Origin of the sequence: Streptomyces scabiei 87.22 (genome assembly GCF_000091305.1) — a bacterium.
Lineage (GTDB): Bacteria > Actinomycetota > Actinomycetes > Streptomycetales > Streptomycetaceae > Streptomyces > Streptomyces scabiei.
In genome coordinates this window covers 4,312,486-4,367,461 of sequence record NC_013929.1, presented here as the reverse complement: position 1 = coordinate 4,367,461, position 54,976 = coordinate 4,312,486, and the positions used below count along the sequence as shown (strand labels likewise).

General features: G+C 71.7%; 59 protein-coding genes (2 of these 59 running past the window's edge). 28 read left to right on the top strand and 31 right to left on the bottom strand.

What is annotated here, in order from left to right; translation table 11 throughout:
• The 3 genes from lysS to SCAB_RS18485 all read left to right on the top strand — a co-directional run.
• Positions 1-680, top strand: partial view of a lysine--tRNA ligase gene (gene lysS / locus SCAB_RS18495; protein ID WP_013001599.1) — the end only. 1,069 nt of this gene lie to the left of the window's left edge; the window shows 680 of its 1,749 coding nt (coding positions 1,070-1,749); the start codon falls outside the window, past its left edge; its stop codon occupies positions 678-680.
• A 256-nt stretch (positions 681-936) separates the two neighbouring features.
• Positions 937-1,596 carry a toll/interleukin-1 receptor domain-containing protein gene (locus tag SCAB_RS18490; protein WP_037723005.1) on the top strand — a complete coding sequence of 220 codons (660 nt, stop codon included), beginning with the start codon at positions 937-939 and terminating at the stop codon, positions 1,594-1,596.
• Positions 1,593-4,304: an NACHT domain-containing protein gene (locus SCAB_RS18485; protein WP_013001597.1), complete on the top strand. Its 2,712-nt coding sequence runs from the start codon at positions 1,593-1,595 to the stop codon at positions 4,302-4,304. Before SCAB_RS18490 ends, SCAB_RS18485 begins: the two co-directional genes overlap by 4 nt.
• Positions 4,305-4,359: 55 nt before the next feature.
• Here the strand turns inward: SCAB_RS18485 and SCAB_RS18480 are convergent, their stop codons facing one another.
• The 3 genes from SCAB_RS18480 to SCAB_RS18470 all read right to left on the bottom strand — a co-directional run bounded on the left by SCAB_RS18480 (position 4,360) and on the right by SCAB_RS18470 (position 7,944).
• On the bottom strand, positions 4,360-5,781 hold the full coding sequence (locus tag SCAB_RS18480) for a DUF2637 domain-containing protein (RefSeq protein ID WP_231885063.1): 1,422 nt from the start codon (positions 5,779-5,781) through the stop codon (positions 4,360-4,362).
• Positions 5,782-5,926: 145 nt separating this feature from the next.
• Positions 5,927-6,943, bottom strand: coding sequence for a hypothetical protein (locus SCAB_RS18475; RefSeq protein WP_013001595.1), 1,017 nt, complete (start codon positions 6,941-6,943; stop codon positions 5,927-5,929).
• Between the two features lie 113 nt (positions 6,944-7,056).
• Positions 7,057-7,944 carry a hypothetical protein gene (locus SCAB_RS18470; RefSeq protein ID WP_037723011.1) on the bottom strand — a complete coding sequence of 296 codons (888 nt, stop codon included), beginning with the start codon at positions 7,942-7,944 and terminating at the stop codon, positions 7,057-7,059.
• 205 nt (positions 7,945-8,149) lie between these two features.
• Between SCAB_RS18470 and SCAB_RS18465 the strand changes: the two genes are divergently transcribed.
• The gene (locus SCAB_RS18465) at positions 8,150-9,343 is read left to right on the top strand and encodes an RtcB family protein (protein ID WP_013001593.1); all 1,194 of its coding nucleotides are present in this window, start codon (positions 8,150-8,152) and stop codon (positions 9,341-9,343) included.
• 123 nt (positions 9,344-9,466) lie between these two features.
• Here SCAB_RS18465 and SCAB_RS18460 read toward each other — a convergent pair whose 3' ends face one another.
• On the bottom strand, positions 9,467-9,910 hold the full coding sequence (locus SCAB_RS18460; protein WP_013001592.1) for an ester cyclase: 444 nt from the start codon (positions 9,908-9,910) through the stop codon (positions 9,467-9,469).
• A gap of 115 nt (positions 9,911-10,025) precedes the next feature.
• On the opposite strand from SCAB_RS18460, the gene SCAB_RS18455 reads away from it, so the two are divergent.
• Both SCAB_RS18455 and SCAB_RS47345 read left to right on the top strand, forming a co-directional pair.
• Positions 10,026-10,802, top strand: coding sequence for an SDR family NAD(P)-dependent oxidoreductase (locus tag SCAB_RS18455; RefSeq protein ID WP_013001591.1), 777 nt, complete (start codon positions 10,026-10,028; stop codon positions 10,800-10,802).
• On the top strand, positions 10,799-10,951 hold the full coding sequence (locus tag SCAB_RS47345) for a hypothetical protein (protein ID WP_013001590.1): 153 nt from the start codon (positions 10,799-10,801) through the stop codon (positions 10,949-10,951). Before SCAB_RS18455 ends, SCAB_RS47345 begins: the two co-directional genes overlap by 4 nt.
• Before the next feature lie 18 nt (positions 10,952-10,969).
• Here SCAB_RS47345 and SCAB_RS18450 read toward each other — a convergent pair whose 3' ends face one another.
• On the bottom strand, positions 10,970-11,785 hold the full coding sequence (locus SCAB_RS18450) for a helix-turn-helix transcriptional regulator (protein WP_013001589.1): 816 nt from the start codon (positions 11,783-11,785) through the stop codon (positions 10,970-10,972).
• Positions 11,786-11,962: 177 nt separating this feature from the next.
• Here SCAB_RS18450 and SCAB_RS18445 point away from each other — a divergent pair, with 177 nt between their 5' ends.
• Both SCAB_RS18445 and SCAB_RS18440 read left to right on the top strand, forming a co-directional pair.
• Positions 11,963-13,111, top strand: a complete 1,149-nt coding sequence (locus tag SCAB_RS18445; protein WP_046774336.1) for an LLM class flavin-dependent oxidoreductase — start codon at positions 11,963-11,965, stop codon at positions 13,109-13,111.
• On the top strand, positions 13,108-13,707 hold the full coding sequence (locus SCAB_RS18440; RefSeq protein ID WP_013001587.1) for a CE1759 family FMN reductase: 600 nt from the start codon (positions 13,108-13,110) through the stop codon (positions 13,705-13,707). Before SCAB_RS18445 ends, SCAB_RS18440 begins: the two co-directional genes overlap by 4 nt.
• A 219-nt stretch (positions 13,708-13,926) precedes the next feature.
• On the opposite strand, the gene SCAB_RS18435 is transcribed toward SCAB_RS18440, so the two are convergent.
• The gene (locus tag SCAB_RS18435) at positions 13,927-15,207 is read right to left on the bottom strand and encodes a glycosyltransferase family 4 protein (protein WP_049875738.1); all 1,281 of its coding nucleotides are present in this window, start codon (positions 15,205-15,207) and stop codon (positions 13,927-13,929) included.
• Between the two features lie 314 nt (positions 15,208-15,521).
• On the opposite strand from SCAB_RS18435, the gene SCAB_RS18430 reads away from it, so the two are divergent.
• Positions 15,522-16,262 (top strand): response regulator transcription factor, encoded by a 741-nt coding sequence (locus SCAB_RS18430; RefSeq protein ID WP_013001585.1) that lies wholly within the window; start codon positions 15,522-15,524, stop codon positions 16,260-16,262.
• A gap of 11 nt (positions 16,263-16,273) precedes the next feature.
• Positions 16,274-17,920 carry a sensor histidine kinase gene (locus SCAB_RS18425; RefSeq protein ID WP_013001584.1) on the top strand — a complete coding sequence of 549 codons (1,647 nt, stop codon included), beginning with the start codon at positions 16,274-16,276 and terminating at the stop codon, positions 17,918-17,920.
• A gap of 70 nt (positions 17,921-17,990) precedes the next feature.
• Here SCAB_RS18425 and SCAB_RS18420 read toward each other — a convergent pair whose 3' ends face one another.
• On the bottom strand, positions 17,991-18,743 hold the full coding sequence (locus tag SCAB_RS18420; RefSeq protein ID WP_013001583.1) for a transglutaminase domain-containing protein: 753 nt from the start codon (positions 18,741-18,743) through the stop codon (positions 17,991-17,993).
• 409 nt (positions 18,744-19,152) lie between these two features.
• Here SCAB_RS18420 and SCAB_RS18415 point away from each other — a divergent pair, with 409 nt between their 5' ends.
• Together SCAB_RS18415 and SCAB_RS18410 are read left to right on the top strand one after the other, a co-directional pair.
• Positions 19,153-19,647, top strand: a complete 495-nt coding sequence (locus SCAB_RS18415) for an ATP-binding protein (protein ID WP_013001582.1) — start codon at positions 19,153-19,155, stop codon at positions 19,645-19,647.
• A 5-nt stretch (positions 19,648-19,652) separates the two neighbouring features.
• Positions 19,653-20,642 carry a phosphotransferase enzyme family protein gene (locus SCAB_RS18410; protein WP_037723016.1) on the top strand — a complete coding sequence of 330 codons (990 nt, stop codon included), beginning with the start codon at positions 19,653-19,655 and terminating at the stop codon, positions 20,640-20,642.
• 19 nt (positions 20,643-20,661) lie between these two features.
• On the opposite strand, the gene SCAB_RS18405 is transcribed toward SCAB_RS18410, so the two are convergent.
• From SCAB_RS18405 to SCAB_RS18390, 4 genes are all read right to left on the bottom strand, one after another.
• Complete coding sequence (locus SCAB_RS18405) at positions 20,662-21,057, bottom strand: TOBE domain-containing protein (RefSeq protein WP_013001580.1); 396 nt, start codon at positions 21,055-21,057, stop codon at positions 20,662-20,664.
• A gap of 149 nt (positions 21,058-21,206) precedes the next feature.
• Positions 21,207-22,472 carry a pyridoxal phosphate-dependent aminotransferase gene (locus SCAB_RS18400; protein WP_013001579.1) on the bottom strand — a complete coding sequence of 422 codons (1,266 nt, stop codon included), beginning with the start codon at positions 22,470-22,472 and terminating at the stop codon, positions 21,207-21,209.
• Between the two features lie 88 nt (positions 22,473-22,560).
• A complete protein-coding gene (bla, locus tag SCAB_RS18395; RefSeq protein ID WP_013001578.1) occupies positions 22,561-23,451 on the bottom strand; it encodes a class A beta-lactamase in 891 nt (296 codons plus the stop codon).
• 186 nt (positions 23,452-23,637) lie between these two features.
• Positions 23,638-24,075 (bottom strand): hypothetical protein, encoded by a 438-nt coding sequence (locus SCAB_RS18390; protein ID WP_003974483.1) that lies wholly within the window; start codon positions 24,073-24,075, stop codon positions 23,638-23,640.
• Between the two features lie 979 nt (positions 24,076-25,054).
• Between SCAB_RS18390 and hemL the strand changes: the two genes are divergently transcribed.
• The gene (gene hemL / locus SCAB_RS18375; protein ID WP_013001575.1) at positions 25,055-26,374 is read left to right on the top strand and encodes a glutamate-1-semialdehyde 2,1-aminomutase; all 1,320 of its coding nucleotides are present in this window, start codon (positions 25,055-25,057) and stop codon (positions 26,372-26,374) included.
• Positions 26,371-27,045 (top strand): histidine phosphatase family protein, encoded by a 675-nt coding sequence (locus tag SCAB_RS18370; protein ID WP_013001574.1) that lies wholly within the window; start codon positions 26,371-26,373, stop codon positions 27,043-27,045. The genes hemL and SCAB_RS18370 overlap by 4 nt, the downstream gene beginning before the upstream one ends.
• A gap of 119 nt (positions 27,046-27,164) precedes the next feature.
• On the opposite strand, the gene SCAB_RS18365 is transcribed toward SCAB_RS18370, so the two are convergent.
• Entirely contained in the window at positions 27,165-27,695 is a 531-nt protein-coding gene (locus SCAB_RS18365; RefSeq protein ID WP_148274211.1) for a hypothetical protein, read from the bottom strand.
• Between the two features lie 712 nt (positions 27,696-28,407).
• Here SCAB_RS18365 and SCAB_RS18360 point away from each other — a divergent pair.
• From SCAB_RS18360 to SCAB_RS18335, 6 genes are all read left to right on the top strand, one after another.
• On the top strand, positions 28,408-29,685 hold the full coding sequence (locus SCAB_RS18360) for a polysaccharide deacetylase family protein (RefSeq protein WP_049875735.1): 1,278 nt from the start codon (positions 28,408-28,410) through the stop codon (positions 29,683-29,685).
• A 65-nt stretch (positions 29,686-29,750) separates the two neighbouring features.
• Complete coding sequence (locus tag SCAB_RS18355) at positions 29,751-30,350, top strand: TlpA family protein disulfide reductase (RefSeq protein ID WP_041669354.1); 600 nt, start codon at positions 29,751-29,753, stop codon at positions 30,348-30,350.
• 10 nt (positions 30,351-30,360) lie between these two features.
• Positions 30,361-31,140 carry a cytochrome c biogenesis CcdA family protein gene (locus SCAB_RS18350; RefSeq protein WP_037723032.1) on the top strand — a complete coding sequence of 260 codons (780 nt, stop codon included), beginning with the start codon at positions 30,361-30,363 and terminating at the stop codon, positions 31,138-31,140.
• A gap of 24 nt (positions 31,141-31,164) precedes the next feature.
• Entirely contained in the window at positions 31,165-32,922 is a 1,758-nt protein-coding gene (resB, locus tag SCAB_RS18345; protein WP_013001569.1) for a cytochrome c biogenesis protein ResB, read from the top strand.
• Complete coding sequence (gene ccsB, locus SCAB_RS18340) at positions 32,919-34,046, top strand: c-type cytochrome biogenesis protein CcsB (RefSeq protein ID WP_013001568.1); 1,128 nt, start codon at positions 32,919-32,921, stop codon at positions 34,044-34,046. The genes resB and ccsB overlap by 4 nt, the downstream gene beginning before the upstream one ends.
• Positions 34,047-34,271: 225 nt before the next feature.
• Positions 34,272-35,912 carry an alpha/beta hydrolase gene (locus SCAB_RS18335; RefSeq protein WP_041669352.1) on the top strand — a complete coding sequence of 547 codons (1,641 nt, stop codon included), beginning with the start codon at positions 34,272-34,274 and terminating at the stop codon, positions 35,910-35,912.
• 59 nt (positions 35,913-35,971) lie between these two features.
• On the opposite strand, the gene SCAB_RS18330 is transcribed toward SCAB_RS18335, so the two are convergent.
• From SCAB_RS18330 to SCAB_RS18325, 3 genes are all read right to left on the bottom strand, one after another.
• Complete coding sequence (locus SCAB_RS18330) at positions 35,972-37,939, bottom strand: hypothetical protein (RefSeq protein WP_107285594.1); 1,968 nt, start codon at positions 37,937-37,939, stop codon at positions 35,972-35,974.
• A gap of 73 nt (positions 37,940-38,012) precedes the next feature.
• Entirely contained in the window at positions 38,013-38,135 is a 123-nt protein-coding gene (locus SCAB_RS49275; protein ID WP_234369950.1) for a DUF397 domain-containing protein, read from the bottom strand.
• Positions 38,083-39,096 (bottom strand): helix-turn-helix domain-containing protein, encoded by a 1,014-nt coding sequence (locus SCAB_RS18325; protein ID WP_013001565.1) that lies wholly within the window; start codon positions 39,094-39,096, stop codon positions 38,083-38,085. Before SCAB_RS18325 ends, SCAB_RS49275 begins: the two co-directional genes overlap by 53 nt.
• A gap of 122 nt (positions 39,097-39,218) precedes the next feature.
• Between SCAB_RS18325 and SCAB_RS18320 the strand changes: the two genes are divergently transcribed.
• The 3 genes from SCAB_RS18320 to SCAB_RS18305 all read left to right on the top strand — a co-directional run bounded on the left by SCAB_RS18320 (position 39,219) and on the right by SCAB_RS18305 (position 41,212).
• The gene (locus SCAB_RS18320; RefSeq protein WP_013001564.1) at positions 39,219-39,428 is read left to right on the top strand and encodes a hypothetical protein; all 210 of its coding nucleotides are present in this window, start codon (positions 39,219-39,221) and stop codon (positions 39,426-39,428) included.
• The gene (locus SCAB_RS18315; protein WP_013001563.1) at positions 39,425-39,853 is read left to right on the top strand and encodes a DUF7848 domain-containing protein; all 429 of its coding nucleotides are present in this window, start codon (positions 39,425-39,427) and stop codon (positions 39,851-39,853) included. Before SCAB_RS18320 ends, SCAB_RS18315 begins: the two co-directional genes overlap by 4 nt.
• A gap of 585 nt (positions 39,854-40,438) precedes the next feature.
• Complete coding sequence (locus SCAB_RS18305; RefSeq protein WP_060889025.1) at positions 40,439-41,212, top strand: RIP homotypic interaction motif-containing protein; 774 nt, start codon at positions 40,439-40,441, stop codon at positions 41,210-41,212.
• Between the two features lie 39 nt (positions 41,213-41,251).
• Here SCAB_RS18305 and SCAB_RS18300 read toward each other — a convergent pair whose 3' ends face one another.
• The 15 genes from SCAB_RS18300 to SCAB_RS18230 all read right to left on the bottom strand — a co-directional run bounded on the left by SCAB_RS18300 (position 41,252) and on the right by SCAB_RS18230 (position 50,251).
• On the bottom strand, positions 41,252-41,638 hold the full coding sequence (locus SCAB_RS18300) for a GntR family transcriptional regulator (RefSeq protein WP_013001560.1): 387 nt from the start codon (positions 41,636-41,638) through the stop codon (positions 41,252-41,254).
• Positions 41,631-42,422 carry a hypothetical protein gene (locus SCAB_RS18295; protein WP_013001559.1) on the bottom strand — a complete coding sequence of 264 codons (792 nt, stop codon included), beginning with the start codon at positions 42,420-42,422 and terminating at the stop codon, positions 41,631-41,633. The genes SCAB_RS18300 and SCAB_RS18295 overlap by 8 nt, the downstream gene beginning before the upstream one ends.
• Positions 42,423-42,567: 145 nt before the next feature.
• Positions 42,568-43,569 carry an isopenicillin N synthase family dioxygenase gene (locus tag SCAB_RS18290; RefSeq protein ID WP_013001558.1) on the bottom strand — a complete coding sequence of 334 codons (1,002 nt, stop codon included), beginning with the start codon at positions 43,567-43,569 and terminating at the stop codon, positions 42,568-42,570.
• Positions 43,526-44,011 carry a nucleoside deaminase gene (locus tag SCAB_RS18285; RefSeq protein WP_013001557.1) on the bottom strand — a complete coding sequence of 162 codons (486 nt, stop codon included), beginning with the start codon at positions 44,009-44,011 and terminating at the stop codon, positions 43,526-43,528. The genes SCAB_RS18290 and SCAB_RS18285 overlap by 44 nt, the downstream gene beginning before the upstream one ends.
• Positions 44,012-44,059: 48 nt before the next feature.
• Complete coding sequence (locus SCAB_RS18280) at positions 44,060-44,488, bottom strand: gas vesicle protein K (RefSeq protein WP_013001556.1); 429 nt, start codon at positions 44,486-44,488, stop codon at positions 44,060-44,062.
• Positions 44,463-44,762 carry a gas vesicle protein gene (locus tag SCAB_RS18275; protein ID WP_013001555.1) on the bottom strand — a complete coding sequence of 100 codons (300 nt, stop codon included), beginning with the start codon at positions 44,760-44,762 and terminating at the stop codon, positions 44,463-44,465. The genes SCAB_RS18280 and SCAB_RS18275 overlap by 26 nt, the downstream gene beginning before the upstream one ends.
• Positions 44,763-44,764: 2 nt before the next feature.
• Positions 44,765-45,289, bottom strand: coding sequence for a gas vesicle protein GvpJ (gvpJ, locus tag SCAB_RS18270; protein WP_013001554.1), 525 nt, complete (start codon positions 45,287-45,289; stop codon positions 44,765-44,767).
• Positions 45,286-46,413 carry an SRPBCC family protein gene (locus SCAB_RS18265; RefSeq protein WP_013001553.1) on the bottom strand — a complete coding sequence of 376 codons (1,128 nt, stop codon included), beginning with the start codon at positions 46,411-46,413 and terminating at the stop codon, positions 45,286-45,288. Before SCAB_RS18265 ends, gvpJ begins: the two co-directional genes overlap by 4 nt.
• Entirely contained in the window at positions 46,406-47,101 is a 696-nt protein-coding gene (locus tag SCAB_RS18260) for a hypothetical protein (RefSeq protein WP_013001552.1), read from the bottom strand. The genes SCAB_RS18265 and SCAB_RS18260 overlap by 8 nt, the downstream gene beginning before the upstream one ends.
• Positions 47,098-47,334 (bottom strand): gas vesicle protein GvpG, encoded by a 237-nt coding sequence (locus SCAB_RS18255; RefSeq protein WP_247192254.1) that lies wholly within the window; start codon positions 47,332-47,334, stop codon positions 47,098-47,100. Before SCAB_RS18255 ends, SCAB_RS18260 begins: the two co-directional genes overlap by 4 nt.
• 55 nt (positions 47,335-47,389) lie before the next feature.
• Positions 47,390-48,103 (bottom strand): GvpL/GvpF family gas vesicle protein, encoded by a 714-nt coding sequence (locus SCAB_RS18250; protein ID WP_173402890.1) that lies wholly within the window; start codon positions 48,101-48,103, stop codon positions 47,390-47,392.
• Between the two features lie 8 nt (positions 48,104-48,111).
• The gene (locus tag SCAB_RS18245) at positions 48,112-48,564 is read right to left on the bottom strand and encodes a gas vesicle structural protein GvpA (RefSeq protein WP_013001549.1); all 453 of its coding nucleotides are present in this window, start codon (positions 48,562-48,564) and stop codon (positions 48,112-48,114) included.
• A 121-nt stretch (positions 48,565-48,685) separates the two neighbouring features.
• On the bottom strand, positions 48,686-49,012 hold the full coding sequence (locus tag SCAB_RS18240) for a gas vesicle protein GvpO (protein WP_247192253.1): 327 nt from the start codon (positions 49,010-49,012) through the stop codon (positions 48,686-48,688).
• Positions 49,013-49,072: 60 nt separating this feature from the next.
• Entirely contained in the window at positions 49,073-49,795 is a 723-nt protein-coding gene (locus tag SCAB_RS18235; protein WP_013001547.1) for a MerR family transcriptional regulator, read from the bottom strand.
• 48 nt (positions 49,796-49,843) lie between these two features.
• The gene (locus SCAB_RS18230; RefSeq protein WP_037723052.1) at positions 49,844-50,251 is read right to left on the bottom strand and encodes a PLD nuclease N-terminal domain-containing protein; all 408 of its coding nucleotides are present in this window, start codon (positions 50,249-50,251) and stop codon (positions 49,844-49,846) included.
• A 94-nt stretch (positions 50,252-50,345) separates the two neighbouring features.
• On the opposite strand from SCAB_RS18230, the gene SCAB_RS18225 reads away from it, so the two are divergent.
• Genes SCAB_RS18225 through SCAB_RS18215 form a run of 3 tightly spaced genes read left to right on the top strand, consistent with a single transcriptional unit; the run spans position 50,346 to position 53,320 of the window.
• Complete coding sequence (locus SCAB_RS18225; protein WP_013001545.1) at positions 50,346-51,803, top strand: menaquinone biosynthesis decarboxylase; 1,458 nt, start codon at positions 50,346-50,348, stop codon at positions 51,801-51,803.
• Positions 51,800-52,702: a menaquinone biosynthesis prenyltransferase MqnP gene (mqnP, locus tag SCAB_RS18220; protein ID WP_013001544.1), complete on the top strand. Its 903-nt coding sequence runs from the start codon at positions 51,800-51,802 to the stop codon at positions 52,700-52,702. The genes SCAB_RS18225 and mqnP overlap by 4 nt, the downstream gene beginning before the upstream one ends.
• Before the next feature lie 45 nt (positions 52,703-52,747).
• A complete protein-coding gene (locus SCAB_RS18215; protein WP_013001543.1) occupies positions 52,748-53,320 on the top strand; it encodes a Uma2 family endonuclease in 573 nt (190 codons plus the stop codon).
• Here the strand turns inward: SCAB_RS18215 and SCAB_RS18210 are convergent.
• On the bottom strand, positions 53,310-53,933 hold the full coding sequence (locus SCAB_RS18210; RefSeq protein WP_049875734.1) for a rhomboid family intramembrane serine protease: 624 nt from the start codon (positions 53,931-53,933) through the stop codon (positions 53,310-53,312). The two genes, SCAB_RS18215 and SCAB_RS18210, sit on opposite strands and share 11 nt — an antisense overlap.
• 96 nt (positions 53,934-54,029) lie before the next feature.
• On the opposite strand from SCAB_RS18210, the gene SCAB_RS18205 reads away from it, so the two are divergent.
• Both SCAB_RS18205 and SCAB_RS18200 read left to right on the top strand, forming a co-directional pair.
• Positions 54,030-54,728, top strand: a complete 699-nt coding sequence (locus SCAB_RS18205) for a UbiX family flavin prenyltransferase (protein ID WP_013001541.1) — start codon at positions 54,030-54,032, stop codon at positions 54,726-54,728.
• Positions 54,729-54,858: 130 nt separating this feature from the next.
• Positions 54,859-54,976, top strand: partial view of an Lrp/AsnC family transcriptional regulator gene (locus tag SCAB_RS18200; RefSeq protein ID WP_013001540.1) — the 5' portion only. The gene runs 341 nt beyond the window's last position; only the first 118 of its 459 coding nucleotides appear in the window; it begins with the start codon at positions 54,859-54,861; its stop codon lies off the right edge, out of view.

The window sequence follows — 54,976 nt, the reverse complement described above, 5'->3', positions numbered from 1 at the left end:
GCCGGCCCAACCAGTCGTTCAAGATCGCCTTCGACCAGGAGATCCAGCGGCTCTACGACGAGTGGGACAAGCTCGACGCCAAGGTCGCGGACGGCTCCGCCCTGCCCGGCGACGTGGCCGCCCACGCGCGCGCGGTGGGAACCGCGGCCGGTGAGCTGCCCCGCACGCCCCGCCCGATGCCGTACCGGACGCTCGCGTCCGTCGCCGACATCACCGCGGGCGCCGAGGACCAGACCCTGCGCATCCTCAGCGAACTCGACCCCACCGACCCGCTGTCCGGCCTCGACGAGGTACGGCCGCGGCTGGACAGGGCCGAGGCGTGGATCAACACGCAGGTTCCCGCCGACCAGCGGACCGTCGTGCGCGCGGAGGCCGACGGCGAACTGCTGAAGTCGCTCGACGAGCCGTCCCGGCAGTCGCTGCGGCTGCTCCTCGACGGGCTCGCAGAGCACTGGTCCCTCGACGGGCTCACGCACCTCGTCTACGGCGTGCCCAAGGTGCAGGCCGGATTCCCGGCGGACGCCACGCCCAAGGAACTGCCCCCGGAGATCAAGACGGCCCAGCGGACGTTCTTCGCCCTGCTGTACCACCTGCTCGTGGGCCGCGACACGGGCCCGCGCCTGCCCACGCTGCTGCTGGCGGTGGGGCAGGAGCGGGTGCGGTCCCTGCTGGGGGAGTAGCGGGCACCACGGTGCTGTGAAGGGGGGTGCCCACCGGGCACCCCCCTTCGTGCTGGGGCGGCGCAGGGACGCCGGTGCGCGGGCAGCCGATCCGCGGAGAAACCGTCACGATCATCACGCATCACCCGTACGCTACGAATCGGCGGTCACGTCCGGGTCGTACCGCCATGCCCTTCCGCGGCAACTCCTCCGCACGGGTCGGTCACTCTCGGTCAGGATGCCTCGGGTGCCGTTCCGCAGACGCCATCGGGAAGCCATGCCTGCCACGTCAGATCCCCTGTGCCGGGTCGTCATCACCTACGCCCGTGTGGAACAGCACCACCGGAAGACCTTCCGCGGTCACGCGGCGGACCTGGAGCGCAACGGCGTCGAGTTCTTCGACGACCAGGACATCCCGCCGGGCGCCCCGTGGGAGACCACGCTGTTCGACAGGCTCGACCGGGCCGACATCATCGTGCTGCTCCTGTCCTCGCACTACGTGGCCTCCGACTACTGCATGGAAGTGGAGTTCCCGCGGGCGATGCGACGGTGGCAGGCCGGCGAGTGCCGGCTGTTCCCGGTGAACGTCGCCCCGTTCGACCTGACCCAGGGATCTCCTCTGCGGCAGCTCCAGTGGATTCCCAGTGGCAAGTCCGTCACGGAGTACGGGGCCGCCGCGGCCAGGGAGTGGAGGAAGGTCACCCAGGAGCTGCGGAGGATGACCGAGGGCCTGGGCGGCGCTCCGGCGGCCGGGACGCCGGCGGCCCCGCACCGGACCGGTGGCGGAGCGAGGACCCCGGGAGGCGGGCCGGCCACGCCCGGCAACAGCATCACGGGGAGCGTCGTGCACGGACCCGCCGTACAGATCGGTGAGTTCACCGGGAACCTGAGCATCGACTCGGCGCAGCAACCCCCGGCCGACGGGCCCCGCAGTTGAGCGCTTCCCCGTCCGGCGACAACATCGTCGTCGACAGCACGATCGGGACCCTGGTCCAGATCGGCGTGATCAACGGGCCGGCCGTTCTGCAGTTCGTCCAGCAGGCCCCGTCACCGGTCGATCCGCTGGAACGGGCCGCCCGGACCCTGGCCGAGAACGTGCTCCGCCAGTGGCGTGCGGAGGCGAACGCCTGGGACATCGCCAAGCCGGAGCCCATCCGGGTGCGGTGGAGGGGCAGTTGGCCCGACGCCGATCACGCGTACAACGTCGGGGGCGAGGTGGCGGGACGGGGCGACCGGGTCGGCACCATGGCCGAGGCGTTCCTGGCGCTCCGACAGCGGCGCCTGGTCGTGCTGGGCGAGGCCGGCGCGGGAAAGACCACGCTGGCGGTCCTGTTGACGCTGGACCTGCTGGCCCGGCGGTTCAAGGAAGGCGGCAGCGGTCCGGTGCCGGTGTTCCTCCCCCTGGAGACATGGAACGCCGAACGCGACCATCTGCACACCTGGCTGGCACGGCGCATCGCCGAGGACCACCCCGCCCTGCCGCGCATCGGCGGCCGGCACCCGGCGGAACGGCTGGTCTCCGACGGCCTGATCCTGCCCGTGCTCGACGGACTGGACGAACTGCCCGCGCACCGGCAGTCCTACGTCGTCGAGGCCCTCAACCGTGCGCTGGGGGAAGGCGATCCGCTGATCCTCACCTCACGCACCGCCGCCTACCGCGGCGTGGTGCGGGAGATGAACGGCATCTCCTCGGCCGCCGCCGTCGAGGCACTGCCGGTCGGCGGCCCGGACGCGATCGCCTACCTGGAGAGCGGCACACACCCGCGCCACCTGGAGCGATGGCAGCCGGTCTTCGAGGAACTGCGGGAGAGCCCGCCCGAGCCGGTCGCCCTCGCCCTGTCGAACCCGCTGATGCTCTGGCTGGCCCGCCGGGGGTACGCGGCCCCGTACACCGACCCCGCGGAGCTGATCGACCCGAGGCGGTTCCCCACTCCCGCCTCCATCGAGGAACACCTGCTGGAACACATCGTGCCCGCCGTCTTCGGCCCGCTGCCGCACGCCCCGGACCGGTTGCACGCCCCGGGCGCCCGGGATCCCGTCCGGGCCCGACGCCATCTGGCCTTCCTCGCCGGCCAGCTGACGAGCCGTGACAGCACCGAGTTCGCGTGGTGGCGGCTGCACCGCGTACCCGCGGTGCGCCTCGTCACCGTGCTCGCGGCACCCCTGCTGTGCGCGCTGAGCGCCTGGGGGATCAAGGTGCTGAACGGGTTCCTCGACCGCTCCGTTTCCGAGTCGTCCGCGCTACGGATCGGGGCGGAACTCCCCTTCTCGACGGCCCTGGTCCTGACCGGGCTGCTGCTGGCGTTCCGGAGACTGTGGTTCCGCCGCTACGACGACGGACGGCCGCGACGGCTCGCGAACCCCTTCCGGCTGGGGGCCGCCCTGCGCTCGGCCGGAAGGGCCACCACCCTGCGCAAGGCACTCACGGCCGCCGCGGTCCCGGTCCTGCCGACAGCGGCGCTGTGTGCCTGGGCGCTGACGACCCCCTACGCGGCCCCGCTCGTCACGATGGCCGTGTGCTCCACCCTCCTCGCGCCGCTGCTGCTCGTGGTGATCTCCGCGCCGTCGGACACCGCGGACACGAGCGGCCCCGACGAACTGCTGCGGGACGAGCGCCGGGCCCTGCTGCTCTCACTGGTCACGATCGCCCCGCTCATCGGCGCCGGGCAGGGCGCGATGGACTGGCTGCTGCCCGAGGTGTCGGGCGCCGGAGTGGTGTGGGCACTGCTCGGCTGGTCGGGCGCGGCCCTGGTGATCGTGCTGTTCAGCCCGTGGACCCGGTGGCTGCTGGCCAAGACGTGCCTGGCGGTGGTGGACCGGGTTCCGTGGTCGCTGATGACGTTTCTGCGGGAGGCGCACCGGGCCGGTCTGCTCCAGCGCGGCGGCGGGGTCTACCGGTTCCGCAACCTGCGGCTCCAGGAGCACTTCTCGGGACGGGGGCAGCCCGCTTCGGCGGGAGGTTTCCCGGCGCGGGGGGAGGCCGTGCCCGCCGGCGGTGACGTCTTCGCCGCGTTCCGGCGGGAGCCCGGCGGAGCCGTGCGGAGCACCCCCCGGCCCTCGCTCGCCGGCATCGAGGAGGAGCCGCTGGCGGGGCGGCCCAAGTGGGCGGTGCACGAGGACGAGCACGGGTTCCGGGCGTGGGGGCGCCACCGCGGTCTCACGGTGGCGCACTGGAACACGGTGGCCCTGGTCGCCCCTCTCCACTTCGTCCTCTTCGCCGCGTACGGGGACTGGCGCACCGGGTTCCGGTTCGTGCTCTTCTGGCTGGGGCTCGGGGTGGTGGTGATGTTCAGCAGCCTGCTGAGGAGACCACTGGTGCTCGATCTCCGGCTGACCCGGGAGGGCCTGGCGTACACCGTGGGCCGTCACGAGGCCGCTGTCGCCTGGCGCGACATCGCCCGCGTCGAGGTGTCCGAGCTGTCGCACCGGGGCTGGAAGGGCGGCACCTACGGAGTGGTGGTCACCGTGTACCCGGGCGCCGCGACCCATCACCGCAGGCTCCGCGTGGGCGAGCGGCGGTACGTCGTCCTGCCGCTGATGTCCCTGAGCCCTTCGGTGCCCACGGATCTCGGGGCGGCCCTGGCCCGCTTCGCGGGTCCCCGCTGGAGCCCGCCCGTGACGGGGCCGGGGGCGCGCCGCGCCTGACCGCCGGGGGATTTCCGGCCGTGCCACAGACAGCCCAGAACCTGACGGAGCACTACTAGGCGATGTGCTCGTCCGTCAGTTCCGCGTTGAGGCGGTTGGAGAATCGGTTCACCATGCGCTTGGCCTCGGCCTCGTCGAGCGTGACGCCGTACGTCGCCTCGATGTCGGCCATGAGCCCGCGCGGGGTGGGCGCCCCGTTGCCGCCCTTGGTGTTCTCGCGGAAGACCTGGTAGTAGTCCTCCTCCGTGGGCTCCGGGGAGCCGCCGCCGTCACCCAGCTCGCGGGTGCGGCCGGGGCCTGCCGGGATGGGAAAGCTGCCGGTCTCCTCCGGGGAGGGTTCCCGCTCCTGGAGTTCCCGCTCGTCGAACTCGGGGGTCTCGAAGCGCTGCTGCCGGTAGCGGGGGTCCCTCGGGTCCGGCTCGAACCGCTGGTACTGCGAGAACTCCCGGTCCTGCGAGTACGCCTGGTCCCGCGGGTGCTCCGGGTCCTGCCGGTACGGGTCCGGGCCCTGCTCCTCGTACCACTCCTCGTAGTGTTCCTCGGGGTCGTACGAGGGGTCGTAGCCACCCTGGTAGGGGACCTCCTGGGGATGGCGGGCGTGCAGCCAGGGGCTCTCGTCGACCGGCGGGTCCTGCTCGGCGTACGCCCCCTCCCGCTGCCCGGCCCGGTCGGGGTGCCCGGCGGGGGCGCTCTCCAGCTGGGGGCGCTGCTCGGCCGCGGGGGCCGCCGTGCCCGTACGGGCCGCGCCGGGGCGGACGTCCGCGGCCGGGGCGATCTCCGCCGGCGGCAGCACCGCGGGCTCTATGCCCGCCGCCGCCAGGCCCGCCGGGGCCGTTTCCGCCAGGGGGACGCCGTAGCGCGCGAGGCGCAACGGCATCAGGGACTCCACCGGGGCCTTGCGGCGCCAGGCCCGGCCGAAGCGGGAGCGCAGGCGGGCCTGGTAGACGAGACGTTCCTGCTCCAGCTTGATGACCTGCTCGTAGGAGCGCAGCTCCCAGAGCTTCATACGGCGCCAGAGGAGGAAGGTCGGCACGGGCGAGAGCAGCCACCGGGTGAGGCGGACGCCTTCCATGTGCTTGTCGGCGGTGATGTCGGCGATCCGGCCGACCGCGTGCCGGGCCGCCTCGACCGAGACGACGAACAGGATCGGGATCACCGAGTGCATGCCCACGCCCAGCGGGTCCGGCCAGGCCGCCGCGCCGTTGAACGCGATCGTCGCCGCGGTGAGCAGCCATGCCGTCTGGCGCAGCAGGGGGAAGGGGATGCGGATCCAGGTCAGCAGGAGGTCCAGGGCCAGCAGGACGCAGATGCCGGCGTCGATGCCGATCGGGAAGACGTAACTGAAGTTGCCGAAGCCCTTCTGGAGGGCCAGCTCACGCACCGCCGCGTAGGAACCCGCGAAGCCGATTCCGGCGATGATGACGGCGCCGAACACGACCACGCCGATGAGAACGCGGTGCATTCGAGTCAGCTGCATTGGCGCGGCCACCCGTACTCCCCTCCCCTTGCGTGTTGTTGCGCGCAACAGAGTGGCACATGTGTACGTCGGACAGATGGGCGGAGACTGCCGAGCCCGGCCCCCACGGGGACCGGGCTCCGGCGAAAGCGCAGGTGGAGGGGGGCTACGACCGGGTCTTCCGGCTGCCGGACGTGGACGAACCCGAGTCCGAATCGGAATCCGAGCCACCGCGTGCGTCGGAGCTCAGGTCCGAGCCGGAACCACCGGACGACGACGACTTCGTCTCCTTCTCCGACGGCTTCGTCGCCTTGTCCGAGGGCTCCTCGGAAGCGCCCTTCGACGGCTTCCCGGAAGCGCTCTTCGACGGGGACGCGGAGGCGTCCGTCCCGTCGTTCGCCTTCTCGATCGCCTTCACCGCCTCCTCGGCGGCGGACTTCGCCGACTTCAGCAGCCCGGCCGCGTCCGGCGTCTTGTCACCGGCCAGACCGGCGCCGTTGTAGTCGAGCGTGACGACCACGTTCGCCGTGCGCACCACGATCGTCTGCTGCTTGAAGGTGTCGCCGTCCTTCTTCAGGTCGTACTTGACCACCGTCGCCTGGTCGCCCGTGCCCGTCAGCGGCTCCGTCTTGACGCTCTTCGCGCCGTCCACGGCCTTCGCCGCGGTCACCTTCGACTCGTACGCCTTGGCCGCGCGGTCCTCACCGGGCCCGTTCGCCTCGTCCGAGGCCAGCAGGTGCAGCGACACGCTCAGCCAGCGGTACTGGGAGCCGTCCACCCCGTTGTTGTCGAGGCTGATCCAGCGGCAGTCGCCGGTCACGTTCTCCTCGGCCTTGTTGATGGCCTTGCCCGACTTCACGCCCTTCGGGACCACCGACGTCAGCGTCTTGTCGGAGAACACCTCGCAGGCGTCCGGCAGCGAGGCGTACTTCGCCGCGACCACCTCGGGGGTGGCACTCTGCGGCGCCGACCGGTCCGCCGCCGCCGGCGTGCGGTCACCGGAGGCGCTGTCCGAGCCGGAGTCCGACGAACAGCCGGCCGCCAGCAGCATCGCCGGCACGACCGCCGCGCCGACGAGAACCCGGGCCCGGCCCGGACGCCCGAAGTGCCCGACGCCCGTCATCCGCGGCGAACGCGCGACGCGCGACGACTGATGCTGATCTGACTCTGCGGCTCGTTGCATGGTTCCTTCACAATCGGATCGGGTCTCCGAGAGGCCACCGTACGCGGTGAAGAAGAAGTGCGGTTCTGATTCAGGTGGTTCACGCGGGCGCCCGAAACGCCCCCGAGCATCCCTCAGTCGTCGAACGCGGCGGCCAGCAGGTCCGCCAGATTCCGGGCCCTGTCCTGCATTTCCTCACTGTCCGGCACCACCGTCGTGGTCGCCGGCTGCTCCTCGTACTCGACGGTCACGATCACGTTCGACGTGCGGAAGACCACAGTCACCGTCCGCTGCTTGCTCGTCCCGAGCCGGTCGTCGAGGAACGCCTCGTCGCCCAGGCCGTCGAGTGTGCGGGGCTGGAGGGAGGCGGGCGTGCCGGACGGGGAAGGGGAGGAGGAGCCCGCGGAACCCGAGGAGCCGGCGGTGGACGTGGAGGAGCCGGACGGGGAGGCCGTGCGCGACCCGGAGACGGTGGGACGCGCCGACGCCTCGGCGGTGCCCGCGCCCGTCTCCGCCGGCTCGTCGGTCCCGTCGTCGCTCGCCCCGGTCTCCTCCGCGCTGTCGGTCGGCGCAGGCTCCGGGAGGTCGGCCGCCTCGACCCTGCCGCCGTACACCTCCTGCGCCTTGCCGTCGTCGCTGACGGCGTTGCCCCAGGACACGACGCGTTCGAAGCGGACGAGCAGATAGTCGGTCGCGTCCGGGGACCCGACCTTCCAGCGGCAGCCGGCGTTGCGGTCCGTGTCGTACGTCTGCGTGGCCTCGCCCTCGTACGCCTGCTTGCGCTGGGCGGCGCCGGGGAGTTGCCCGATGCCGGGGAGGAGGAGGTCGAGGGTGCTCTCGTCGACCGAGCCGCAGGGTTCGGGCAGCGTGTCGTAGCGGCCGGGCTGGGCGACGGTGGCGCTCGCGGTGGGGTCGCCCGGGCGGGGGTCGTCCTCGGAACCGTCGTCGCCGGAACCCGTGCACGCGGTCAGCAGTGCCGCGAGGAGCACGGCGACGCCGGGTACGTACGCCTTGCGCTGCACGGTGGGGCTCCTCTCGACGGGGTCCCTCGGGACGCCTGCGCTGTCCTGCCTGTGGTTATTGACTTGCCGCCCAGGGGTGACCCCCGGGCACCATGTGTATCGCACGCACTGCCGTGGACGCCGGTCCGGCATCCCTTTTCGCCGCCCTTGGCGCCGGTTTTGCGTTCTGAGACTTTCATCTGTTCTTCGGGGGAATGAGGGCGTTTTGTCGTACGTCGAGATACCGGGCGCGAAGGTACCCATCCGTCTGTGGACCGACCCCGCGTCGGTCGAGGAGGGCGCCCTGCAGCAGCTCCGCAACGTCGCCACCCTCCCCTGGATCAAGGGCCTGGCCGTCATGCCGGACGTGCACTACGGCAAGGGGGCGACGGTCGGGTCCGTCATCGCGATGCGGGGAGCGGTCTGCCCGGCCGCGGTGGGGGTGGACATCGGCTGCGGAATGTCAGCGGTGAAGACGTCCCTGACGGCCAACGACCTGCCCGGCGACCTCTCCCGGCTGCGCTCGAAGATCGAGCAGGCGATCCCGGTGGGCCGGGGCATGCACGACGACCCCGTCGACCCGGACCGGCTGCACGGGTTCGCGTCCGGGGGGTGGGACGGCTTCTGGGAGCGGTTCGACGGCGTGGCGGATGCGGTCAAGTTCCGTCAGGAGCGGGCCGGAAAGCAGATGGGAACGCTCGGCGGAGGAAACCATTTTGTCGAGGTCTGCACTGACTCGACCGGTTCTGTCTGGCTGATGCTGCACTCCGGCTCCCGGAACATCGGCAAGGAGCTGGCGGAGCATCACATCGGCATCGCCCGGGAACTCCCGCACAACCAGGGCCTGGTCGACCGGGACCTCGCCGTCTTCGTCGCGGACACCCCGCAGATGGCGGCCTACCGCAACGACCTGTTCTGGGCGCAGGAGTACGCGAGGTACAACCGCTCGATCATGATGGCGCTCCTCAAGGACGTCGTCCGCAAGGAGTTCAGGAAGGCGAAGCCGGCCTTCGAGCCCGAGATCAGCGCCCACCACAACTACGTGGCCGAGGAGCGCTACGACGGCATGGACCTGCTGGTGACCCGTAAGGGCGCGATCCGGGCGGGCTCCGGGGAGTACGGGATCATCCCCGGCTCGATGGGCACCGGCTCGTACATCGTGAAGGGCCTCGGCAACGAGAAGGCGTTCAACTCGGCCTCGCACGGCGCCGGCCGGCGGATGAGCCGGACGGCGGCGAAGCGGCGCTTCTCGACCAAGGACCTGGAGGAGCAGACGCGGGGCGTGGAGTGCCGCAAGGACTCCGGTGTCGTGGACGAGATCCCGGGCGCCTACAAGCCGATCGAGCAGGTCATCGACCAGCAGCGGGACCTGGTGCAGGTGGTGGCGAAGCTGAAGCAGGTCGTGTGCGTGAAGGGCTGAGCCCTCTTCGGACACGGCCGTGAGGCGCACGGCTGTGTCCTCGCGGGCGTGGCCGGGATCGTGTACGGGCCTCGCGGTGGGTGGCGGCGGCCGTCGTCCAGGACGGCCGGCGGCGGTCGTCGTCTACGACGGCTGCGTCAGTTCCTCCGGGAGCAGGCCGAGCTGGTTCATGAATTCCATCTGGTCGAAGTAGAGCCGGTAGCTGGTGATCCGGCCGTCGTGGACGGTGGCGAAATCCACGCCGCGTATCCGGATGTTCCGCTGGGTCGCGGGGATCGACGTGCCGTCGGGGAACTCCAGCGGGCCGGTGTTCCTGCCGCTGTAGATCCCCTCGTCGACGGCGGTGTCGCCGACCTCGAACGACGCGAGCGACTCGAAGGCGGCGTCGGGCACCGCGTCCGTCATCTGGCGCCAGTACTCGGCGATGTCGTCCCGTCCGTGGATCTCGCCGCCGTCGGGGGTGTGGGCGACCGCGTCCTCCGCGAAGAGGTTCGCGATGGTCTTGGGGTCCTGGTGTGTGGTGAGCGCCTCGGTGAGCTGGTCCATCAGCTCGCGGGCCTGTCCCATGATCCACCTCCTGTGCAGGGGATCACCCGTCTCATTGTCTCACCGCGCGCCTATCCTGGCTCCGCGGATCGCTGTTCGATTCGTCCACAGACGCGCACACGTTCAGGAGCAGCTCATGGCCACCGCCGTACCGTCCGCCGCCTCCCGCATCGCCGTAGTCACCGGGGCGAGCGGCGGGATCGGCGCCGCCACGGCCCGGCAGCTCGCCGCAGCGGGATACCGCGTCGTGCTGACCGCGCGCCGCAAGGACCGCATCGAGGCGCTGGCCGAGGAGATCAACGACGCGGGCGGACAGGCCACCGCGTACCCCCTGGACGTCACGGACCGCGCGGCGGTCGACGAGTTCGCGAGCGCGTTCAGGACCATCGGCGTGCTGGTCAACAACGCGGGCGGCGCGCTCGGCGCCGACCCGGTGGCCACCGGCGACCCGGCCGACTGGCGCACGATGTACGAGACGAACGTCATCGGCACGCTCCACGTCACCCAGGCCCTGCTGCCCGCGCTGACCGCGAGCGGTGACGGCACGGTGGTCGTGGTGTCGTCGACGGCCGGGCACGGCACGTACGAAGGAGGCGCGGGCTATGTCGCCGCCAAGCACGGCGCGCACGTCCTCGCCGAGACGCTGCGGCTGGAGATCGTCGGCACCCCGGTCCGGGTCATCGAGATCGCGCCCGGCATGGTGAAGACCGACGAGTTCGCCCTGACCCGCTTCGGCGGCGACGAGGCGAAGGCGGCGCGTGTCTACGAGGGTGTCGCCGAGCCCCTGACCGCCGACGACGTCGCCGGGACGATCACCTGGGCGGTCACCCGGCCCAGCCATGTGAACGTCGACCTGCTCGTGCTGCGCCCGCGCGCGCAGGCCTCCAACACCAAGGTCCACCGGGAGCTGTGAGCGCGGAGGAGGGGCTGACCCCCGAGAAGCGCAGGCTCGCCGAGGAGAAGAAGAACGAGCGGTACGTGTGGTGGTACCTCGCGTACTTCCTCTTCGGCATCCACATCGTCGCCTTCGTGATGATCTACGCGGTCCTGCACGCGAAGTAGCCTCCGGGCGTCCTCCTCTCAGGCCGGGGACAGCGCCTGCGCGTACGCCCTCGGCGGCACCCCCACCGTCGCCGTGAAGTCGCGGACGAGATGGGCCTGGTCGGCGTACCCGAGGTCGGCGGCGAGGGCGGCCCAGTCGACGGCCCGGTCGGTCTCGGCGCGCTCCAGGGCCTCGTGGATGCGGTAGCGCAGGATGACCCACTTGGGGCCCACGCCGACGTACGCCGAGAACAGGCGCTGCAGGACGCGTACGGAGACGCCCTCGGCGCGGGCGAAGTCGGCGACACGGCGGATCGTGCGGTCGGCGCGGATACGGGTGACCAGGGCCATGGCGAGGTCCGCCTGGGGGTCGGGGTCCGGGGCGAGCCCGGTCAGGAACGTGTCGAGGGCGGCGACACGGGTGTCCTCGTCGTCGGGGTCCAGGACCGGGGCCGGGGTGATGCCCTGGCCCGGGAGCGCCTCGGGCAGGCGTACGCGGCGGCCGGTCCAGTGGGTCGCGGGGTGGGACGGGGCGAAGGGGCGGAAGCCGCCGGGGCGGAACTGGATGCCGCAGACCCTGCCCCTGCCCTCCAGTCTCTGGGTGAAGAGGCCGAGGCCGATGCCGGAGATCTCGGCGACGGGCTCCTGTCCCTCGTGCCGCTGGAAGACGACGTTCACCGAGGGGTGCGGGACGACCTGGGAGACGTACGGCTCGGACAGGTCCCAGTCGATCAGCCAGTAGTGCTCCAGATACGGGCGCAGCGGCTCGGCGGGTTCGCGGCGGCGGAAGCGGACCCGGGTGAAGAGTTCCCCGGCGTCGACGATGCCTCGGGTGTCACGGCGTGGGGCGGCCATGGGGACAGCGTAGGGACGGCCACTGACAGGGCCTGGGGTCCGGCGGTGCCCGGGGTCCGGCGGTGTCCTCGCTTCCTTCGGTGCCCGGGCGTCGATGGGAGCGAGGAATAGTGGAGAGAGGGCGCTCGTTCACGGGTATAGTTGAATCGTAAACAACCTGGGAGGGTGGCAGCGATGATGCAGTTCGGGATCTTCAGTGTCGGAGACGTGACTCCGGACCCCACCACGGGCCGGACGCCGACCGAGCGCGAGCGCATCAAGGCGATGGTCGAGATCGCGCTGAAGGCGGAGGAGGTCGGCCTCGACGTCTTCGCCACCGGCGAGCACCACAACCCGCCGTTCGTGCCGTCGTCGCCCACGACCATGCTCGGCTACATCGCCGCGCGCACGGAGAAGCTCGTCCTCTCCACCTCCACCACCCTCATCACCACCAACGACCCGGTGAAGATCGCCGAGGACTTCGCGATGCTCCAGCACCTGGCCGACGGCCGGGTGGACCTGATGATGGGGCGCGGCAACACCGGACCCGTCTACCCGTGGTTCGGTCAGGACATCCGGCAGGGCATCAACCTCGCCGTCGAGAACTACGCGCTGCTGCGCCGCCTGTGGCGCGAGAACGTCGTGAACTGGGAGGGCAAGTTCCGCACACCGCTGCAGGGGTTCACCTCCACGCCCCGCCCGCTGGACGACGTGCCGCCGTTCGTCTGGCACGGCTCGATCCGCTCGCCCGAGATCGCCGAGCAGGCCGCCTTCTACGGTGACGGTTTCTTCCACAACAACATCTTCTGGCCGGCCGACCACACCAAGCGGATGGTCGAGCTGTACCGGCAGCGGTACGCCCACTACGGGCACGGCACGCCCGAGCAGGCGATCGTGGGTCTCGGCGGTCAGGTGTTCATGCGGAAGAACTCGCAGGACGCGGTACGGGAGTTCCGGCCGTACTTCGACGTCGCGCCGGTGTACGGCAACGGGCCGTCGCTGGAGGACTTCACCGACCAGACGCCGCTGACCGTCGGGTCGCCGCAGCAGGTGATCGAGAAGACGCTGGCCTTCCGGGAGTACGCCGGTGACTACCAGCGGCAGCTGTTCCTGCTCGACCACGCGGGGCTGCCCCTGAAGACCGTCCTGGAGCAGCTGGACCTGCTCGGCGAGGAGGTCGTGCCGGTGCTGCGCGCGGAGTTCGCGAAGGGCCGCCCCGCGGACGTGCCGGACGCGCCGACGCACGCGTCGCTGCTGGCCGCGGCCGGGAAGGGCGCGGGGAAGCCGGGCACGGAGTCGAAGGACGGGGAGTCGAAGGACACGGAGAAGAAGGAGCGCGTGGCATGAAACTGGTCGTCGTCTCCGCCGGGCTGAGCGTGCCGTCGTCCACCCGGCTGCTGGGGGACCGGCTGGCCGCGGCGGTCGTCGGACAGGACGCCTCGGTGGAGGTCCAGGTCGTCGAACTGCGCGACCTGGCCGTGGAGATCGCCCACCACCTCACCAACGGCTTCCCGGGCCGCAAGCTCGCCGCCGCGCTGGACGCGGTGGCGGGGGCCGACGGCCTGGTGGTGGTGACGCCGGTGTTCTCCGCCTCGTACAGCGGTCTGTTCAAGTCCTTCTTCGACGTGCTCGACCGCGACGCGCTGGCGGGCAGGCCGGTGCTGGTCGCCGCCACCGGCGGGTCGGCCCGGCACTCGCTGGTGCTGGAGCACGCGATGCGTCCGCTGTTCGCGTATCTGCGGGCCGTGGTGGTGCCCACGGCGGTGTACGCCGCCTCCGAGGACTGGGGGGCGGAGGGGCTGGCCGGGCGGATCGAGCGGGCGGCGGCGGAGCTGACCGGCCTGATGGGCGGCCTCTCCCGGCCGCCGGCCGCACCGCCGGCCGAACCGGAAGGGCTGACCGTGGTCCCCTTCGCGGAGCGGTTGGCGGCGCTGCGGGGCTGAGCGACACGGCCGGGGCGCCCGGGTCCCGAGGACCTGGGCGCCGAGGCATGCGGCCGCGTAGGGCGTGAGGCAGTGCACGGCGTGCAGTCGCGTACGGCGTGCGGCCCGCGTAAGGCGTGCGGCGGTGTACGGCGTGCGGCCGCGCACGGCGTCAGGTCGCTTACGGCGTCAGGTCGCTTACGGCGTCAGGTCGCCTACGGCGTCAGGCCGCTTACAGCGTCAGGCCGCCTGTTGTTTCCGGCCGCCCGCGCAGGTCCCCGCGCCCCTGAAGTACGCCGGAGCCGCCCTCTTCGCCGCGCGCAGCCCCCGGCCCAGCCAGGCCCGCGCCCGTGTCGCCCCCCGTTCCCAGGTGCGGTGGACCCGCGTCCCGCGCAGGTCGGCGAACAGGCGCTCGTACTCGGCGACGATCGGGGCCGGGTCGTAGCGGTGGGCGCTCGCGAGGGCGGCCCGGCCCATGGCGCGGCGCAGGTCCGGGTCGGCGATGAGGTCCAGCAGGGCTTCGGCGAGGGCGTGGGGGTCGTCGACCGGGACCAGACGGCCGTCGACGCCGTCGGTGACGATCTCGGCGGGGCCGAGCGGGCAGTCCGTGCTGACGACGGGCACGCCGCAGCGCATGGCCTCGACGAGGGTCATGCCGAACGACTCGGCGTCCGAGGCGCTGACGACGATCGAGGCGCGCGCGAACTCCTCCTCGATCGGGGTGTGCGGGCCCATCAGGTGGGCCCGGTCGGTGAGCCGGAGGTCTTCGGCCTGGGCCTCCAGCCGGCCCCGCTGATCGCCGCCGCCGTAGATGCGCAGCTGCCAGTCCGGTTCCTTCGCGGCGACCTTCGCGAACGCCTCCAGCAGGAGGTCGAAGCGTTTGCCGCGGGCCAGCCGGCCGGCGGCCGCGATGACGGGAGCCGTGCCGTCCGACGGCGCGACCGAGGCCGGCGGGACGATGTTGGGCACCGGCATCACCCGTACGCCCGGCAGTTTCATCCGCGCGCGGTACACGGCCGCGTCCGCCGCCGTGGTCGTCACCACCGCGTCCAGGGTGCGGTAGTGGCGGGCGAGGACCTTGCGCAGCTGCTTGCCGTGGGCGTCGTGGCGCAGGTGCTCCTGGCCGATGCGCAGAGCGCGGCGGGGGGCGAAGCGGGAGACGTAGACGTTGATGCCGGGGCGGGTGCCGATGACCACGTCCGCGCCGCAGCGGGCCAGATAGGAGCGGACCCGGAGGTCGGTGAGACGGCTGTACTGGCGGTGCCGCTTGTCCGCCGTCGGGAAGTCCACGGCGGGCTGCACCTGGGCCGGATCGCGCAGGTCAGGGCTGTAGGTGCGGATGTCCACCAGGGGGACGAGCGTGACCCGGGGGTCGATCGCGAAGCGTGGTTCGTCCAGGTGGCGGGCCATCGAGGCGATCTCCACGTCATGGTGGTCCGCGAACGCCGACGCCAGGTTCAGCGTCGTACGGACGGTGCCGCCGATGGCGTACGCGTTGTGCAGCAGGAAAACGATCTTCATGCGGCGGCTCAATGCCCTGCCTTCCCGACGGGTGAGGGGTGCGGTCGCGCGGTGGTGCGAAGGTGGCACGTTTGTCTGATTGTGCTGCTGATGATGGCGGTTTGACTGCTTCGACCCTTTGTACTCCATCTGTTCGCTCCGGCCGGGTTCCCGTGCGGGCGGGTGTCACACGGACGACGCTGCTCCGGCGGGGTAAGCCGGGCACGCGGCCGGGGTGAGAGGCCGGTAACGGACGGGGTGAGAGGCCGGTAAGAAGGGCCGTCCGGTGCCCCTGACGAGGTGGTGGGCGCCCGTGACCTTGGCAGACTGGGGGGGTGCCCCAGAACGTGCTGCTCGCCGAGGACGACCGCGCCATCCGCCATGCCCTGGAACGCGCGCTGACCCTGGAGGGGTACGAGGTCACGGCGGTCGCCGACGGCGTCGAGGCGCTCGCCCAGGCCCACCGCACCCGGCCCGACGTGCTCGTGCTGGACGTGATGATGCCCGGCATAGACGGGCTCCAGGTCTGCCGTGTGCTGCGCGCCGAGGGCGACCGGACGCCGATCCTGATGCTCACCGCGCTCGTGGAGACCGCCGACCGGATCGCCGGTCTCGACGCCGGCGCGGACGACTACGTCGTCAAGCCCTTCGACGTGGAGGAGGTGTTCGCGCGGCTGCGCGCGCTGCTGCGGCGCACGGGCAACGCGGACGGCTTCGCCCGGCCCCTCCCGCCGCCGGCCGGCGCGGCCACCGCCACCGGCGCCCCGGAGACCGGCGGGCTGCTCACCGCCGCCGGGCTGCGGATGGACGTGCAGGCGCGACGGGCCTGGCGCGGGACGCGTGAACTGGAGCTGACCCGCACCGAGTTCGACCTCCTGGAACTCCTCGTCCGCAACGCGGGCATCGTCCTCGACCACGCGACGATCTACGACCGCATCTGGGGCTACGACTTCGGGCCCGGCTCCAAGAACCTCGCCGTCTACGTCGGTTACCTGCGCCGCAAGCTGGACGAGCCGGGCGCCCCGGCGCTGATCCACACCGTGCGGGGTGTGGGGTACGCGCTGCGGGAAGACTGAGGGCGCGCCCGGTGCCGCCGCGTCCCGTGCGGGCACTGTCCCGGCTGCTCTCCCGGCTGCGGCCGGTCCCCTCGCTGCGGGCGACGTTCACCGTGTCGTTCGTGGCGGTCGCGTGTGTCGTCACGGTCCTCGTCGGGATCCTCAGCTACAGCGCGGCCGCGCGGCTGGTGCGGGTCGACGAGCAGACCGTGTTCTCCGAGGTCGTCCGTGATCTGCGGGAGCTGGTCGAGCAGGACCGGCTGACCCCGGAGGACTTCGCGCCGAGCGGCAGCGGCGGTCCCCGCGACGACCTGATCCGCTCCGGCCGCACGGACGTCCAGGTGCTCGGCCCGCACGGGGAGATCCTGGAGGAGGGCGCCCCCGGCCTGCCCGTACGGGACGAGGACCGCCGTACGGCCGACGGGGCCCTGCCCGGGGTGATGGTCGAGCACGGCGAGGTCGAGGTCGGCGACGACCGCTACCGGGTGGTGACCGTCGCGCTGGGCGGCGGCCGGGGTGCCGTGCAGGTCGCCCAGGAGTTCAGCGACACCGAGGACCTGCTGCGGGAGCTGCAGCAGCGGACCCTGCTGTTCGTGTCCGGCATCGTCATCTCCGCCGGGCTGTTCGGCTGGTGGCTGGCCCGGCGGCAGACCCGGCGGCTCGTGCAGCTGGCGGGGGCGGCGGAGGACGTGGCGCGCACCGGGCAGCTGGGCATCCAGGTGCCGGTCGCGGGCCGGGACGAGGTGGGGCGGCTGGGCCGGTCCTTCGACCGCATGCTGGTCCGCCTCGCGCAGTCGGAGGAGGACCAGCGGCGGCTGGTGCAGGACGCCGGGCACGAGCTGCGCACCCCGCTCACCTCCCTGCGGACGAACATCTCGCTGCTCCGGCGCATCGACGAGCTGCCGCCCCGGGTGCGCGCGGAACTCGTCGACGACCTCTCCCAGGAGGCCCTCGAACTGACCGATCTGGTCAACGAGCTGGTGGACCTCGCTGCCGGACAGTCCAGCACCGAGCCCGTGCAGCGGGTCGACCTGGCCGATCTCGCCGAGGAGGTCGCGGGGACCGCCCGCCGCCGTACCGGCCGCGAGGTCGTCGTCCGCGTGGCCGGTGACACGACCGTCGAGGGCCGGGCCGGGGCTCTCCAGCGGGCCATCTCCAACCTGGTCGAGAACGCGGCGAAGTTCGATCGCGCGGGGTCCGGCGCCATCGTGGTCGTCGTGGCGCGGGGGTCGGCGGGGAGCCTGGGAGAGCTGGGCGGCCTGGAGGAGCTGGGGCAGGGCGGGGGGCCGGGGGGCCTGCGAGGACTCGGGGGTGCGGCGGGGCCGGGGGCCTTCGGCGAGCCGGGTGGCGTGCGGGGATCAGGCGGCGCGCGTGACACGGGTGGTGCGCGCGTCTCGGGTGGTGCCCGTGACGTGGGTGGCGGGCGGGAAGCGGGTGGCGGCCCGGAAGTCGTCCGCGTGGAGGTCCTCGACCGGGGGCCGGGCGTCCCGGACTGCGACCTCGAACGCATCTTCGACCGCTTCTACCGTGCCCCGGACGCCCGCAGTCTGCCCGGTTCCGGGCTCGGACTGTCGATCGTGCGCGCGGTCGCGGCCGCCCACGGCGGCGCGCCCTTCGCGTTCCGGCGGGAGGGCGGGGGACTGGTGACCGGGTTCACGGTGCGGGGCGCGGGGGAGTGACGGCGGGCCGGGGCGGGCGTGGTGACCGGGCGGATGCGAGGCGGTCGCCCGGTACGCCGTCGGCGCCGTGTCAGGCGGTCGGGCGGGCCGCTCCCGCGCTCCAGCGGCCGAGGATCGGCTCGCCGAGGGTGCGGGCCGTCCGGCACAGGGTCTGGCCGTAGCGGGCGAAGAGTTCGTCGCGGTCGTCGAAGTGGCCGAGGTCGGCGACCACCTGGGCGGAGAGGTCGCAGGCCGCGCCGGGGGCCGTACCGCAGGCGTCCCACCGGACGCCGGTTCGGGCGATCGCGTCGAAGAGGGTCTCGCCGCCCTTGTTGGAGAAGCCGTCGCCTTCCCGGGCGGGGGCGTCGAAGAGGTCGCCGATCGGGACCCACGCGCCGCTGATCCTGAACTCCGGCCAGGCCAGCAGCACCTGCTCCGGCACGAACGGCTTCAGCCGGGGAAACCTCGGGTACCAGAAGGTGCCGTCCACCAGCAGCCCGCGCACCCGTGTCCGTACGCGCACGGCCCGGGCGACCGCCTCCAGCGCGGCCATCCGCTGGCTGCACGAGCCGCGGCGCAGCCGCAGGGTCCGCGACACGCGCCGGCAGTCCTCCACCGAGTACACCGGGCGTACGTTCCGCGCGATGATCCGGTGCGCGGTCCGCAGCGCGTCACGCGGCGTCGCCTCGCTCAGCACCCGGCGCGCGAGCGCCCCGACCAGTGGGTCGTCGTGGTCCAGGATCGCCGTGGCCCGCGTGGACCCGGCCACGCCCGCCGGCTCCCGGGCGGGCACCCCGGCCCGCCTGGCCTGCGCGTTGTACGACATGAGCAGCCGACTGGTCATGACAGTTCCGTCCCCGTGTCCCTACCTGTTCGCACCCCTGGAGGGGGCGCCGCCCGTCCCCTGCGGGCGCCCGCCGACCATCATCACACGAGGTTCCCGGCCGGGCCGCGGGCCGCTCGGGACGAGGGCGGGACCGTGGCCGCCCCCTGGCGCGGAGGGGCGCTTTCGTAGTACTTCCACCGACCCCATTGCGGTGGCGCGAACGGGCCGACTACGGTCGGTCCTGCGCTTACGGAGAGTGGTCGGCCGATCACTCGTGTGCACCCCTGTCGAACCAGCCCTGCACCCAGACTCCATCCCCTGCGTACCGCCAGTTGACGTGCACCCCGGGCCGTAGGCACCCGAGGAGGAGCCACCGACGCGGTAGGGACCGAGCAATCCCTTCTCGTCGCAACGGAGTTGATGACCCATGACCGAGACCACCCATGGCTTCGCCGCCCCGATCCCGGGCACCGCCCCCTGGCTCTCGCCCGCGGCGACGACGTACACGCTCGTCTGTCCGTCCCTCGACACCTCCCCGTACATCGCCCGCGATTTCGTCGCCACCGTCCTGCGTGCCCTCGGCCTCGACACCCTGGTCGACGCGGCGGCCCTGTGTACGTCCGAGCTGGTCACGAACGCCTGTGTGCACGCCAAGGGCGGAGGCTCGGTGCTCCGGCTGGCGGTCGAGTCCTGGCGGGTCCGGGTGACCGTCTACGACGGCGACGAGACCCCGCCGGTCATGCGGGAGTCGACCCCGGGCGGCTGGGAGGAGGGCGGTCGCGGCCTCTACCTCGTGGACGCGCTCACGGAGGGTCACTGGGGAACCTCCGCCACCGCCCCCGACGGTGACGGCCTCACCCGGCCCGACGGCAAGGCGGTGTGGTTCGACCTGGCGGCACCGGGCGGGTCCGTGCTGGGGTGATCCCCATGCGAAGCAGAGCAGAGTTCATCGCGCACGCGTACGGCCTCGGAGGCGGGGCGTGGGACATGGTGCCCGTCGCCCGGGGGGCGTTGGGACAGGTCTGGAGGCTGTCGGGCGGGGGTGACGGCGGAGGGCCGTGGGCGGTGAAGGAGCTGTTGTTCGGGTGTGACGTCGAACAGGTGGGCCGGGAGGCGGCCTTACGGGACGCGGCCGATGACGTGGGGATCTCGGCACCACGGCTGTTCGCGGACCGGGACGGGGCGTACGTCTCGCGGCTGCCCGACTCGATGGGCGGCGCGTACGTGAAGGTGTACGACTGGGTCGACGGCGACGAGGCGGATCCGGCCGATCCGGAGACGCTTCGCTGGTGCGGGCGGACGCTCGCTCTGTTGCACAGGGCCGGTGAGGGCGCCGGGGAGACGCCGGCCGACTGGTACGAGCGGTGCCCCGGGAAGGACGACTGGGCCGCGCTGTGCGAGACGGTCGGGCGGGCCGGGATGCCCTGGGCGGACGCCCTGGAGCGGTTCGCCGCGACCTCGGCGGTGGAGTTGGCGCGGTACGTCGGCCCGTCCGGGGGCGAGGACGTGGTGACCTCCCATCTCGACATGCGGCCGCAGAACGTGCTGGTGGGCCGCTCCGGGCCGGTCCTGCTCGACTGGGACAACGCCGGGCCGGTGTCGGCGGAGCGTGAACTGGCCCGCGCCGTCCATGTGTGGGCCGGGGGCGACGACTTCCGTGCCGATTCCGCCCGGCGGCTGGTTCGTGGCTACCGGGACGCCGGCGGCCGCGCGGTCGTCCGGGGGGTGGAGTCGTTCTCCATGCTCTTCGCGACGGAGCTGAACTACATCCGGGTGCAGGCCGAGTGCGCGATCGATCCCGAGGTGACCGAGGCACAGCGGGAGTTCGCGAGCGCGCAGGTCGTGGGCCTGCTGGGCAGGCTGCCCGATCCGGCCGCCGTCTCCCGGCTGGTGGAGGCGCTGGCTCCCGAGTGGTGAGGCCGCCCGGGAGGCCCGCTCAGGCGCGGTCGATGTGCACGTTGGTCGACTTCACACGGGCCGTGGCCTCCATGCCGACCTCCAGGCCCAGTTCCTCCACCGCCTCCCGGGTGAGCAGGGAGACCAGGCGGTGCGGGCCCGCCTGGATCTCGACCTGGGCCGCCACGTCACCGAGTTTCACGGCGGTGACGATGCCGGGGAAGGCGTTGCGGGCCGAGGTGTACGGGGCGTCGGCCTCGTCGGCCGGGGCCGAGGCCAGCTCCACGGAGAAGGCGGCGAGGTCCGTGCCGTCGATGAGCCGGCGGCCGTTCTCGTCGCGGCGGGTCGCCACCCGGCCCGCGTCCGCCCATCGCCGCGCGGTGTCGGGGCTGACCCCGAGCAGCCGCGCGGCCTGACCGATCGTGTAGGACTGCATGGCGCCAAGATATGCGCCCCCGGCAGTACGCCCGGCCCCGCCACCGGTCACGGGTCACCGGTCACGGGTCACCGGCCACCGGTCACGGGTCATCGGTCACGGGTCACCGGCCACCGGTCACGGGTCATCGGTCACGGTCACGGTCACGGTCACCGCAGGGTCGTCAGGAACTTCCCCAGTCGGGTGATGCCCTCGCGCAGTTCGTCCGCCGAGGCCGCGTACGAGAGGCGGACATGGGTGTCGGCGGTGTGCGTGCCGAAGTCCCGGCCGGGCGTCAGCGCGACATGCGCCTCCCGCAGCGCCCGCTCGCAGAACTCCCACGACGTCAGTCCGGTCCCGCCGACGTCGAAGTAGACGTAGAACGCCCCGTCGGGCGGTACCGGGACCGGCAGCCCGATCCGCTCCAGCCCGTCCAGCACGAGCGCGCGCCGCTCGCCGAACTCCACCCGGCGGGCCTCGCAGACCGCCAGCGACTCGGGGGTGAAACAGGCGAGCGCCGCGTGCTGCGCGGGAGCCGAGGCGCAGAGGAAGTAGTTCTGCGCGAGGCGTTCCAGCGCCGGGACGAGCGCCTCGGGGACGACGCACCAGCCGAGCCGCCAGCCGGTCATGCCGAAGTACTTCGAGAAGCTGTTGATCACGACGGCCCCGGGGTCGTACGACAGCGCGCTGCGCGGCGGCCGGCCCCGCTCGTCGTGGTCCCCGAGGTCGAGGTAGATCTCGTCGACGAGACGCCACGCGTCGCGTTCCCGGGCCAGGTCGCAGAGCGCCGCCAGCTCGTCGGCGGGAACGGAGGTGCCGGTGGGGTTGGAGGGGGTGGCGACCATCACCCCGCGCGTACGGTCCGTCCAGTGCGCCCGCACCGCCGCCGCGTCCAGCTGGAACCGGCTCGCGGCGGTGGTCGGCACCAGGGTCACCTCGGCGCCGAAGCTCTCGACGATCTGCCGGTTGCAGGGGTAGGAGGGGTCGCCGATGAGTACCTGGTCACCCGGGTCGACGAGCGCGGCGGTGGCCAGGACCAGCGCGGCCGAGGCACCGGCGGTGACGACGACCCGCCCCGGGTCGATCTCGACGCCGTGCCGGTCGCCGTAGAACCCGGCGACGGCCTCCCTCAGCGCCGGCAGCCCAAGGGCCGCCGTGTACGTCATCGGCCGCCCGTCCATGACCTCCCGCATCGCCGCCACGACGGCCGGGGGAGCGCCGAAGTCCGGTTCCCCGAGGCTGAGTTTGACGACGTCATGGCCCTGCGCGGTCAGCGAGGCGGCCTGCTTGGCGAACTCCATGGCGTAGAAGGGGGCGACGGCCCGGGCCCGCCGCGAGACCCGCACGCCCCCGGTGTCCCCCGGCCCACCCGTACCGCTCACCTCACTCATGCCGCTCGCATCACTCACGTCGCTCACGCCGTTCACATCACTCATGCCGCTCATGCTGCGGCCGAGAGGCGGCCCGGGGCCAGTACCGACCGACGTGCGGACGGCACCGGCCCCTGCCCCCGGTCGGTGTCCGCTACGCGGTGAGCGCCCCCGCGACCAGCCCCGCCGCCCTCGCCACCAGCGCGTTGTCCGTGGGGCCCGCCGGGTCGTACTTGGTGGACAGGACGGACAGGACGAGAGGCGGACGCCCCGGCGGCCAGACGACGCCGACATCGTTGGCGACCCCGTACGCCGACCCGCCGCCGGTCTTGTCCGCGAGCGTCCAGCCGGCGGGCAGGCCGGCCCGGAAACGCTCCACGTTCGTCGAGTTGGCGATCAGCCAGCCGGTCAGCAGCTCCCGGTCGGCGTCCGGCAGGGCCCGGCCCAGCAGGAGCCGCGCGTAGGTCCCGCCGATCGCCCGAGGGGTGGTGGTGTCCGTGATCCGCCACGGTTCCGCCGTGTTCAGCTCCGGCTCCCAGCGGTCGAGGCGGGTCGCCCGGTCACCCAGCGAGCGGCAGAACCGGGTGATCGCGGTGGGCCCGCCCAGCTCGCGCAGCAGCAGGTTCCCCGCCCCGTTGTCGCTGTGCGAGACGGTGGCGGCGCACAGCTCCCCGACGGTCATCCCGGCCGCGACGTTCTCGTCCGTGCTCGTGATGGGGCTGTAGCCCGCCGCCGAGGCGTACTCCTTCGTGTAGAAGATCCGCCTGCCGAGGTACGCGCCGTCGCGGTCGAGGTCCCGTAACACGGCCCCCGCGGCGAGGGCCTTGAACACCGAGCAGAGGGGGAACCGCTCGTGCGCCCGGTACGCCACCGTGCGCCCGGTAGCCGTGTCGTGGGCGAAGACCCCCAGCCGCGCGGCGTACTCCCGCTCCAGCTCGCCCAGCCGCCGCCAGAGCCCCGCGTCACCGGGGGCCGCGGCATACGCCGACCCGGCACCGAGCGACCCGAGAACACCCGCGACGCCCAGACCACCCAGGCCGAGCATCGCGCGACGGCGAGGGTGCGCTCCTGTGGTTCCTACGGTCCGCAAGATTTCCTCCGTACCCGAGAACGATCTCTGTCGGTACACAGGACGCGACGACCGGGACACCCGGTTTCGTGTCCGGGACGCGGGCGGGCGCATGACGAGGGCGGGGTCGTGAAACCCCGCCCGGACCTCCAGGAGGTCAGCTCACGGCCACACCAGGCAGTACGGCTGGTGCCCCGCCTCGTGCAGGCGGTGGCTGAAGTCCTGCCATTCGTGGAGCAGTTGGTAGACGTTGAAGGCGTCGCGGGGGCCGCCGCGGTCCGGGACCGTGGACCAGATGAACGCGGCCGCGCCGACCGCCTCCTCGCCGATGCCCCGGAGCGGGTCGACGACGGTCATCGGGAGCTTGACGACCGCGTAGTCGGGGTGGAGGACGACCAGTTCCAGCGGGGGCACCTTGTGCAGGGGGACGCCTTCGATGCCGGTCAGCACCATCGCGGCCATCGTCTCCGGCTTGATCTTGGTGAACATGCCGTTCATGCCGAGTTCGTCGCCGCCGAGTTCCTCGGGGCGCATCGAGATCGGGACACGGGCCGCGGTCGCGCCGTCGGGCGCGCCGAAGTATTTGTACGTCACCCCCACCCGACCAGCATTCCCGCTCCCCGCCCGGAGCCGGTTGACCACGTGGTCCAGGCCGTCCGCACGGCCCGTGCCGTCCGCGCTCTCGACGCGGTCCGTACGGTCCTTGCGGTCCGCGCGGCTCCTGCGCTCCGCGCGACTCCTGCGATCCACCAGGTCAGGCCGGTCCATCCGGTCCGTCTGATCCATTCCGTCCACACGATTGACGCGATCCACATGATCGGCACGATCCATACGGTCCATACCGTCCATACGGCTGCGGCGCCCGATCCGCTCAGGCCCGGCGCCCTGGATCCGGTCGGAACCATGGGAAGGGACCCGGTCGGAACCGCTCTGTATACGGTCGCCACCGGTCTCGGGACGGCCGGAACCCGCTTCCGGACGGTCGGTGTGGTCGGTACGGTCGGCGTCGCCCCGCGGACCGTGTGCGTCGTGTGCACCCTGCGGACCGTACACGCCCGGCCGACCCTGCGGGGTGTGCGGGGGCTGTGACCCCGCCGACGCCGACGGCCCCGCCGACGCCGGTGGCACGACCGGGGGCGGCGGCACGGGCGGTACGGGAGGTGTCGAGGGCGCGGGGGGCACGTGCGGCGGCACCGGCGCCGCCCCCTGCGGACCGCCGGGACCCGCCGCTCCGCTCAGCTCGCCCGGCGCGGTCCGCTCGCCCGGAGCGCTCCGCTCCGGGGAGCCGCCGCGATCGGCCGAGGCGCCCCGGTCGGTGGACGCGCCGCGCTCCTGACGGGTCTCCGCGGCCTCCTCCGCCTCGCGTCGGTGCCTGCCCCGCCGGGCACGACGAGGACCGAGGTCACCGGTCCCGTCGCCCAGTCCGCCACCGCGATGCATATCTCCACCCGAACGCATTTCTGGGCCGCGTGACCCCCGCCGCGCAACCCGATCATCGTGTCAGTGACCTCCCCCGCGACCGCTCGCCGAAACGTGTGCGCAAACACCAGTCGGCGGGATCTCCGGAGCCTCTGACACCATGGCCTGTGTGAGCTATCCGTACGAAGCCCCAGTTTCGCAGACTCTTTTCTCGCGCGCGGCGGCCGTCACGCCCGGCGGCGTGAACTCTCCCGTGCGCGCCTTCCGTGCCGTGGGCGGTACGCCCCGGTTCATGGTGTCCGGTACCGGTCCTTATCTGACGGATGCCGACGGCCGTGAATATGTGGATCTTGTGTGTTCGTGGGGTCCCATGATCCTCGGGCACGCCCGTCCCGAGGTCATCGCCGCCGTGACGGAGGCCGTCTCGCGCGGTACCTCCTTCGGTACGCCCGGCGAGGGCGAGGTCGCGCTCGCCGAGGAGATGGTGGACCGGGTCGGGCCGCTGGAGCAGGTGCGGCTGGTGTCCAGCGGGACCGAGGCCACCATGTCCGCGATCCGGCTGGCCCGCGGCTTCACCGGCCGCGGCAAGGTCGTGAAGTTCGCCGGGTGTTATCACGGTCACGTCGACTCGCTGCTGGCTGCCGCCGGCTCCGGGGTCGCCACGTTCGCGCTCCCCGACACCCCGGGCGTCACCGGTGCCCAGGCCGGCGACACCATCGTGCTGCCCTACAACGACCTCGACGCCGTACGGGCCGCCTTCGCCGCCCACCCCGGCGAGATCGCCTGCGTCATCACCGAGGCGTCCCCCGGCAACATGGGCGTCGTACCGCCGCTGCCGGGCTTCAACCAGGGCCTCAGGGACGTGTGTGCCGAGCACGGCGCCCTGTTCGTCTCCGACGAGGTCATGACCGGGTTCCGCACCAGCCGGGCCGGATGGTTCGGTGTCGACGGTGTCGTCCCCGATCTGATGACCTTCGGCAAGGTCATGGGCGGCGGCTTCCCCGCCGCGGCCTTCGGCGGGCGCGCCGACGTGATGGCGCACCTCGCGCCCGCCGGGCCCGTCTACCAGGCCGGCACGCTCTCCGGGAACCCGGTCGCGACCGCCGCCGGCCTTGCGCAGCTGCGGCTGCTGGACGAGGCGGCGTACGACACCGTGAACGCCGTCTCCGCGCAGGTCCAGGGGCTCGTCACCGAGGCACTCACCAAGGAGGGCGTCGCGCACACGCTGCAGAACGCCTCCAACATGTTCTCCGTGTTCTTCACGGACACGCCCGTGCGGAACTACGAGGAGGCCAAGGCGCAGGAGTCGTTCCGCTTCAACGCCTTCTTCCACTCGATGCTGTCGCAGGGCGTCTATCTGCCGCCGTCGTCGTTCGAGTCGTGGTTCGTGTCGACCGCGCACGACGAGCGGGCGGTTCAGCGGATCGCCGACGCCCTTCCGGCGGCGGCGCGGGCAGCAGCGGAGGCTTCGGCAGCATGAGTGACATCACAGTCGTCCATCTGATGCGGCACGGCGAGGTCGCCAACCCGGACGGGATTCTCTACGGGCGCCTCGGCGGGTACCACCTCTCCGACCTCGGGCGGCGGATGGCCGACCGGGTCGCCGAGCATCTGGCGTCCCGGGACGTCACGCACGTGGTGGCGTCCCCGCTGGAGCGGGCGCAGGAGACGGCGACGCCGATCGCCAAGGCGCACGGGCTGGACCTCGCGACCGACGGGCGGCTCATCGAGGCGGACAACGTCTTCCAGGGCAAGACGTTCGGTGTCGGCGACGGTGCGCTGAAGCGGCCGGAGAACTGGAAGCACCTGGTCAACCCCTTCAAGCCGTCGTGGGGGGAGCCGTACGTCGACCAGGTCGTCCGCATGATGGGGGCGCTCGACGCGGCGAAGGACGCGGCGCGGGGGCACGAGGCGGTGCTGGTCTCGCACCAGCTGCCGATCTGGATCGTGCGGTCGTACGTCGAGCGGCGGCGGCTGTGGCACGACCCGCGGCGGCGGCAGTGCACGCTGGCGTCCCTGACGACGTTCACGTACCAGGGCGACAAGATCGTGTCCGTCGGGTACAGCGAGCCCGCGCGGGATCTGGTGCCGGCGCATCTGCTGGCGGGGGCCAAGCCGGTGAAGGGGAAGGGCAAGGCCTTCGGAGCGTGAGCGCTCCCTTCGGAGCGTGAGCGCTCCGCGCTTCGCTCCGGCGGGAGAACCGCGGGTGCGGTGCGAGGCGGTGGGGACTGGAAACGGAGCGTCAGCGACCGCGCCAGTCCCCGGCCTCACTAGTTCCGGCAGATGCTGACCGGCAAGGCACGGCTCTGCACGGAGAGGTCAGCGCTCGGCGGCCAGAACAGGGGCGGGTAGATGATGTCGCCGTCCGCGTGGGCGACCCACGAGCCTTCGGCGCACGGGGCGGCCGTGTCGACCGAGATGGACGACGAGAAGTTGTTCTGGTTGTCGCCCACGGAGGCCGTCGCCCCGTTGCGGGTGAGTTCGGCCGCGATGCTGAGCGAGGTCACCCACGAGCTGCACGTGGTTTCGGCCTGCGTGGCTATCCTCGGAGTCCCGCCCACGAAGGTGAACCACGGACTGTAGACCGTGAGGACACAAGTGATCGTGTCCTGCGGAGCCTTGACCACTTCGGCCTTGGACGCGCCCAGGGACAGGGTGGCCCGTGTGGTGCCCTTGGGCAGCGTGAAGCTACGGCTCACCGACGAGCGGCCCGTGGTGCCGGCCCGAGCCGATGCGGCGGCGTCGGTGGGCGACGATGCGTTCGCGGCCGGGATCGCCGCCAGCAGGGCGGCGGTGCTCACGGCGGCCATCGTCAGGCACCGGACGGTCCCGCGGACGTGACGAGGCATGTGCGGTAAGGACATGTCGATTCCCTCGCATTGATGGGTCAGGATGATGCGCAGACCGGTGATGCACGACCGGTGATGCTCGACCGGTCCCCGCTCCGGTGGAGCGGCCGGCGCTACCGCTGCGATGAAGACACCGGAGGGCTGTACGGATTTCTCCGGCGTGGGCCGGAACGCCTCCGGCCTGCGGCCCGCGGCGTTGTCCGACACCGCAAAGCCTAGAAAGCGGCCCTTGCAGAAATGCGGGAGTCCCTCTGTATCCGCCGCGCCGTCCCGTCCACCCTGCTGATCTGCGAAATTGCCGCTCATCGAGCACCGTGATGCCTCACGACCGGCGACAACCGGCAGCAGACCGGCAAGGACCGGCAACCGACGGGCGGATCGAACGCCGGGTCACGCGGCGGCGTACGGCGTGCGGTCGTCGGCCGTGTGCCGGTGTTCGTGCCCTGCCAGGAGTGCTCGGCCACGGGACATCAGGAAGGGTCGTTCGGCTCCAGGGCCCCGGACGCCACACTCGGTTTCCGGGGACCCCGGACGCAACACTTGACTTCCGGGGGCGTAAAGATTTTCGTTCTTCGGAGATCAATGGGAACCCGTTCGTCCTGTCGTGCCTCTCAGTCGGTGTGCTTCACGTGAACGGGTGCGTGGAACGACCGAGGGGAATGTAATGCGCGAGATATCGCGGAGGGGGATGCTCGGGCTCGGTGTCGGGGCGGGGGCGGCCGCGGGGCTGGGGCTGACCGGGTGCGGGACGGGTCTCGGGGGGAAGCCGGACGAGGCCGGCGGATCCGGGGGCGACGGGAAGAAGCCGGGGAAGAAGCACAGGCCCGGCAAGAAGGCGAAGCCGCTGGGTGACGGCTCGACCTCGTACACGGGGAAGCAGCCGAACCAGCCGGGCAGGCCGCGGCCGCTGGAGCCCGGCGAGAAGCCGCCGCAGTTCGTGGTGTTCTCCTGGGACGGGGCCGGAGACGTCGGGAACGGGCTTTTCGAGCGGTTCCTGAAGGCCGGTCGGGACCATGACGCCCATATGACGTTCTTCCTCTCCGGAATCTATCTCCTGCCGGAGTCGAAAAAGCGCGTGTATCTCCCGCCGAACAACGCCCCCGGCGCCTCCGACATCGGTTATCTGACGGACGAACACATCAAGTCCACGCTGGGTCACGTGCGGACCGCATGGCTCGACGGACACGAGATGGGCACCCACTTCAACGGTCACTTCTGCGGCGGTTCCGGCTCGGTCGGGAACTGGACGCCCAAGCAGTGGCGCAGCGAGATCGAGCAGGCGAAGTCCTTCGTCAAGGAGTGGCGGACCAACAGCGGCTGGACGGACGTCGAATCCCTGCCGTTCGACTACGACAAGGAGCTGATCGGCGGCCGCACGCCCTGTCTGCTGGGGCAGGAGAACCTGCTGCCCACGGCCCGCGAGCTGGGCTGGCGCTACGACTCCTCCTCGCCCGGCGGCCTCCAGATGTGGCCCAGGAAGAAGCAGGGCATCTGGGATCTGCCGCTGCAGTCCGTGCCGTTCCCGGGCCGCAGCTTCGAGGTGCTGTCCATGGACTACAACATCATGTTCAACCAGTCGCAGAACTCCACCCAGGCCCCGCCCGCGAACTACCCGGCCTACCGCAAGCAGGCGACCGGCGCGTACGTCGCCGGGTTCCAGCGCGCGTACGAGACGAACCGGGCGCCGCTGTTCATAGGCAACCACTTCGAGGAGTGGAACGGCGGGGTCTACATGGACGCCGTCGAGGAGGCCCTGAAGCACATCGCGCGGGCCAAGGAGAAGGCCAAGGACGGGGAGATACGGATCGTGTCCTTCCGGCAGTTCGTGGACTGGATGGACGTTCAGACCCCGGAGGTCCTCGCCAAGCTCCAGACCCTCGGGGTGGGCCAGCAGCCCACAGGCGGGTGGAAGGAGTTCCTGGGGGCCGGTTCAGCCGCCTGACCTGCGGACAAGGGGGCCGGTGACCCCGCCCGAAGCCCCCGAAACGGGCATGCGAAACTTTTCACATGAGTGTCCGTACGAGCCGCAGTCGTGCCGCTTTGCTCTCCGCCGGGGCCGCCGCCCTGGTCCTGACGCTGTCCGCCTGTGCGGGCGGCGGCATCGAGGGCGGAGGCGGGCAGACCGGGTTCATCACCGGCTCCGACGGGATCGCGACGGTGAAGAAGGGGGACCGGGACACCGCGCCCGATCTCTCCGGCAAGACCATCGACGGCGACCGGCTGGACCTCTCCGCCTACAAGGGCAAGATCATCGTCCTGAACGTGTGGGGCTCTTGGTGCGCACCGTGCCGTGCCGAGGCGCCCAACCTGGTGAAGGTCTCCCAGGACCTCGCCGGCCGGGGCGTGCAGTTCGTCGGCATCAACACACGGGACACCAGCACCCGGCCGGCACTCGCCTTCGAGGAGCAGTACAAGGTCACGTACCCGAGCCTCTACGACCCCACCGGCAAGCTGCTGCTGCGCTTCGAGAAGGGCTCGCTCAACCCGCAGCTGATCCCCTCCACGCTGGTCATCGACCGGGAGGGCAAGCTCGCCGTGCGCACGCAGCAGCCGCTCAGCGAGGAGAAGCTGCGCAAGATGCTCAAGCCGATCCTCGCGGAGAAGTGACGTGCCCGGAATGTCCGTCACGGCCGCCGCGCTGACCACGACCGCCACCGAGATGAACGAGACCGTCTTCAACGGCGCCCTGCTGCTGGCCCTGCCGATCGCCGTCCTCGGCGGACTCGTCTCCTTCTTCTCCCCTTGCGTCCTGCCGCTCGTGCCCGGCTATCTGTCGTACGTCACCGGCGTCGGCGGCACCGACCTGGTCGACGCCCGCCGGGGCCGGATGGTGGCCGGGGCCGGACTGTTCGTCCTCGGCTTCACCTTCGTGTTCGTGTCCGGCGGCGCGCTCTTCGGGTTCTTCGGCCAGACCCTGCTGGAGCACCAGGAGATCCTGAACAAGGTGCTCGGCGGGCTCATGATCGCCATGGGGCTCTTCTTCATGGGGCTGATGCCCTGGTTCACCCAGCGGGAGTTCCGCTTCCACACCAGGCCGGCCACCGGGCTCGTGGGCGCCCCGATACTCGGCGCGCTCTTCGGCATCGGCTGGGTTCCCTGCATCGGACCCACCCTCACCTCCGTCAACGCCCTCGCCCTCGAACAGGCCAGCGCCGGTCGCGGGGCCCTGCTGATGGTGGCGTACTGTCTGGGGCTGGGCCTGCCCTTCATGCTCGCCGCGGTGGCCTTCCGCAAGGCGCTCGGCGCCTTCGCCTGGGTCAAGCGGCACTACGTGTGGGTGCTGCGCATCGGCGGCGGCATGATGATCACGATCGGACTGCTCATGCTGACCGGCGCCTGGGACCGCATCATTCAGGAGATGCAGGTCTGGTCCGCCGGTTTCACCCCTGGGATCTGAGCCAATGACGACGGACCTGAGCCAATGACGACGACCGACTCCGGCAACCGCGAGAACGCCGCCCGGCCCGCGAGCGGGACCCCCGACGACAACGACCTCGGTGCCGCCGGCTCGCAGCTGTCCACCGCGCCGGAGGAGGACGCGCCCCACCTGCCCTCGCTCGGGGTGATCGGCTGGGCCCGCTGGTTCTGGCGGCAGCTGACGTCCATGCGGGTCGCGCTGCTGCTGCTGTTCATGCTGTCGCTCGCGGCCATCCCCGGCTCCCTGATCCCGCAGTCGGGCCAGGACGAGTCCCGCGTCGCCGACTTCATGCAGCGGCACGACACCCTGGGGCCCCTGTACGAGAAGCTCGGGCTGTTCCACGTCTACAGCTCGGTGTGGTTCTCGGCGATCTACATCCTTCTCTTCGTCTCGCTCATCGGCTGCATCGTGCCCCGCACCGGGCAGTTCGTCGGCCAGCTCCGCGGCCGTCCGCCGGGGGCGCCCCGGCGCCTGACCCGGTTGCCCGCCTACGCGACCTGGCGCACGCAGGCCACGCCGGAGCAGGTGCGGGAGGCCGCGCTGCAGGCGCTGAAGAAGCGCCGGTTCCGCGCCCATGTCGCCGGGGACGCCGTCGCCGCCGAGAAGGGGTATCTGCGCGAGGCGGGCAACCTCGCCTTCCACATCGCCCTGATCGTGATGCTCGTCGCCTTCGCCTGGGGCCAGCTCTACCGGTCCGAGGGCAACAAGCTGATCGTCGAGGGTGACGGCTTCTCCAACGTCCTCCCCCTGTACGACGACTTCAAGTCCGGCAATCTCTTCACCGCCGACGACCTCAACCCGTTCAGCTTCGACCTCAAGAGCTTCCGGGCCACATACGAGACGAGCGGCCCCAACAAGGGCACGCCGCGCGTCTTCGAGGCCGCCGTCGACTACGCGGTCGGCGCCGACGGCAAGCAGCGGTCGACCAGGATCGAGGTCAACAAGCCGCTGGAGATCGGCGACTCGAAGGTCTACCTCGTCAGCCACGGATACGCCCCCGTCCTCACCATCAAGGACGGGCGGGGCAAGGTCGTCTTCCAGGACGCCGCGCCGCTGCTGCCGCTGGACTCCAATGTCACCTCCACCGGTGCGATCAAGGTCATGGACGGTTACACCGACGCCGCGGGCAAGTGGGACCAGCTCGGTATCCAGGCCTTCTTCCTCCCGACGTACGGCGGCAAGAACACCGCCGTGGTCTCGCAGTACCCCGCGCTGCTGAACCCCGTGCTCAACCTGGAGCCGTACCACGGTGACCTCCGGGTCGACGGGGGCATCCCGCAGAGCGTGTACCAGCTCGACAAGTCGAAGCTGAAGGGGTTCAAGGACTCCAAGGGCGCCCAGGTGCGGGAGAACCTGAAGATCGGCGAGTCCATGACGCTGCCGAACGGCGCGGGCACGATCACCTTCGACGGGGTCAAGGAGTGGGCCGGCTTCCAGATCACCCAGCAGCCCGGCAGCGGCTGGGCCCTCGGCGGCGCGATCACCGCCATTCTCGGTCTCGCCGGATCGCTGTTCATCCAGCGCCGACGGGTGTGGGTGCGCGCGGTGGCCGGCCCCGACGGGGTCACCGTCGTCGAGATGGCCGGGCTCGGCCGCAGCGAGTCGGCGAAGGTGCCGGAGGAGCTGGGCGACCTGGCGGCCGCCGTGCACGACAAGGCTCCCACCGCCGCCGAGACCGGGCCCGACGCCGCGACCGGTCCCGAGCACCACACCACCCCCCAACCTCCAGCCGTACCGTCCGAAGGGGCTGAGCAGCAGTGACTCTCGCCGCCGCCACCAACGAAAACCTCGCGAACATCAGCAACACGCTGATCTACTCCGCGATGGCCGTCTACACCCTCGCCTTCTTCGCCTACATCGCCGAGTGGCTCTTCGGGAGCCGGAGCAAGGTCGGCCGTACGGCCGCCGCGCTGACCGCCGGCACCAAGGACGCCAAGGACGCCAAGAAGGCCGACGCGCCTGCGGTGACGGTGCAGTCCGCAGGCGGGACCAGCGTCCTGGAGCGGCCGAAGGTGGTCGTGCGGGCCGCCGCCGGTGCCCGGGACGTGCCGGACGGGCCCGGCGCGCACGGCGGGGACGAGCAGGGCGACCTCTACGGCCGTATCGCCGTGTCCCTCACCGTGCTGGCCTTCCTCGTCGAATTCGGCGGGGTGCTCACCCGGGCCCTCTCGGTGCAGCGGGCGCCGTGGGGCAACATGTACGAGTTCAACATCACCTTCTCCACCGTGGCCGTCGGGGTGTACCTCGCGCTGCTCGTGCTGAAGAAGAACGTCCGCTGGCTCGGGCTTCCGCTGATCACGACGGTCCTCCTCGATCTCGGTCTCGCCGTCACTGTCTTGTACACCGCCAGTGACCAGTTGGTTCCCGCCCTGCACTCGTACTGGCTCTACATCCACGTCTCCACCGCGATCTTCTGCGGCGCGGTCTTCTACGTGGGCGCGGTCGGCACGATCCTGTACCTGTTCAAGGACTCCTACGAGAGCAAGCTCGCGGCCGGCGGACGGCCCGGCCGGTTCGCGACCTCCGTCATGGAGCGGCTGCCCGCCTCGGCCTCCCTCGACAAGTTCTCGTACCGCGTCAACGCGGCCGTCTTCCCGCTGTGGACGTTCACGATCATCGCGGGCGCCATCTGGGCGGGCGACGCGTGGGGCCGCTACTGGGGCTGGGACCCCAAGGAGACCTGGTCGTTCATCACCTGGGTCGCCTACGCCTGCTACCTGCACGCCCGGGCCACGGCCGGCTGGAAGGGCCGCAAGGCCGCGTACATCGCGATCGTCGCCTTCGCCTGCTGGCTGTTCAACTACTACGGCGTCAACATCTTCGTCAGCGGCAAGCACTCCTACGCGGACGTGGGCCTGGCGGCGCTCCGGTCCGTGGGGGCCTGACCGCCTCCTCGGGTCTAGGAAGCGGAACCGTCGGCGGCGTCGCGGCCTACGCCGTCCGGTCCGTTTTCTCTACAACTCCGGTATCACCCACCGCGGTCGTCTCCTTCCCAGGGGGGAGGGAAGGGCGGCCCGGTGGGGGATCCACAGGGGTGGCTCTTTCTTGAATGATCTTTCCTGTCCGAACGTGTGACCGGAAGGATCGAATTCGTGCGCAGAAGACGTCTCATGCCCCTGTTAGCCGTGAGCGTCACGGCTACGTTGGTCCCCGCACTCGCCACCTCCACGGCAACCGCCGCTCCGGCGGCCTTCCCGGCGGCCACGTCTCTGTCGACCGCCTCCGCGTCGACCGCCGCGGGCGCGCTGGACCCGTACGTGAAGCAGAAGCCGAAGTGGAAGCGGTGCGACGCCGACGCTCCCGCGAAGTTCAAGTGCGCCACCATCAAGGTCCCGCTGGACTACCGGGCCCCCGGCGGCAAGCGGATCGACCTGGCCATATCCCGGCTGAGGAGCACCGCGCCCGACAAGCGCCACGGTGTCCTGTTCTCCAACCCCGGCGGCCCCGGGGGCTCGGGGCTCTTCATGCCGCTGGGGGTCCAGGAGATCCTGCCCAAGGCCGCCCAGCGCAAGTACGACCTCATCGGCTTCGACCCGCGCGGTGTGGGGCGGAGCAGCCCGGTCTCCTGCGGTCTGAAGCCGAAGGAGGAGGACTGGCTGCGGCCCTACAAGAAGAAGACGTTCGCCAAGGACGTCGCCTGGGCCCGCACCGTCGCGGACAAGTGCGAGAAGAAGGCGGGCGCCACCCTCCGGCACATCACCACGCGCAACACCGCCCGTGACATGGATCTGATCCGGGCGATCCTCGGTGAGAAGAAGATCTCGTACCTGGGCTACTCGTACGGCACCTACCTCGGCGCCGTCTACACCCAGCTCTTCCCGGGCCGGGCCGACCGGTTCGTGCTGGACAGCGCGGTCGAACCGGCGCGCGCCTGGCGGGGGATGATCCAGTGGTGGGCGGAGGGCGCCGAGCCCGCGTTCGACCGGTGGACCGAGTGGGCCGCCGCACGTTCGGCGACCTACGGCCTCGGTGACACCCCGAAGAAGGTCGACCGGACCTTCTGGGACCTGGTCGCGCAGGCCGGTGAGAAGCCCATCGAGGTGGACGGGCAGGCGGTCACCGGTGACGACATCCGCAGCGGTATGCGCGGGGCGGTCTTCAGCCCGGAGTTCGCCTCCGACATCATGATGGAGCTGAAGAAGGCCGCGGCCGGCCAGCCCGCCTCCGCGAGGAAGCTCGCGGTGTTCGCCGGCTCCGAGAGGTCCCGGACGGCCGGTGCCGTCGCCGCCGCCAAGGTGCCGTCCGACAACGGGATGGCGAGCTTCTGGGCCGTGGTGTGCGGCGACAACTCGGCCGCGTGGTCCCGCGATCCCGAGAGCTACCGACGGGACGCCATCGCGGACAAGCGCCGCTACCCCCTCTTCGGTGACTTCGCGTCCAGCATCAAACCCTGTGCGTTCTGGGACAAGTCCGCGGAACGGGCGACCAAGGTGAACAACAAGGTGGGCTCCCTGGTCGTCCAGAACGAGTGGGACTCGCAGACCCCGCTGCCCAGCGGTCAGGCCCTGCACGCCGACCTGAAGGGCTCGAAGATGGTCACCGTGCACGGCGGCGAGGGCCACGGCGTCTATCCGAGCGGCAACGCCTGCTCGGACGGCGCGGTCAACGGCTACCTCCTCACCGGGAAGCTCCCGGCGAAGGACGTGACCTGCGAGGCGACGACCGGCTCGAACGAGGAGGCCCGGAAGAACCGGCAGCGGGACATGCTCCCCGGTTCTCCGCTTCCGGAGCGCGCCCCGGACCGTTTCTGAGCCGTGAAGGCGGGGCGGAACCTCCTGGCGAGGTCCGCCCCTTCGGGCTGGATCGCGGGTCACCCCACGCGCAGGGGGCGGCCCGCGAGCGCGTCGTCCGGCCAGTCCCTCGACGCCCGCCGCAGGAGGACGTCCGCGGCCGGTCGGCCGGCGGATAGCTGTTCCAGCTCTCGGCCCAGGCGTTCGGCGACCTCCGGGTCCGGCAGGACGAGGGGATCCGTCAGCTGCCACACCGCGTGCAGCACGCGGCGCACGCGCGCGTGCAGGGCCGGGTCCGGGCGGCCGAGGGCCACCGCGCCCCGGTCGTCCGGGCCGTCGCCGTTCGGGCCGTCGTCGTGCGGGGCCGACGCGATGAAGGCCAGGGACGTCAGCCAGGTGCGGAGGTCCGTCCCGTGGAACGTGTCGCAGAGGTGCGCCACCGCGAGGTCCGCGTTCCCCAGGGCGAGTTCGTGGTGCGCCCGGTGGGCCGCGCGGGCCGGACCGTAGTGGTCGGCCAGGGTGCGGTGGACCGACCGGCTGCGCTTGTGGTCCGGGTCCCGGTCGCGCAGCCCGAGCAGGAGCAGGGTCCGCAGGAAGGGGTCGCCCACGAAGTGACCCGGCGTCGGGGCGTGGCCCTCCCGGGCGAGGCGGTCCTCCAGGGCCAGGACGGCCGACTCGTCGAAGCCGTCCGGGAGCCGGGACCCGGCGAGGGCGAGCGCGGAGTCACGGTCGTGGGCGGCGGCGAGAACGGCCAGCGCGTCGAGGTGACGCTCGTTCGGGAGGAGACGGTCGAGCAGGACCCGGTACGTGGGGCGTTCGCCGTGGTCCTCGTCCTCGTCGTGCACGACCATGGCGGCGGACAACAGCCCGGTGAGGGTGGTGACCCCTCGGGGCAGGTTCTGGCGGGCCGACTCGGCGATCAGCGCCGTGCCGAGCGGACTGCCGCCGGTCAGCCGGTGTGTCGCGTACGGCAGCCGGGGAGGAACCGGCACGCCCGCGCAGGCCGCGCCGATGACATGGAGCGTGTTCTCGGGGGAGAGCGCGGGCATCGGGATCAACAGGGCGTGGGACGACGGCGTGACGCCCGGTGTCCAGCCGCCGGAACCGGTCGCCTCCGGCAGGGTGCGGCGGGCCGCGTGCCGCAGCGCCGGGTGGCCCTGCCCCCGCAGTCCGGCGAAGAACGCCACCTGGTCGGCCCTTCCGTCGGCCCGGTCCCGCAGCACCGACTCCAGCAGCCTCCGTCCCGCCGCCTCCTGCACGTTGTCGAGCAGGATCACCGGCCGCCCCGCCCGCTGCGGGCGTGGCACGACCCCCGCGTACGCGTCGTCCAGGTCCGCGAGCAGCGCCCGTACGAGATGGTGCTCGGCGTGGGTCCGGGCGTCGCCGCCCGCCCTGAAGTGCCGTGACAGGAGGACCAGGCCGCGCTTGGGGCTCCCGGCCGCGTGCGGGTGGTCGCGGTACCAGACCGCGCCCCGGCGCAGCCGCCGGTGCGAGGACGACATCCCCTCGCTGAACGCCTCCAGCGCAGCCTCGATGATCGCCTCCACCGCCGGCCGCCCCTGCGCCGACAGCGACGACACCAGCCGTGCCACGGCCTTCCCCACCCACCGTCCCGCCAGCCAGCCGCCCGTGTCGCTCAGCAGCAGGATCCGCTCGGCCTCCGCGCAGATCCTCGGCAGTCCGCGGTCACCCCAGCCCCCGGCCGCGACGGCGAGCAGCCCGCACGCCAGCCGGGGGAACGAGATCCGCCCCGCCCCGGCCACGGGCTCACCGAGCTGCTCCGCGACGGCCGACAGCGCCTCGTACACGGGCGACCAGGTCTCCGGGGGCCGTCCCGGGGGAGGCCGGTCGAACCGTGTCTCCTCACCGTCGATCAGTGCGACGGGAGTACGGCTGCGGTACGCCGCCCGCAGCTCCCGCAGAGCCGTGCTCTTGCCGAGGCCCCGGGCTCCCGCCAGCACGATGAAGGGGAGTTCCTCGGAGTGCCCGTATGCCGTGGGTATCCCGGAGAGGGCGTGGGTCGGCGGTGTCGCCGTTGCCGTTGTCATAGCTGCTGTGGTTATCAACAGCTGTGGAGAGAGGGGCAGTTGTTTCGGAGTACGGCGAAGTCTGCCCGTTCGCTTACGAACCCGACCGCACGGCGCCTATGAAGGAGAGCCAGGCGGATCGGTTGATGACCAGGACCGGGCCGTCAGGGTTCTTGCTGTCGCGGACGGGGACGAGGCCGGGGATATCGGGGGCGATTTCGATGCAGTCGCCGCCGTTGTCGCCGCTGTGGCTGCTCTTGATCCAGGTCGCCATTTCCAGGCAGTCGCCGCCGTCGTTGCCGCTGTGGCTGCTCTTGATCCAGATCGCCGTGCTCAGGTCGTACCTGTCCATGACGCTCGTACCCCTCCATCACGTCGCTGATCAGAGCGGCGGACTCGCGGGCTGACGGGATGTCCGCTCTGAGCACATCATAGGTCTGGCTGTCGCGGGCGTAGGCCGCCGGATCGTTGGTGAAATGGCCGCTGTGCTGCGACTCCGAGTAGACCCAGCGCTCGTCGGCCAGGTCGATCAGCGACATGGAGACCTTGGGGCGGACGAGACCGTAGAGATCCGCCGGAACCACCTGGATGCGAATGTTGGGCCGCTGTCCGACGCTGAGCAGATGGGCGCACTGGTCACGCATGACCTCCGGGCTCCCGACCGCGTTGCGCAGGCAGCTCTCGTCCAGAACCGCGACGTACAGCGGGCCGCCGTCGGCCAGGAAGCATGGCTGGCGGCTCATCCTGGCCCGGACACGCTCGTCCGCCTCGTCGCCGGTCACGACCTGGGAGAACAGTGCGTGTGCGTAGGCCGGCGTCTGCAACAGGCCCGGGATGAGCTGCTCTTGGTACGCCCGCAGCCCGACAGCCACCGAGTCCATCTCCACCCGGCGCTCGAACCAATCCGGATGCTGGACGGCCGGATACCAGTCCACCTTGGCCCAGATACGGGCCAACACCCCACCCGAGTCCAGCACCTCATCGCACCGCTTCGCCAACTGCTCGCTCGGTACCCGCGTGCCCGCCTCGACCTTCGCCACCTGCGAACGGTCGCACGGGACCTCTCTCGCCAGTGCCTCCTGCGTCAGCAGGGCCGCCTCGCGGTAGTGCCGCAGCACCTCGCCGAACAGGGCCGAACTCCCCGCCCCGCCCGCCCCTTCCGCGTTCCGCCGTGTCATGACGTCCCCCTCGTGCTGCCCGTGACAAAGGCGCAGTGCCACACGTACCGCATTGAAGGCGACCGTTCCCTTCCGCGACGCTGTGTACACCCAGAGTGACGGAACAGGGCTGTGGAGTGCGCGTGGAACCAGAAGGACAGCTTGTCTACGATCCGCGGACGCGGCGCGTGGGGGAGTACCGGGACAGGGTCGGGCCGTACGCGATGCTGCGCCCGGTGGGCGGTGGCCGGGAGTGGGAGGCGGACCCCGGGACGCTGCGGCCGGCGACGGCGGCGGAGCGGATCGGGGCGCAGGTGCGGGCGGCCAACCAGCGGACGAAGAGGAGGGTGTGACGTTGCGACGGGATGAGCAGCTGGAGCGCCCGCCCGTTCCGGTGCCGGGTTGTGCGGCCTGCGCCGAGCTGGACGTTCGGCGCGGGGAGGCGCGGGCCCGGTACGACCGGAGCGCGGAGACCGACGCGAACGTGCTGCTGCGGCACCATCAGCGACGGGAGCACACCGGAGGCGGCCGTACGCGCCGGGTGTTCCGGTACGTGCCGTACGTCATCGCGCAGGACGCGACGGCGGAGCCGGAGTACGAGGCGCGGTGTGTGTCGGGGGACGAGACGGAGTGCGGCGCGGAGTCGGGCGTACGGAGTGACGCGGCGGCCGTGGAGGAGTGGCAGCGCAGGCACACGCAGGAGACCCGGCACCTGCGCTACCGGCGGAGCTTCGGCGACTACTCGGTGCTGGAGCCGCTGGAAGAGGTGCCGTTGTGATGTCTTTGTCAGTCTTTTAGGGAGATTATCGGGTTACCGCGTAGTGGGCCGGGTAGGACGGTCTCACTGTCGGCCGGAGGGTGGGACGGCGTTGATGGAGATCCTTGCTCTGGTCGCCGCGGCCTTGGTCGCCGGTGTCGTGGCGGGCACCCAGACAGGTGTGTCCGAGGGGGTCGTGGAGTGGTTCAGGCGCAGGCGTCAGCGCGCGGCGTTGCCGGGACCGGAGGATGCCTCGGCGGCTTCGGAGAGTGCGTCGCCGGGACCTGACCCCGGTCCGGGAGGCGGCACCGGGAGCGCGCCGGTGGGGCCGGACGCGGCGACGCCCGGCGGGGGCGCGACGTATCACACGCAGATCATCGAATCCGAGAACGTGTCGGTGGGCGACGGCACGCAGATCAACTACGGCGGGCGGCCGCGTCGGAGCCGCCGACGCCCAGGGGGGCGGGTATGAGGGGCGAGAACTCCGGCCGTCACGTTGGCGGCGGCCTTGACCCGGCCGTGCCAGTCCGGTCGGCGCGCCCCCTGCCGCCTCCCCCGCCCCCGGCCGGCGGGGAGAGCCCGAGGGCGGTCCGGAGGCGGGTGCGGGTGGTCCGGCGGGGCCTGCTGTGCGAAGCGGTCCTGATCGTGGGATGCCGCGGGGTACAGGTCGGTGATCACAACGAGCAGTACAACCAGTACACCTACCGCCTGCGCACCCCGCACCTGGACTTCGCCCCCGTGCTGCGCCGCGCCGACGTGCGGGAACGGCTCGCCGCACTCGCTCTCGACCCCGAGAACCCCGACAAGCGGGCCGCCGTCATGGGGAAGCTGGGTGCCCGGACGTGGAGCGTGCGGCGGGACGCGGTGGAACTGCGTGCCGTCCGGCGGGAGGACGGGGGCCGGAGCGTGCCGCGGGCCTCCGCCGTGCCGCCCCCGGTCGGGGCGGGCCGGGGGCAGTCCTTCGTGTTCATCCGCCACTGCCGGGACGTGCAGGTCGGTGAACACCGCCGCCAGTACAACGACTTCGCCTATGTGTGCCCGCGCCCCAGGGTCGACGAGCGGCAACTTCTGCGTGAGAGCCCGGGGTTGAGGGAGGCGCTGGTCGACGTGGTGACCGGCCGGGCGACGGCCGACGCGCTCTCGGACGAGATCCACCGAGCCTTTCGCGCGGCGTCCTTCGCGCCCCCGCCCCACCCGCCGCAGCGGTCCGGAACGCTCCAGGGGTACGACGGCGTCACCGTCGGACGCGGCAGCAGGGCCATCGACGAAGCGCGGCTCACCGCCGAGTTGAACGGGCGGAGGCTGGTCCGCGACATGAGGCGGGAGGCCGATGTGGTCGCACGCCGACGCCGGATGCTGGGTCGGGGTGAGGGGTTGTGAGTCGGGTGCGCGGTGTTTCCTGACGCGCCACGACGGCGCCTACGGCCGGTCCGGGCCCAGCGCCTCGCGGACGGCGGCCACGATCGCCTCGGTGTCGGCTCCCAGCGCGCGGGCCGCCGAGGTGAAGTCGCGGGCCAGTGTGGCGAGTTGCACCGTGTGCGGCCGGACCGGGCCGGTGGGGGGCGCTGCCACTCGGGTGCCCGCGCCCCGGCGGGTGCGGATCAGTGCGCCGGCCTCCAGCTCGCGGTAGGCGCGGGCCACGGTGCCGGGGGCGAGTCCGAGGTCGGTGGCCAGCTGGCGGACCGTCGGCAGCCGGTCGCCCTCGGCCAGCCGCCCGGTGACGATCAGCGCGGCGAGCTGCGCGCGGATCTGCTCGTACGGCGGGACCTGGCTGGTGGTGTCGACGCGGACGGCGGCCTCACTCATCGTCGAAGTGCCCCTCTGCCGCCTCGTCGTCGACGGCCCGGGGTGCCACCACGGTGACGAGCGACCAGACGACGGTGAACAGGTTGAGCAGGGCCAGCGGGTAGAACACCCAGAAGGTGAGCACGCCCAGCACGCCGGCGCAGCCCGTCTCCGTGAGCGCGAGGGAGACCATCAGCACGGCGTACAGCTGCTGGCTCGACACCAGCAGGCCCCAGGCCCCGGTGACCGCCCACGCGCGGTCCCGGCGCTGCTGTTCCCCGCCCGGGCCGTGCGCGATGCGGCGCAGGGCCCAGACGCAGGTGGGGGTGGCTATGGCGAGCGCGCCGAACATCGGGAGGGTGTAGTAGAGGCCCGGCCAGGGCCCGGCGGTCGCGCGCATCCCGTTGCAGGTGAGGGTGAGGACCTTGCCCGTACTGAGGATGCGGGCGGGGTCGACGGAGGCCGTGGCGGCCGTGATCACGAGCAGGACGGCCAGGGAGATTCCCTGGAGGGCGATCAACGGGCCCATGTGCGGGGGGACATGGTCTCTGACCAGGCGCGGGGCGAGACTCGCGGTGCGGACCGCCTCCTGGGGGCGCAGGGTGAGTGCGTCGGCGAGGAGGACCCCGGCCACCGCGCACAGGCCGAACGCGGTCAGGCAGAACACGACGCGCTGCTCGAACTCGACCTCCCCCAGCGTGGACAGCGCCTGGGCGGCCACGAGACCGATGGCCAGTCCGGACCAGCGGGCGTAGTGGTCGGCATGGTCGAGGAGCCGGTGCTGGAACGGGGCGGTGTCGAGCATGCGGAGATCCCCCCGGATCATCTTGTATCAAGCGGTGAGTACAAGATGCCGTGGGGCGGGATCTTGTGTCAAACACTCGATACAAGATGAGGCGGTCGCCGGGGCGGATGTGCTTCCGGGGGAGGAGAGGGGCGGCGGCGGGAGGTCAGCCGACCGTGATCGAGTCCAGCTGCGCCCGCAGGTAGACGTGCGAGTCCACCGGCGGGTGCGCCACCCGGCCGACCGGCGCGGGCACGGACTCCACGATCGTGCCCGGGGTGCACTCGCCGAAGTACACCAGCGACATCAGCTCCTCGGTGGGTTCGTCGGCCGGGGGCGGCAGCACCCGGTGGCGCCCGGAGCGCCAGCGGTCCCCGGTCCAACGGGCCAGCAGATCACCGACGTTGACGGTGAAGGCGGCGGGGTCGTACGGGGCGTCCTCCCAGCCGCCCTCGTCGGTGAACACCTGCAGCCCGCCCTTCCCGGCCTGCCGGTCGAGGATCGTGACCGTGCCGAAGTCGGTGTGCGGGCCGATGCGGAACTGGCCCGGCACCGGGTCGCCGATGACGTCCGTGCCCGGGTACCAGTTGATGTTGAAGCCGTAGGTGGGGTGGCTCATGTGCCGGGAGAAGAAGTCCGGCTCCAGACCGAGCGCCTCGCCGAGGAGCGTGAGCAGCAGGTTCTCCAGCTCGCCCATCCGGGCCAGGTACTCCTCGCAGAGCGCCCGCAGGTGCGGCACCTCGGCCGGCCACACGTTCGGCGCGTACCACTCGGCGTTCACGACCGGGTCGTCGAACGGCTCGTGCGTCGCGAACGTCAGCGACTCCTTGAGGTCCGGCGGGGTCTCCGTCCCCTCCGCGTACCCGTTGGCCTCGGCGCCCGGCCCGAGCCAGCCCCGCCCGCCGACCTTGACCTCGTACGCCCGCTTGGTCTCGGCGGGCAGCACGAAGAAGGCGCGGGCGGCCTCCCGGACGCGGGCGCGCAGGGCCGGGTCCACGCCGTGGCCGGTGACGAGGAGGAACCCGGCGCTCTGCAGCGCCTCGTCGACGGTGCGGGCGATCCGGGCGCGGGCCCCGGGGCCGCCGTCGCGCCAGGGGCGCAGGTCGATGGTGGGGATGCGGGGCCTACCGGCCCCTGCCGCTGCCGTCGCCGATGTCGCTGGGGTCACCGATGTCCTCGTTCCATAGGGCCGGTCGCTGTCGGACGAAGTCGCGCATCAGGGCCACGCACTCCGGGTCGTCGAGGAGCACGATCTCCACGCCGTGTTCGGCGAGCCAGTCGTGCCCGCCGTGGAAGGTCGTGGCCTCCCCGACGACGACCCGCGAGATCCCGAACTGCCGCACCAGCCCGGAGCAGTACCAGCACGGCGACAGCGTGGTCACCATCGTCGTGCCGCGATACGTCCGCTGCCGCCCCGCCGCGCGGAACGCCGCCGTCTCGGCGTGCGTGGAGGGGTCCCCGTCCTGGACACGGCGGTTGTGGCCGCGCCCGAGCAGCGTGCCGTCCGGTCCGTAGAGCGCGGCCCCGATGGGGATGCCGCCCTCCGCCAGCCCGGTCCGGGCCTCCTCGACGGCGGTGGCGAGCCATGCGCGTGCCTGTGCCTGGTCCATGACCCCACTCTGCCCGCGGGACGCCTCTCCCACCTGCCCGGCGCCGGATCAGGGCGGCGGGAGGAGCGGGCCGAGGGGGCCGAGGTCGAGGTTGAGGTCGTCCAGGGTGAGGCCGTAGCGGTCGCAGAGCTCGGTCATCCGGTCGTGCAGGACCATCAGGGTCATGCCGAGCCGTTCTTCCTGGTCCTCCGTGAGACCGCCCCGGTCGACGCGGTGCAGGGCCTGGCGTTCCATCAGCTGGCGGAGCAGCTCGACGATGGTGAGGACCAGGCGGACGAGGTCCCGCTCGACCGTGTCGGGGTCGGTGCGCAGCCGCCGGGCGACGGCTCCCGGGCCGGGCCGCCCGGCGGGCGGCGGCGGGGGAAGGTCCTCCGGCCGCGCGGGAAGCAGGGAGAACGCGCGGCTCGCGGCGTCTGCCACCTCCCGGAGCCGGTCGCCGTGGGGGCCGCCGTCAGACCGGGGGTCCGGGACCGTCATCGGTGCCGCCTCCTTCCAGGGGCGCCGGCCCGGGCAGGTCCAATGCCCACTGCTCGTCCATCTGTTCGCGTACGGCGACGATCACCGCCCGCAGCGACACCCGCACCAGGTCGATGTCCGCCACGCTGAGGACGAGGTCTCCGGTGAGGACCACCCCGCCGCTCAGGAGCCGGTCGAGGAGATCGATCAGCGCGACCTGCCGCCCGCTGATCGGGCGGTCGTCGTCGGCGTACACGGCAGGGCCGTCGGGGTCGCCGTACAGGTCGCCGTACATGCTCAGGACCGCTCCTCGTCGGTGTCGTCGGCCTCCTCGCGCACCGGCCTGCGCCGCTTGCGCGGGGGTTCGGCCGGGCGGCTCTCGGTGCGGCTCGCCTGGCTCGCCTTGCGGCCCGTGGCGCGGCGCTCGGCCGATCCGGCCGGTCGCGGCTTCCGCGCGGGCAGCTCCGGCGGCGCCTCGACACGTTCGCGCAGCTCCCGCACCTCGGCGCGCAGGCGCTCGTTCTCGTCGGCGAGCGAGCGCCGGCCGTCGGAACGGGACGCGCGGGAGGACAGGGCGGGATCGTGCTCCCACCAGTCGATGCCGATCTCCTTGGCCTTGTCGACGGAGGCCACGAGGAGGCGCAGCTTGATGGTGAGCAGCTCGATGTCGAGCAGGTTGATCTTGATGTCCCCGACGATCACGATGCCCTTGTCGAGCACGCGTTCGAGAATGTCGGCGAGGTTCGCGCTGGAGCCCTGACCGCCGCCGTACGGGTACGGGCTCCGCGTCGGCGAGGGAACGGGGGAGTCGGACGGGGTCACGGCTCGCTCGACCTCCTCCTCGACCTCACCGGTTCGTCGTCCTCGTCCTCCTCGTCGTCAGCCTCCTCGTCCCCGCCCGGCTCCTCGTCCTCGTAGTCGTCCGCGGCCTCGTCGTCGTCCTCCCACTCGCCTTCCTCGTCCTCGTCCTCCGCCCGGGGTTCCTCGTCGTCGTACCGGTCCTCGTCGTCCTCGTCGTACCGGTCCTGCGCGTCGTTCCCGTCCTCGTCCTCCTCCTGCTCCTGGACCTCTCCGTCGCGGATCTCGCCGCGCCAGCCGCCGGTGGCCTCGCCGCGCATCATCACGAACGTGCGGTACAGCTTGAGGTCGAGGCGGGCACGGCGGCCCTGGGCCCGGAAGAGTCCGCCCGTCTTCTCGAAGAGTCCCTTGGGGAAGTACTCCAGGACGAGCAGCACCTTGGTGAGGTTGTCCCCGAGGGGGTGGAACGTGACGACGCCCCGGGTGGTGGCCTTGTCGCCCTCGGAGGTCCAGGCGATGCGTTCGTCGGGTACCTGCTCCGTGATGGTGGCGTGCCAGTGCCGGTTCGACTTGGCGACCTTGACGTGCCACTGCGTGGCGACCTCGTCCTTCTGCTCGACGCCTACCACACCCTTGGCGAACCGCTGGAACTCCTCGAACTGCGTCCACTGGTCGTACGCCTCACGCACCGGAACGCCCACGTCGATGTCCTCGATGATGGTGTGCCCCTTGCCGCTGCCGCCCGAGGGATCCTTGCCGTGGCCACCCTTGGAGAGGGCCTCCTTGGCCTTCTCGGTGACGCTCCCCGCCTTGTCGGTGACCTCCCCGGCCTTCTCGCCGACGGTGTCCTTCGCCCTGTCCGTGACACCCTTCGCCTTGTCGACCAACGCGTCCTTGGCATGGGAGGCGGTCGTCCTCACCGCTCCCGCGCTCATGTCGCCCAGCTTGCGCGCGCCCGTGCCGAGGCCGTGGCCCACGCCCTGGAGCATCACCGAGAGCCGGGCCTGGATGTAGTCCTCCAGCTCCTCCTTCAGCCGGCTCGTGCCCGCGTTGCCGTTCGCGTGCCCGTTCCCGCCGGCTTCCTCGTCCTTCCTGCTGAGGGTGCCGGTACCAGCCGAGCCGCCTTTCGCCGTTCTGCCCTCAGCCATCGTCCTGCCTCCTCGACCGTGAGCCGCTGCCGCTCTTGGAGCGGCTCGCGGCGGCGGTCTTCTTCGTCGCGCGCGGTGCGCTCTTGCGGGTCGTGGACCCGCCGCGCGGGGTCGTCGAACGTCCGCCGCTCCTGCGGGCGGTGGTGCCGCCGCCGGACCGGGTGCCGCCGCCGGACCGCTTGGCCGGCCGCTTCCGGCCCTCCGCGGCCTTCTCGTCCTCCCCGCCGTTCTCGTCCCCGGCGCCCTCCTCGTCCTCCGCGTCGGCCTGTGCGTCTTCCTGTCCGTCGTCCTGCTCCTCGTCGCTGCCGTCTTCGGCCTCGTCGTCGGTGTCGGCCTCGTCGTCGGTGTCGGCATCCGGGTCGGTGTCCGTCTCCGCCTCGTCCTGCGCGTCGTTCCCCTCGGCCCGTTCCCGCAGGCCCGCGGTGCGTTCGTGCAGGGATCCGGCCAGGCTGTCGGCCTTCGACGACAGCACGGAGGTCGCCGCGGCCTTGCCCGCGCCCGTCAGTTCGGTGCGGATCTGCCGGGTGAGGTCGCCGAGGAACGGGGCGTCGATCGCCTTGCCCAGCTGTCCGGGTCTGACCTGGGAGCCGGCCAGCAGCGCCCCCAGGCCGAGGGCGAGTTTGGCCTTCTTCGTCCGCCCCAGCAGGTACCCGCCGAGGACGGCGGCGCCGATCGTGGCGTTGTTCATGACTGTGCCTCTCTCTGCTGCTGGAGCCGGTAGGCGCTGATCTCCTCCAGCCGGTGCAGCAACTCCTCCTCGCGTCGCGCGAACTCCTCCTCGCCGACCTGCCCCTCGCCCCGCGCGCGCTCCAGCCGCACCAGCTCCTCCTGGACGGGAGCCGGGTCGTAGTACTCGTCCTCTGCGGCCTGCCGCACCTTGTCGACCACCCATCCGACGCCCCGCACGGGAGCGAACGGCAAGGTCAGAATGGTTCCGACCAGTCCCACCACAGCGCCTCCTCAGGGAACACGCACGTCAGACGAAGCTGTACGGCGGCAGCGGTCCGCGCAGCCGCAGCTCCGCGCCTTCACCCAGCGCCTCGGCCAGCTCGCCGCCGGCCTCGGCGAACTCCTCGGACCGCTCCTCGTCCACCAGGAAGGAGGCGCTCACGAAGTACTGCTGGGACGGCGGCGAGAGCTGCTCGGCGCGGGCGTACGGCCGCAGCGCGGCCAGGGCCTCCTCACCCAGCGCCTGCTGCCGGGCCTGCACCTCCGCGGCCACGAGTTCACCGAGGGCGAGGCGGTCGTCGTACGTACCGCCGCCCTCGCGGATCCTCTCGTTCAGCTCACGGGCCTGCGCGGACTCCGTCAGGATGGCGCGCAGGAGGGTGTCCTCGTCCGCCACGCCCTTGACGTTGAACTCCGCGCACCCCGTGAGTTCGTCCAGGCGCCGGGAGTAGGTCTCGGCCCGCTCCTGGAGCAGCGCCTCGACGGCGGACTCGTCCTCGGCGACGAACCCGAAGCTCAGCGGGAGGATGGTGCCGTCGGACCGGAGCTGTTCCTGGACCTCGTGATGGGCCTCCACGTCCCGGCGGCTGACCGAGAGCACCTCGGGGGCCTCGCTGACGACGGCGCTCAGACCGGCGCTGCTGACGGCCCGCAGCTCGGCGGGGTCCTCGCCGACGCCCCTGACGTCGTCCAGGCCCAGCGGATGCGCCTGCTTGGTGATGGCGTAGACGTACACCGACATCGGCTCGCTCACTCCTCACGCTCTCGGGAGGAACGGCGGCTCGCGCCGCGCTCGGAGCGCACGCGCTGCCTCTCGCGGCCGGACTCGCGGTCGTCGTCGTCCCCGCGCCCCTTGTGGAGCGAGTCGGTGACGGCCTCGACAGCGCCCGTGAGCGCCCCTTTGCTCTTGCCCTTGGCGCCCGACTCGACGGTGTTCCCGACGATGTCCGTCAGCTGGGAGGGGGCCTTGCGTCCCGATTCCAGGTCCAGCCGGTTGCACGCCTCGGCGAAGCGCAGGTAGGTGTCGACGCTGGCCACCACGACCCGGGCGTCGATCTTCAGGATCTCGATGCCCACCAGGGACACCCGCACGAACGCATCGATGACCAGGCCCCGGTCGAGGACCAGTTCCAGCACGTCGTAGAGGTTCCCGGAGCCACCGCCACGGGCGGCACCGGCGCCGCCCTCGCTCTGCGGCACCACAGTCACGATCTCTTCCCTTCCGGTACGGGAAGCCGTACGCCGGAGGGCTTTCGGGGCGCGACCGTGTCGGGGGCCACCGGGATCCGCGAGGCGGGTCAGCGGTGGCCGCGACCTCGGCGGCTCAGCGGGAACCCCGGTCGACCTGTGCGCGCGTGTACCGCCGGCCGCGCTCGTACGCCAGCAGCTTGCCCGCGGGATCCAGGGCGACCCGGTAGGCGGCCATCACACTGGTCGTCTGCGGGACGCGCTCCAGTTCCAGGACCTCGACCTGGGCCTCCCAGCCCTCCTCGGTCGGCTTCAGCGCGGAAACGGACTCGGGAGCGCGGCCCAGCAGCTCGGCGAGCTGCTCGATCGCGTTCCGCATGGCCTCGGGCGCGGAGACGCGGTCCTCGGCGGACTCCGACTGCCGCGACGAGGAACGGCGCTTCTCCGACTCCCGACCGTTCATCACTGTCACCTCTTGTCCGTATACCCATCATCGCCCTTTTAAGCGGCATATGTGAATTTCTCAGGTATCGGTGTGGGTCAGGTACGTGTGCAGGTGGCCCGCCCCCTCCAGCATGGCCGCCGTACGGGCGGTCAGGGCGGTGTGACGGGTCGTGACCGCGGTCCGCAGCGCCTCGGTGCCGCCCTCGTCGCGGAGGTCCTCCAGGACGGGGCGGATCTGGTCCAGGAGGTAGTGGCTGCGGCGCAGGGCGAGGATGAAGCGGGCGTCGCGCACCTCGTCGGGGGCGTAGTGGCGGTAGCCGGTGCCGCGCTCGCGGCGGGGCGCGAGGAGACCGGCGGCCTCCCAGACGCGGAGCGTCGAGGTGCGGACCCCGAGCAGGGCCGCGACCTCCCCGATCAGCAGGTCGGTGCCGGGGACGTCGTCCTCGGGCGGCTCCCCGGCCAGCGTCCGCAGCGCCTCAGTGGTCGCCCGCAGCGCCACCCGCTCCGTGTGCAGCGCCGCGTGCGCCTCGTCCACCAGCGCCAGCGCCCCCGGCACGTCCCCCTCGTGCACGGTCCGCATGATCCGGGTGGCCGCCACCGCCCCGTACCCCTTCGACAGGGCCCGGTACGTCAGCAGGGCCCGCCGGTGCGCGTCCCCGAAGACCCGGTACCCCGACTCCGTGCGCGGGACCGGCGGGAGCACCCCGGCCGCCTCGTAGTTGCGGATCTGCTGGGTGGAGACGCCGGACAGGCGCGCGAGGTCGACGGGGCGCAGGCGGGGCGGGTGCTGCCGGTGCGGCACGGGGCTTCCTCGGCGTACGCCGGTCCTCGCCGTCCTCCTCCCCGGACGTCAGTCCTCGCTGTCCTTCTTGTCCCGCTGCTCGCCCTTCTCCTGCTCCTGGCGCCTCAACTCCTCCTCGCGGCGGCGGAGGTCGGCCTCCCAGCTCTTGAGGAGGGACTCGTCCTTCTTGTTGTCCTCGGCGAGGGACTTCAGGAACTCGGGGTTGTCGTCGGGGGCGACGTACTCGGTGCGATGGTTGCGGTGCCACTCGGAGGGCGTGCGTCCGCCGCCGGGGCCACCCCGCAGCTTTCCGGCGACGAGCCAGGCGATGGGGCCGACGATCCAGAACAGCAGGATGATGAAGACCCAGGCGATCTTCGGCAGGTGCTTCGCCTCGTCCTCGGGGGTGTTGAGGCAGTCGATGAAGGCGTAGATCGTCAGCGCCAGCGGCACGAGGTACATCAACACCCTGAGCATGGAACGGCCCCCTGGAAGCGGTGGTGGTGACATCGGGGCAGTGCTCGGGGCCCCGTGACGGGGTCAGGGTAGCCCCTCGGGGATACTTGACCGCATGGCTTACGACGATCTTCGCTCCCTGCTCCGCGCACTGGAGCGCGAGGGCGATCTCAAGCGCATCAAGGCCGAAGTCGACCCCTACCTGGAGGTCGGGGAGATCGTCGACCGGGTCAACAAGGCCGGCGGCCCCGCCCTGCTGTTCGAGAACGTGAAGGGCTCCTCGATGCCCCTCGCGATGAACGTCTTCGGCACCGACCGCCGCCTGCTGAAGGCCCTCGGCCTGAAGTCGTACGGCGAGATCAGCGAGAAGATCGGCGGTCTGCTCAAGCCCGAGCTGCCGCAGGGCTTCGTCGGGGTGCGCGAGGCGTTCGGGAAGCTCGGCGCGATGACGCACGTCCCGCCGAAGAAGGTGAAGGCCGACAGCGCGCCCGTGCAGGAGGTGGTCCTCCAGGGCGAGGACGTGGACCTGGACCTGCTCCCCGCCCTCTTCACCTGGCCCAAGGACGGCGGCTCCTTCTTCAACCTCGGCCTCACCCACACCAAGCACCCCGAGACCGGCGTCCGCAACCTCGGCCTCTACCGCCTCCAGCGCCACGACAAGCGCACCATCGGCATGCACTGGCAGATCCACAAGGACAGCCGCAACCACTACCAGGTGGCGGCGAAGAGGGGCGAACGGCTGCCGGTCGCCATCGCCTTCGGCTGCCCGCCCGCCGTGACGTACGCCTCCACGGCCCCGCTCCCCGGGGACATCGACGAGTACCTGTTCGCCGGGTTCGTCTCGGGCAAGCGGATCGAGATGGTCGACTGCAAGACCGTGCCGCTGCAGGTGCCGGCGCAGGCGGAGGTCGTGATCGAGGGCTGGCTGGAGCCCGGCGAGATGCTCCCCGAGGGCCCGTTCGGCGACCACACCGGCTTCTACACCCCGCAGGAACCGTTCCCCGCACTGAAGATCGACTGCGTGACGATGCGGAAGCGGCCGCTGCTGCAGTCGATCGTCGTGGGCCGCCCGCCGACCGAGGACGGACCGCTGGGACGGGCGACGGAACGCTTCTTCCTGCCCCTGCTGAAGATCATCGTCCCGGACATCGTGGACTACCACCTCCCCGAGGCGGGCGGCTTCCACAACTGCGCGATCATCTCGATCGACAAGAAGTACCCCAAGCACGCGCAGAAGGTCATGCACGCGATCTGGGGCGCCCACATGATGTCCCTGACCAAACTGATCGTCGTCGTCGACTCCGACTGCGACGTCCACGACCTCCACGAGGTCGCCTGGCGGGCGCTGGGCAACACGGACTACGCCCGCGACCTCTCGATCGTCGAGGGCCCGGTGGACCATCTGGACCACGCCTCCTACCAGCAGTTCTGGGGCGGCAAGGCGGGCATCGACGCGACGAAGAAGTGGATCGAGGAGGGCTACACGCGGGACGGGGGCTGGCCCGACATGGTCGAGTCCGACCCGGCCACGGCGGCGCTCGTCGACCGCCGCTGGAAGGAGTACGGCCTGTGACCAGCGCCTCCGCCGCGATCCCGCAGCCGGGCCGCACCAAGGCGTTCCTGCGCCTGGTGATGATCGAGCACTCGATCTTCGCGCTGCCCTTCGCGTACATCGCCGCGCTCACCGCCATGTTCCGGCTGGACGGCAACGTCCACTGGGTACGGCTGCTCCTGGTCACCGTCTGCATGGTGGGCCTGCGCACCTTCGCGATGGCGGTCAACCGGATCATCGACCGGGAGATCGACGCCCGTAACCCGCGTACGGCCCACCGTGAACTGGTGACCGGCGCGATGTCGGTCAAGCACGCGTGGACCGGCGCGCTGATCGCGGTCGTGATCTTCCTCGGCTCGGCGGCGCTGCTGAACCCGCTCTGCCTCGCGCTGGCGCCCGTCGCGGTGATCCCGATGGTGGTCTACCCGTACGGCAAACGCTTCACGAACTACCCCCAGGCCATCCTCGGTCTCGCCCAGGCCATGGGGCCCGTCGGCGGCTGGCTCGCCGTCACGGGGGAGTGGTCGTGGGAGGCGGTCGTCCTCGGCCTGGCGGTCGGCATCTGGATCGGCGGCTTCGACCTCATCTACGCCTGCCAGGACATCGACTCCGACCGCGAGTCCGGCGTGCTGTCGGTGCCGGCCCGCTTCGGCGTCCCGGCGGCGGTCTGGGCGGCGCGGGTCTGTCACGTCCTGACGACGGCCCTGTTCGCCTGGTACGCGGTCCTCACCGACGCGGGCGCGTTCCTGTGGCTGGGGCTGGCGATCGTGGCGGGCGCGTTCGTGTACGAGCACACGATCGTGCGTCCGCACGACCTGTCCCGTCTGAACCGGGCGTTCTTCTCGGTCAACGGGTTCATCGGCATTGCCCTGTTCGTGTGTGCGCTGCTGGATCTTCTGGTTCGGGGTCTGACCTTCTGAAATGGTGCGGCCTACCATCGAGGGCAGGACCCCAGGGAGGCCAGCGTGACCGTCTCGGGCATTGACCGCCTGCACTCGCAGCTCAGCAGGCTGGAGGACATGTTCCCCGGCTATCTGACGGAGATTGTCGAGGGCAGCATCGTGATGAACCCGGTCAGGCCGTTCCACGGGAAGACGATCCTGAGGGTGTCAAGGGACCTGGAGGATCAGCTTCCGCCGACCTGGGCACTGGTCAGCGACGTGGCGTTCCCGTTCGACGACGCCAACGAGTTCTGCCCGGACATCGCGGTCATCCCGGCGGAGGCGGAGGCGGAGAACCGCAGCTCGTATCCCGCCGACCTGATCGAGTTCGTGGCCGAAGTGGTGTCGCCGGAAAGCATTCGCCGTGACTACGAGATCAAGCCCCGCCGGTATGCCGCCCTGGGCGTCACCCACTACGTGATCCTGGACCCGCTCCAGGGCCACGCCGTCACGATGTGGAACCCCGGCCCTGACGGCTACCGGGGCCGCGACACCATTCCCTACGGCCCTGACCTGACCCTCGACACCCCCCTGGGCAAGCTCACCATCGCCACCGGCCGGCTCCCCGTGGACCCGAAGGCGCGCCCTACGCGGTGAGCGCCGTGCGGGGTTCGCGGCGTCGGAAGACGAACGCCGCCACCACCCCCGCCACCAGCCCGATCAGATGACCCTGCCAGCTGATGCCGGTCTCGTTCGGGGCTATGCCCGCGAAGATCGCGCCGCCCCAGACGGCCGCGACCAGGACACCCACCGCGACCCCCAGCAGCCGGCGCTCGACGAAGCCGGTGACGACGAGGAAGCCGAAGAGCCCGAAGACGACGCCGGAGGCACCGGCCGTGTTCGTGTTGTCGGGGGACACGAGCCAGACGCCCAGCCCGTCCGCGACGATGATCAGCGCGCAGACGGCGGCGAAGCGCCGCAGACCCCCGAGCGCCGAGAGGAACCCCAGCACCAGCAGCGGCACGCTGTTCGCCGCGACATGGCCGAAGCCGAAGTGGATGAACGAGGCGGGCACGACATCCGCCAGCTCGGGCACCGAACGGGGGACGATCCCGAAGTCGTCCAGCGCGTGACCCGTCGCCACGTCGATCACTTCGAGCAGCCACAGCAGCGCCACCCAGCCCACCATCAGTTTGGCCGCGGCCCTCGCCCGGTCCCCGTGCGACCACTCCCGCTCGGGACTCAGTGCCCCGCGCACTCCACCCGCCATGTCCGACCCCCGTCTCGACTCGACTCGTCCCTCCGGGAAAACGGTCATGCCCCCTTGACCGGTTCCCGCCCCGCGGCGCCGGATAGGCTCGGGGTCGTGAACCCAGTCAAGCCAGGGAAGACGCCGCGTACGCCTTGGATCGTAGGGGTGTCCGGCGCATCCGGCACCCCATACGCCGCGGCCGTGCTGCGCGCGCTCCTCGCCGCCGGCGAGAGCGTCGACCTCGTGGTGTCCCGGGCCTCACGGCTCACCCTGCTCGACGAGACGGGTATCTCCTTCCGGGACGCCCACTGGCGCGAGGACCTGCGGGAATGGCTGGCCCGGGGCGCCGACGGCAAGCCCGGCACGTTCGCCGTGCACCTCGACGACGAGCGCGTGCGGCACTGGAGCGCCGGGGACCTGGCCGCCGGACCGTCCTCGGGCTCGTACCCCGTCAAGGGGATGCTGGTCGTGCCCGCGTCGACCGCGTGCGTCGCGGGCGTGGCCCTGGGGCTCTCCAAGGACCTGCTGCAGCGGGCGGCGAGCGTGACGCTCAAGGAGGGCCGCCGCCTGGTGGTCGCCGTACGCGAGACCCCGCTCAACGGCCAGACCCTGCGGCACCTGGTGACCCTGGACGAGGCGGGCGCGACCGTACTGCCCGCGTCCCCGGCCTTCTACGCGGGAGCCACGCACATCCAGGACCTGGTGGACTTCGTCGCCGGACGGGTGCTGGACGCGGCGGGCGTCCCCCACACCCTGTACCGGCGCTGGGAGGGCGAGGTGGGCGGCGCGCGCCCCGCGCACACGACCACCTGAGCGCCCCGCACGCTCATCCCCCCGCGACGCACGACCCGTACGGCCGCACGCATCACTCGCACACCACTGCACGCATCACTCACCACGCAACTCTTCAGACGCAACTCTTCAGCGGAAGGCAACCGATCGCATGGACGCGGTGGACAGGCAGCTCATCCAGGCCCTGAGGGAGAACGGCCGGGCCTCCTACGCGGAGCTGGGACGCCTCGTCGGTCTGTCGGGACCCAGTGTCACCGACCGCATCAACC

Bases quoted from the DNA above. Each gene is read 5' to 3' on its own strand.
- SCAB_RS18225 (WP_013001545.1), top strand. From the start codon at position 50,346: ATGGCTTACGACGATCTTCGCTCCCTGCTCCGCGCACTGGAGCGCGAG.
- SCAB_RS18490 (WP_037723005.1), top strand. From the start codon at position 937: ATGCCTGCCACGTCAGATCCCCTGTGCCGGGTCGTCATCACCTACGCC.
- SCAB_RS18400 (WP_013001579.1), bottom strand. From the start codon at position 22,472: ATGAGTGATGTGAACGGCGTGAGCGACGTGAGTGATGCGAGCGGCATG.
- SCAB_RS18440 (WP_013001587.1), top strand. From the start codon at position 13,108: ATGAAACTGGTCGTCGTCTCCGCCGGGCTGAGCGTGCCGTCGTCCACC.
- resB (WP_013001569.1), top strand. From the start codon at position 31,165: ATGACGACGACCGACTCCGGCAACCGCGAGAACGCCGCCCGGCCCGCG.
- SCAB_RS18230 (WP_037723052.1), bottom strand. From the start codon at position 50,251: ATGCTCAGGGTGTTGATGTACCTCGTGCCGCTGGCGCTGACGATCTAC.
- SCAB_RS18355 (WP_041669354.1), top strand. From the start codon at position 29,751: ATGAGTGTCCGTACGAGCCGCAGTCGTGCCGCTTTGCTCTCCGCCGGG.
- hemL (WP_013001575.1), top strand. From the start codon at position 25,055: ATGGCCTGTGTGAGCTATCCGTACGAAGCCCCAGTTTCGCAGACTCTT.
- SCAB_RS18250 (WP_173402890.1), bottom strand. From the start codon at position 48,103: ATGTCGGTGTACGTCTACGCCATCACCAAGCAGGCGCATCCGCTGGGC.
- SCAB_RS18300 (WP_013001560.1), bottom strand. From the start codon at position 41,638: ATGAGTGAGGCCGCCGTCCGCGTCGACACCACCAGCCAGGTCCCGCCG.
- SCAB_RS18460 (WP_013001592.1), bottom strand. From the start codon at position 9,910: ATGGGACAGGCCCGCGAGCTGATGGACCAGCTCACCGAGGCGCTCACC.
- SCAB_RS18285 (WP_013001557.1), bottom strand. From the start codon at position 44,011: ATGGACCAGGCACAGGCACGCGCATGGCTCGCCACCGCCGTCGAGGAG.
- SCAB_RS18370 (WP_013001574.1), top strand. From the start codon at position 26,371: ATGAGTGACATCACAGTCGTCCATCTGATGCGGCACGGCGAGGTCGCC.
- SCAB_RS18480 (WP_231885063.1), bottom strand. From the start codon at position 5,781: ATGCAGCTGACTCGAATGCACCGCGTTCTCATCGGCGTGGTCGTGTTC.
- SCAB_RS18420 (WP_013001583.1), bottom strand. From the start codon at position 18,743: ATGACCAGTCGGCTGCTCATGTCGTACAACGCGCAGGCCAGGCGGGCC.
- SCAB_RS18280 (WP_013001556.1), bottom strand. From the start codon at position 44,488: ATGACGGTCCCGGACCCCCGGTCTGACGGCGGCCCCCACGGCGACCGG.
- SCAB_RS18325 (WP_013001565.1), bottom strand. From the start codon at position 39,096: ATGACACGGCGGAACGCGGAAGGGGCGGGCGGGGCGGGGAGTTCGGCC.
- SCAB_RS18445 (WP_046774336.1), top strand. From the start codon at position 11,963: ATGCAGTTCGGGATCTTCAGTGTCGGAGACGTGACTCCGGACCCCACC.
- SCAB_RS18455 (WP_013001591.1), top strand. From the start codon at position 10,026: ATGGCCACCGCCGTACCGTCCGCCGCCTCCCGCATCGCCGTAGTCACC.
- SCAB_RS18450 (WP_013001589.1), bottom strand. From the start codon at position 11,785: ATGGCCGCCCCACGCCGTGACACCCGAGGCATCGTCGACGCCGGGGAA.
- SCAB_RS18475 (WP_013001595.1), bottom strand. From the start codon at position 6,943: ATGCAACGAGCCGCAGAGTCAGATCAGCATCAGTCGTCGCGCGTCGCG.
- SCAB_RS18330 (WP_107285594.1), bottom strand. From the start codon at position 37,939: ATGACAACGGCAACGGCGACACCGCCGACCCACGCCCTCTCCGGGATA.
- SCAB_RS18410 (WP_037723016.1), top strand. From the start codon at position 19,653: ATGCGAAGCAGAGCAGAGTTCATCGCGCACGCGTACGGCCTCGGAGGC.
- SCAB_RS18275 (WP_013001555.1), bottom strand. From the start codon at position 44,762: ATGTACGGCGACCTGTACGGCGACCCCGACGGCCCTGCCGTGTACGCC.
- SCAB_RS18350 (WP_037723032.1), top strand. From the start codon at position 30,361: ATGTCCGTCACGGCCGCCGCGCTGACCACGACCGCCACCGAGATGAAC.
- SCAB_RS18240 (WP_247192253.1), bottom strand. From the start codon at position 49,012: ATGAACGGTCGGGAGTCGGAGAAGCGCCGTTCCTCGTCGCGGCAGTCG.
- SCAB_RS18260 (WP_013001552.1), bottom strand. From the start codon at position 47,101: ATGAACAACGCCACGATCGGCGCCGCCGTCCTCGGCGGGTACCTGCTG.
- SCAB_RS18265 (WP_013001553.1), bottom strand. From the start codon at position 46,413: ATGGCTGAGGGCAGAACGGCGAAAGGCGGCTCGGCTGGTACCGGCACC.
- SCAB_RS18210 (WP_049875734.1), bottom strand. From the start codon at position 53,933: ATGGCGGGTGGAGTGCGCGGGGCACTGAGTCCCGAGCGGGAGTGGTCG.
- SCAB_RS18295 (WP_013001559.1), bottom strand. From the start codon at position 42,422: ATGCTCGACACCGCCCCGTTCCAGCACCGGCTCCTCGACCATGCCGAC.
- SCAB_RS18415 (WP_013001582.1), top strand. From the start codon at position 19,153: ATGACCGAGACCACCCATGGCTTCGCCGCCCCGATCCCGGGCACCGCC.
- SCAB_RS18335 (WP_041669352.1), top strand. From the start codon at position 34,272: ATGCCCCTGTTAGCCGTGAGCGTCACGGCTACGTTGGTCCCCGCACTC.
- SCAB_RS18405 (WP_013001580.1), bottom strand. From the start codon at position 21,057: ATGCAGTCCTACACGATCGGTCAGGCCGCGCGGCTGCTCGGGGTCAGC.
- SCAB_RS18435 (WP_049875738.1), bottom strand. From the start codon at position 15,207: ATGAAGATCGTTTTCCTGCTGCACAACGCGTACGCCATCGGCGGCACC.
- bla (WP_013001578.1), bottom strand. From the start codon at position 23,451: ATGCTCGGCCTGGGTGGTCTGGGCGTCGCGGGTGTTCTCGGGTCGCTC.
- SCAB_RS18360 (WP_049875735.1), top strand. From the start codon at position 28,408: ATGCGCGAGATATCGCGGAGGGGGATGCTCGGGCTCGGTGTCGGGGCG.